The sequence below is a fragment of the Streptomyces sp. AA4 genome (genome assembly GCF_000158875.1).
In the GTDB taxonomy this organism is placed as follows: Bacteria; Actinomycetota; Actinomycetes; order Mycobacteriales; family Pseudonocardiaceae; genus Amycolatopsis.
This window is the reverse complement of sequence record NZ_GG657746.1, coordinates 3,572,373-3,629,056: the sequence shown is the minus strand read 5'-3', so window position 1 is coordinate 3,629,056 and position 56,684 is coordinate 3,572,373. Positions and strand designations below refer to the sequence as shown.

At 69.6% G+C, this 56,684-nt stretch carries 55 protein-coding genes (2 of these 55 cut by a window edge); 27 read left to right on the top strand and 28 right to left on the bottom strand.

Annotation, left to right across the window (positions count from 1 at the left end; genetic code table 11):
* The 3 genes from SSMG_RS16730 to SSMG_RS46155 all read left to right on the top strand — a co-directional run.
* Positions 1–568, top strand: the final stretch of a protein-coding gene (locus SSMG_RS16730) for a M4 family metallopeptidase (RefSeq protein WP_009077727.1). The gene continues 1,043 nt to the left of window position 1, outside the view; 568 of the gene's 1,611 nt are visible here — the last part of the coding sequence; the start codon falls outside the window, past its left edge; it ends in the stop codon at positions 566–568.
* A 78-nt stretch (positions 569–646) separates the two neighbouring features.
* Complete coding sequence (locus SSMG_RS16725) at positions 647–1,612, top strand: M28 family metallopeptidase (protein ID WP_037713929.1); 966 nt, start codon at positions 647–649, stop codon at positions 1,610–1,612.
* A 417-nt stretch (positions 1,613–2,029) separates the two neighbouring features.
* Complete coding sequence (locus tag SSMG_RS46155; RefSeq protein ID WP_009077726.1) at positions 2,030–2,296, top strand: hypothetical protein; 267 nt, start codon at positions 2,030–2,032, stop codon at positions 2,294–2,296.
* Between the two features lie 13 nt (positions 2,297–2,309).
* Here SSMG_RS46155 and SSMG_RS16715 read toward each other — a convergent pair whose 3' ends face one another.
* Positions 2,310–3,119 (bottom strand): IclR family transcriptional regulator C-terminal domain-containing protein, encoded by an 810-nt coding sequence (locus SSMG_RS16715; RefSeq protein WP_037717364.1) that lies wholly within the window; start codon positions 3,117–3,119, stop codon positions 2,310–2,312.
* A 128-nt stretch (positions 3,120–3,247) separates the two neighbouring features.
* Here SSMG_RS16715 and SSMG_RS16710 point away from each other — a divergent pair, with 128 nt between their 5' ends.
* From SSMG_RS16710 to SSMG_RS16700, 3 genes are all read left to right on the top strand, one after another.
* Positions 3,248–3,811, top strand: a complete 564-nt coding sequence (locus SSMG_RS16710) for a flavin reductase family protein (protein WP_009077724.1) — start codon at positions 3,248–3,250, stop codon at positions 3,809–3,811.
* A gap of 23 nt (positions 3,812–3,834) precedes the next feature.
* Positions 3,835–5,406, top strand: coding sequence for a 4-hydroxyphenylacetate 3-hydroxylase family protein (locus SSMG_RS16705; protein WP_050788205.1), 1,572 nt, complete (start codon positions 3,835–3,837; stop codon positions 5,404–5,406).
* A 71-nt stretch (positions 5,407–5,477) separates the two neighbouring features.
* Positions 5,478–6,215: an adenylyltransferase/cytidyltransferase family protein gene (locus tag SSMG_RS16700; RefSeq protein ID WP_050788204.1), complete on the top strand. Its 738-nt coding sequence runs from the start codon at positions 5,478–5,480 to the stop codon at positions 6,213–6,215.
* 133 nt (positions 6,216–6,348) lie between these two features.
* On the opposite strand, the gene SSMG_RS16695 is transcribed toward SSMG_RS16700, so the two are convergent.
* The gene (locus SSMG_RS16695) at positions 6,349–7,290 is read right to left on the bottom strand and encodes an amidohydrolase family protein (RefSeq protein WP_009077718.1); all 942 of its coding nucleotides are present in this window, start codon (positions 7,288–7,290) and stop codon (positions 6,349–6,351) included.
* Positions 7,291–7,364: 74 nt separating this feature from the next.
* Here SSMG_RS16695 and SSMG_RS16690 point away from each other — a divergent pair, with 74 nt between their 5' ends.
* Complete coding sequence (locus tag SSMG_RS16690; protein WP_009077715.1) at positions 7,365–8,126, top strand: helix-turn-helix domain-containing protein; 762 nt, start codon at positions 7,365–7,367, stop codon at positions 8,124–8,126.
* On the opposite strand, the gene SSMG_RS16685 is transcribed toward SSMG_RS16690, so the two are convergent.
* The 3 genes from SSMG_RS16685 to SSMG_RS16675 form a co-directional block, all read right to left on the bottom strand.
* On the bottom strand, positions 8,127–8,309 hold the full coding sequence (locus SSMG_RS16685) for a hypothetical protein (protein WP_037713925.1): 183 nt from the start codon (positions 8,307–8,309) through the stop codon (positions 8,127–8,129).
* A 121-nt stretch (positions 8,310–8,430) separates the two neighbouring features.
* Entirely contained in the window at positions 8,431–9,282 is an 852-nt protein-coding gene (locus SSMG_RS16680) for a DUF72 domain-containing protein (protein ID WP_009077710.1), read from the bottom strand.
* Between the two features lie 70 nt (positions 9,283–9,352).
* A complete protein-coding gene (locus SSMG_RS16675; RefSeq protein ID WP_009077708.1) occupies positions 9,353–9,682 on the bottom strand; it encodes a hypothetical protein in 330 nt (109 codons plus the stop codon).
* A 233-nt stretch (positions 9,683–9,915) separates the two neighbouring features.
* On the opposite strand from SSMG_RS16675, the gene SSMG_RS16670 reads away from it, so the two are divergent.
* Positions 9,916–10,986, top strand: a complete 1,071-nt coding sequence (locus SSMG_RS16670) for an NAD-dependent epimerase/dehydratase family protein (protein ID WP_009077707.1) — start codon at positions 9,916–9,918, stop codon at positions 10,984–10,986.
* 4 nt (positions 10,987–10,990) lie between these two features.
* Positions 10,991–12,571 (top strand): NAD(P)/FAD-dependent oxidoreductase, encoded by a 1,581-nt coding sequence (locus tag SSMG_RS16665; RefSeq protein WP_009077704.1) that lies wholly within the window; start codon positions 10,991–10,993, stop codon positions 12,569–12,571.
* Here SSMG_RS16665 and SSMG_RS16660 read toward each other — a convergent pair.
* Positions 12,562–13,026, bottom strand: coding sequence for an SRPBCC family protein (locus SSMG_RS16660; protein WP_009077702.1), 465 nt, complete (start codon positions 13,024–13,026; stop codon positions 12,562–12,564). The two genes, SSMG_RS16665 and SSMG_RS16660, sit on opposite strands and share 10 nt — an antisense overlap.
* 119 nt (positions 13,027–13,145) lie before the next feature.
* Here SSMG_RS16660 and SSMG_RS16655 point away from each other — a divergent pair, with 119 nt between their 5' ends.
* The 3 genes from SSMG_RS16655 to SSMG_RS16645 all read left to right on the top strand — a co-directional run bounded on the left by SSMG_RS16655 (position 13,146) and on the right by SSMG_RS16645 (position 16,196).
* A complete protein-coding gene (locus SSMG_RS16655) occupies positions 13,146–13,850 on the top strand; it encodes a GAF and ANTAR domain-containing protein (RefSeq protein WP_009077700.1) in 705 nt (234 codons plus the stop codon).
* Positions 13,851–14,080: 230 nt separating this feature from the next.
* Positions 14,081–15,067 (top strand): hypothetical protein, encoded by a 987-nt coding sequence (locus SSMG_RS16650; RefSeq protein ID WP_009077698.1) that lies wholly within the window; start codon positions 14,081–14,083, stop codon positions 15,065–15,067.
* A 76-nt stretch (positions 15,068–15,143) separates the two neighbouring features.
* On the top strand, positions 15,144–16,196 hold the full coding sequence (locus SSMG_RS16645) for a LacI family DNA-binding transcriptional regulator (protein ID WP_009077695.1): 1,053 nt from the start codon (positions 15,144–15,146) through the stop codon (positions 16,194–16,196).
* Between the two features lie 46 nt (positions 16,197–16,242).
* Here the strand turns inward: SSMG_RS16645 and SSMG_RS16640 are convergent, their stop codons facing one another.
* The gene (locus SSMG_RS16640) at positions 16,243–16,710 is read right to left on the bottom strand and encodes a hypothetical protein (RefSeq protein ID WP_009077693.1); all 468 of its coding nucleotides are present in this window, start codon (positions 16,708–16,710) and stop codon (positions 16,243–16,245) included.
* A gap of 171 nt (positions 16,711–16,881) precedes the next feature.
* Here SSMG_RS16640 and SSMG_RS16635 point away from each other — a divergent pair, with 171 nt between their 5' ends.
* From SSMG_RS16635 to SSMG_RS16620, 4 genes are read left to right on the top strand one after another with little or no spacing between them, the layout of a single operon-like run.
* Positions 16,882–18,384, top strand: coding sequence for an ABC transporter substrate-binding protein (locus SSMG_RS16635; protein ID WP_050788203.1), 1,503 nt, complete (start codon positions 16,882–16,884; stop codon positions 18,382–18,384).
* Positions 18,381–19,319: an ABC transporter permease gene (locus SSMG_RS16630; protein WP_009077689.1), complete on the top strand. Its 939-nt coding sequence runs from the start codon at positions 18,381–18,383 to the stop codon at positions 19,317–19,319. The genes SSMG_RS16635 and SSMG_RS16630 overlap by 4 nt, the downstream gene beginning before the upstream one ends.
* Positions 19,316–20,149, top strand: coding sequence for an ABC transporter permease (locus SSMG_RS16625; protein ID WP_009077687.1), 834 nt, complete (start codon positions 19,316–19,318; stop codon positions 20,147–20,149). Before SSMG_RS16630 ends, SSMG_RS16625 begins: the two co-directional genes overlap by 4 nt.
* A 1-nt stretch (position 20,150) precedes the next feature.
* Positions 20,151–21,896, top strand: a complete 1,746-nt coding sequence (locus tag SSMG_RS16620; RefSeq protein ID WP_037713920.1) for an ABC transporter ATP-binding protein — start codon at positions 20,151–20,153, stop codon at positions 21,894–21,896.
* Here SSMG_RS16620 and SSMG_RS16615 read toward each other — a convergent pair.
* The 6 genes from SSMG_RS16615 to SSMG_RS16590 all read right to left on the bottom strand — a co-directional run bounded on the left by SSMG_RS16615 (position 21,886) and on the right by SSMG_RS16590 (position 26,122).
* Positions 21,886–22,494, bottom strand: a complete 609-nt coding sequence (locus SSMG_RS16615) for a dihydrofolate reductase family protein (protein ID WP_037713917.1) — start codon at positions 22,492–22,494, stop codon at positions 21,886–21,888. The genes SSMG_RS16620 and SSMG_RS16615 overlap by 11 nt on opposite strands.
* Before the next feature lie 87 nt (positions 22,495–22,581).
* Positions 22,582–23,814: a hypothetical protein gene (locus SSMG_RS42440; protein WP_050788202.1), complete on the bottom strand. Its 1,233-nt coding sequence runs from the start codon at positions 23,812–23,814 to the stop codon at positions 22,582–22,584.
* Positions 23,815–23,853: 39 nt separating this feature from the next.
* Positions 23,854–24,333: a DoxX family membrane protein gene (locus SSMG_RS16605; protein ID WP_100266809.1), complete on the bottom strand. Its 480-nt coding sequence runs from the start codon at positions 24,331–24,333 to the stop codon at positions 23,854–23,856.
* Positions 24,334–24,445: 112 nt separating this feature from the next.
* Positions 24,446–24,913, bottom strand: coding sequence for a DUF3291 domain-containing protein (locus SSMG_RS16600; protein WP_009077677.1), 468 nt, complete (start codon positions 24,911–24,913; stop codon positions 24,446–24,448).
* Positions 24,914–24,945: 32 nt separating this feature from the next.
* The gene (locus SSMG_RS16595) at positions 24,946–25,590 is read right to left on the bottom strand and encodes a metalloregulator ArsR/SmtB family transcription factor (protein WP_009077676.1); all 645 of its coding nucleotides are present in this window, start codon (positions 25,588–25,590) and stop codon (positions 24,946–24,948) included.
* A gap of 31 nt (positions 25,591–25,621) precedes the next feature.
* Complete coding sequence (locus tag SSMG_RS16590) at positions 25,622–26,122, bottom strand: MarR family winged helix-turn-helix transcriptional regulator (protein ID WP_009077674.1); 501 nt, start codon at positions 26,120–26,122, stop codon at positions 25,622–25,624.
* A gap of 128 nt (positions 26,123–26,250) precedes the next feature.
* Here SSMG_RS16590 and SSMG_RS16585 point away from each other — a divergent pair, with 128 nt between their 5' ends.
* The 4 genes from SSMG_RS16585 (at position 26,251) to SSMG_RS16570 (ending at position 28,942) form a co-directional block, all read left to right on the top strand.
* Entirely contained in the window at positions 26,251–27,180 is a 930-nt protein-coding gene (locus tag SSMG_RS16585; protein WP_009077673.1) for an NADP-dependent oxidoreductase, read from the top strand.
* Between the two features lie 63 nt (positions 27,181–27,243).
* Positions 27,244–27,900 (top strand): TetR/AcrR family transcriptional regulator, encoded by a 657-nt coding sequence (locus tag SSMG_RS16580; protein ID WP_009077670.1) that lies wholly within the window; start codon positions 27,244–27,246, stop codon positions 27,898–27,900.
* 7 nt (positions 27,901–27,907) lie between these two features.
* Entirely contained in the window at positions 27,908–28,420 is a 513-nt protein-coding gene (locus SSMG_RS16575; RefSeq protein WP_009077668.1) for a pyridoxamine 5'-phosphate oxidase family protein, read from the top strand.
* A gap of 27 nt (positions 28,421–28,447) precedes the next feature.
* Complete coding sequence (locus tag SSMG_RS16570; RefSeq protein ID WP_009077666.1) at positions 28,448–28,942, top strand: nitroreductase family deazaflavin-dependent oxidoreductase; 495 nt, start codon at positions 28,448–28,450, stop codon at positions 28,940–28,942.
* On the opposite strand, the gene SSMG_RS16565 is transcribed toward SSMG_RS16570, so the two are convergent.
* The 6 genes from SSMG_RS16565 to SSMG_RS16540 form a co-directional block, all read right to left on the bottom strand.
* On the bottom strand, positions 28,943–29,506 hold the full coding sequence (locus tag SSMG_RS16565; protein ID WP_037713911.1) for a hypothetical protein: 564 nt from the start codon (positions 29,504–29,506) through the stop codon (positions 28,943–28,945).
* The gene (locus tag SSMG_RS16560; protein ID WP_037713908.1) at positions 29,503–30,030 is read right to left on the bottom strand and encodes a DUF6286 domain-containing protein; all 528 of its coding nucleotides are present in this window, start codon (positions 30,028–30,030) and stop codon (positions 29,503–29,505) included. The genes SSMG_RS16565 and SSMG_RS16560 overlap by 4 nt, the downstream gene beginning before the upstream one ends.
* A gap of 130 nt (positions 30,031–30,160) precedes the next feature.
* Entirely contained in the window at positions 30,161–30,547 is a 387-nt protein-coding gene (locus tag SSMG_RS16555; RefSeq protein ID WP_009077662.1) for an Asp23/Gls24 family envelope stress response protein, read from the bottom strand.
* 3 nt (positions 30,548–30,550) lie between these two features.
* Positions 30,551–30,727, bottom strand: a complete 177-nt coding sequence (locus SSMG_RS46150; protein ID WP_009077660.1) for a hypothetical protein — start codon at positions 30,725–30,727, stop codon at positions 30,551–30,553.
* A complete protein-coding gene (locus SSMG_RS16545) occupies positions 30,724–31,041 on the bottom strand; it encodes a hypothetical protein (protein ID WP_009077658.1) in 318 nt (105 codons plus the stop codon). Before SSMG_RS16545 ends, SSMG_RS46150 begins: the two co-directional genes overlap by 4 nt.
* Before the next feature lie 241 nt (positions 31,042–31,282).
* Positions 31,283–31,744, bottom strand: a complete 462-nt coding sequence (locus SSMG_RS16540; protein WP_037713907.1) for an Asp23/Gls24 family envelope stress response protein — start codon at positions 31,742–31,744, stop codon at positions 31,283–31,285.
* 184 nt (positions 31,745–31,928) lie between these two features.
* On the opposite strand from SSMG_RS16540, the gene SSMG_RS16535 reads away from it, so the two are divergent.
* Positions 31,929–32,138 (top strand): CsbD family protein, encoded by a 210-nt coding sequence (locus tag SSMG_RS16535; RefSeq protein WP_037713904.1) that lies wholly within the window; start codon positions 31,929–31,931, stop codon positions 32,136–32,138.
* 721 nt (positions 32,139–32,859) lie between these two features.
* Here SSMG_RS16535 and SSMG_RS16530 read toward each other — a convergent pair.
* The 8 genes from SSMG_RS16530 to SSMG_RS45400 all read right to left on the bottom strand — a co-directional run bounded on the left by SSMG_RS16530 (position 32,860) and on the right by SSMG_RS45400 (position 47,766).
* The gene (locus SSMG_RS16530) at positions 32,860–33,978 is read right to left on the bottom strand and encodes a cobalamin-independent methionine synthase II family protein (RefSeq protein WP_009077655.1); all 1,119 of its coding nucleotides are present in this window, start codon (positions 33,976–33,978) and stop codon (positions 32,860–32,862) included.
* A gap of 156 nt (positions 33,979–34,134) precedes the next feature.
* Positions 34,135–36,246, bottom strand: a complete 2,112-nt coding sequence (locus SSMG_RS16525) for an acyltransferase family protein (protein WP_009077653.1) — start codon at positions 36,244–36,246, stop codon at positions 34,135–34,137.
* Positions 36,247–36,391: 145 nt separating this feature from the next.
* The gene (locus tag SSMG_RS16520) at positions 36,392–37,414 is read right to left on the bottom strand and encodes an LLM class flavin-dependent oxidoreductase (RefSeq protein WP_009077652.1); all 1,023 of its coding nucleotides are present in this window, start codon (positions 37,412–37,414) and stop codon (positions 36,392–36,394) included.
* 18 nt (positions 37,415–37,432) lie between these two features.
* On the bottom strand, positions 37,433–39,541 hold the full coding sequence (locus SSMG_RS16515) for a N,N-dimethylformamidase beta subunit family domain-containing protein (RefSeq protein ID WP_050788201.1): 2,109 nt from the start codon (positions 39,539–39,541) through the stop codon (positions 37,433–37,435).
* 114 nt (positions 39,542–39,655) lie between these two features.
* Positions 39,656–39,940, bottom strand: coding sequence for a DUF1905 domain-containing protein (locus tag SSMG_RS16510; RefSeq protein WP_009077648.1), 285 nt, complete (start codon positions 39,938–39,940; stop codon positions 39,656–39,658).
* A gap of 136 nt (positions 39,941–40,076) precedes the next feature.
* Positions 40,077–43,748, bottom strand: coding sequence for a CARDB domain-containing protein (locus SSMG_RS16505; protein ID WP_009077646.1), 3,672 nt, complete (start codon positions 43,746–43,748; stop codon positions 40,077–40,079).
* Between the two features lie 73 nt (positions 43,749–43,821).
* Positions 43,822–47,406, bottom strand: a complete 3,585-nt coding sequence (locus SSMG_RS16500) for a CARDB domain-containing protein (RefSeq protein ID WP_037713901.1) — start codon at positions 47,404–47,406, stop codon at positions 43,822–43,824.
* 195 nt (positions 47,407–47,601) lie between these two features.
* Positions 47,602–47,766, bottom strand: coding sequence for a hypothetical protein (locus SSMG_RS45400; RefSeq protein WP_158688043.1), 165 nt, complete (start codon positions 47,764–47,766; stop codon positions 47,602–47,604).
* On the opposite strand from SSMG_RS45400, the gene SSMG_RS16495 reads away from it, so the two are divergent.
* From SSMG_RS16495 to SSMG_RS16475, 5 genes are all read left to right on the top strand, one after another.
* On the top strand, positions 47,765–48,772 hold the full coding sequence (locus SSMG_RS16495; protein ID WP_009077642.1) for a LacI family DNA-binding transcriptional regulator: 1,008 nt from the start codon (positions 47,765–47,767) through the stop codon (positions 48,770–48,772). The two genes, SSMG_RS45400 and SSMG_RS16495, sit on opposite strands and share 2 nt — an antisense overlap.
* 119 nt (positions 48,773–48,891) lie before the next feature.
* On the top strand, positions 48,892–50,271 hold the full coding sequence (locus tag SSMG_RS16490) for an ABC transporter substrate-binding protein (protein WP_037713899.1): 1,380 nt from the start codon (positions 48,892–48,894) through the stop codon (positions 50,269–50,271).
* Positions 50,272–50,350: 79 nt separating this feature from the next.
* Positions 50,351–51,223, top strand: a complete 873-nt coding sequence (locus SSMG_RS16485; protein WP_286157050.1) for a carbohydrate ABC transporter permease — start codon at positions 50,351–50,353, stop codon at positions 51,221–51,223.
* Positions 51,220–52,089, top strand: a complete 870-nt coding sequence (locus SSMG_RS16480) for a carbohydrate ABC transporter permease (protein ID WP_009077636.1) — start codon at positions 51,220–51,222, stop codon at positions 52,087–52,089. The genes SSMG_RS16485 and SSMG_RS16480 overlap by 4 nt, the downstream gene beginning before the upstream one ends.
* 46 nt (positions 52,090–52,135) lie before the next feature.
* A complete protein-coding gene (locus SSMG_RS16475) occupies positions 52,136–53,722 on the top strand; it encodes an alpha-amylase family glycosyl hydrolase (protein ID WP_009077635.1) in 1,587 nt (528 codons plus the stop codon).
* Positions 53,723–53,990: 268 nt separating this feature from the next.
* Here the strand turns inward: SSMG_RS16475 and SSMG_RS16470 are convergent, their stop codons facing one another.
* Positions 53,991–55,739, bottom strand: a complete 1,749-nt coding sequence (locus tag SSMG_RS16470; protein ID WP_009077634.1) for a hypothetical protein — start codon at positions 55,737–55,739, stop codon at positions 53,991–53,993.
* A gap of 77 nt (positions 55,740–55,816) precedes the next feature.
* Here SSMG_RS16470 and SSMG_RS16465 point away from each other — a divergent pair, with 77 nt between their 5' ends.
* Positions 55,817–56,684 carry the 5' end (the start) of a tetratricopeptide repeat protein gene (locus tag SSMG_RS16465; RefSeq protein WP_158688042.1) on the top strand. Its footprint extends 1,484 nt past the window's final position, so 868 of the gene's 2,352 nt are visible here — the first part of the coding sequence; its start codon is at positions 55,817–55,819; its stop codon lies beyond the right edge, outside the window.

Genomic DNA, 56,684 nt, shown 5'->3' with positions numbered 1-56,684 from the left:
CGGCATCTTCCAGACCACCCCGGGCGGCGCGGGTTCCGGCAACGAGAACGGCGGTCTGAACGAGTCGACCGGCGACATCTTCGGCGCGATGACCGAGGCGTACGCGAACAACGCGAAGGACCGGCCGGATTACGAGGTCGGCGAGGGCGTCAACCTGGTCGGCCAGGGCCCGATCCGCTACATGTACGACCCGTCGAAGGCCGGCGACCCGAACTGCTACTCGTCGTCGATCCCGAGCACCGAGGTGCACGCCGCGGCCGGTCCGCAGAACCACTGGTTCTACCTGCTCGCCGAGGGCTCGAACCCGGGCGGCGGCAAGCCTTCCAGCCCGACCTGCAACAACAGCAGCGTCACCGGGATCGGCATCCAGAAGGCCGCGAAGATCTTCTACAACGGCCTGCTGAAGAAGACCTCGTCGTGGAACCACAAGGCGGCCCGCAAGGCGACGCTCCAGGCCGCGATCGCGCTCTACCCGGGCAGCTGCACCGAGTTCACCGCGACCAAGGCCGCGTGGAACGCCGTCTCGGTGCCCGCGGTGTCCGGCGAGCCGACCTGCACGACGCGCTGACCTGACGATGCCGGGTCCCGTTCGCCGCGGGACCCGGCAATCCCCGCTCCCCCACCCCAACCGAAGGAACGCACCGTCATGAAGTGGAAGACAAGACTCGGCGCCGGGGTCACCGCCCTGGTGGCGGTACTGGGCGTCGTCGGCGTGCCCGCGGCCACCGCCGCACCCGCCTCGGCGCTCGCGGCCCCGGACATCTCGCTGGCCAACATCAAGACCCACCTCAACCAGTTCCAGGCGATCGCCCGCAACAACGGCGGCACCCGCTCGCCGCGCGGCGGCGGGTACGCGGCGTCGGTGACCTATGTGGAGAACCTGCTCAAGAACGCGGGCTACACCACGAAGCGCCAGACCTGCACGAGCTGCATCGGCCGCTCGCAGAACCTGATCGCGGAATGGCCGCAGGGCGACACGAACCAGGTCCTCATGCTCGGCGCGCACCTCGACTCGGTGAGCGCCGGCCCCGGCATCAACGACAACGGGTCCGGCAGCGCGTCGATCCTCGAGGTCGCGCTGACCCTGGCCCGCACCAATCCGGCGATGGCCAAACGCGTCCGGTTCGCGTGGTGGGCCGACGAGGAGTCCGGCATGGTCGGCTCGCGGTACTACGTGAGCACGCTGTCGAGCACTGAGCGCGCGAAGATCAAGACTTACCTCAACTTCGACATGATCGGTTCGAAGAACTGGGGCTACTTCGTCTACGACGACGTCGCTTCGGTCAAGGCCGTCTTCGACGAGTACTTCGCCTCCATCAACATCGAGACCGAGGGCGACACCGAAGGCGACGGCCGGTCCGACCACGCGTCGTTCAAACGCGCGGGCATCCCGGTCGGCGGCCTCGCGACGGGCGCGGGCGACATCAAGAGCTACGAACAGGCCGAGAAGTGGGGCGGCACGCCCGGCGCGGCGTTCGACAACTGCTACCACCGCGCTTGCGACACGACGTCGAACATCCCGGACACGCCGCTGGAGAAGAACTCCGACGCGATCGGCTACGCGGTGTGGAAGCTGGCGGTCGCCACCCCGGTCGCGGCGGCGCGGCACTGAAGCTGAACACCAGAGCCCGGCAATGGCTCCGGGTCGCCGCCTCGATGACGGCGGCCCGGAGCGTTCGGCTCCACCACGTTCGATCAGGAACGGTCGATATCCCGCGCTCCCGGGCAGGTCGAAATACCCGAAAGCGGCACGCCACAAGCACCATCGGACGACGCGGGGGGTCGAACCGTGGTGGGGCTGGGAGAAGGCCAGGTGTCGGGGGATTCCCAGGCCGGGGCGGTCGGCACCGTTTCCCCGGACTCGCAGCCCTCGGGAAGCGGGTGTTCGCTGATTGTCCCGGCGGCCAGGTCGAGCAGCTCCACGACGGGCGGGTGAAATAGACCGAGCCGTCGTGGATGTCCGGGAGACCTCGGATCAGTTCAGGTGATTCCGGCAGGTTGCACGCGTTCCCGTTGTCACGTCGAAGAAATGCACCTGGTCCCACGACCGGCGGCCGACGTGGGTCTGCACGCCCGCCAGGTAGCGTCCGTCGGCGCTGCGGACGGGCCGGAAACCGCTTTCGGGTACGAGAAGTGCGCTCTGGCGCCGGGAGACGTCGCCGATCTGGTCGTGCTGCCCGGTGAAGCGCTCGGCGAACTCGTGGTGCTTCCGCCGCCGCGCAGTCTGGTGATGAAGCGGGGAAGGATCGTCGCGCGCGACGGGGCGCTTACGCGAAGTCCTTCGCTGATCGGATGATCCGGCAGCGGGCTCAGTAGAATCCGTCCCGCTTCACCGGCACGGGCCTCGGGTCGTATCCGAGGTCCGTGCTGATCGCCGCCGCCGTTTCCAGCAGCACCGGAACGATTTCCTTGCGCAGGCGCTCCGGCGCGAGCCGTCCGGTGGCCGTCGACGAAGCAAGAGCCGCGACGACCGCCCCGGTCCGGTCGCGCACCGGGGCCGACGCGGACAGCAGGCCTTCTTCCAGCTCTCCGTCTACAATGGACAGACCGGCGCCGCGCACCCCGGAGAGCACGGTCCGCAGTTCCGCCGGATCGGTGACCGTGCGCGCGGTGTACGAGCGCAGCGGCGCCTCCTCCAGATAGCGGGTGATCCGCTCCGGGCCCGCCCACGCCAGCAGCACCCGCCCCATCGACGTCGCGTGCGCGGGCAGCCGGGTGCCGACCGCGACGTTGATGCTCATGATCCGCCGCACCGGCACCCGGGCGACGTACACCGCTTCGTTGCCGTCGAGTTCCGCCAGCGACGCCGACTCCCCGGTCGCCTCCGCCAGCCGCAGCAGGTGCGGATGCGCCAGGTCGATCATCGCCCGGGTCGCCGTGTAGTGCTGGCCGATGGTCAGCACCCTCGGAGTCAGCGACCAGCGCGGCCCGTCGCTGGTCACGTAGCCCATCCGCTGCAGGGTCAGCAGCAGGCGGCGCACCGCGGGACGGGACAGGTTCGTCGCCGTCGCGAGTTCGGTGAGCGTGGGGTTGGTGCGCTCCTCGTCGAACGCGAGGAGCACGGCGAACCCGCGCTCGAGGCTCTGCACGAAGTCGCGCTCGTTTCCGGCTGCCGTCACGCTCCGCAGTATTTCACCCGCTCCGGTGCCGGCCTTGACCTCCATCGCCTCCTGATGCATCCTTCCACTCACTGCACGCACAGCGTTCACTCTGTACGCATAGCGTACATCGCACGAGGAGGTGCGAGATGACGGTTCCGTCCCGCGAACTGCGCGACGCGTTCGGCCGGTTCGCCACCGGAGTCACCGTGGTGACCTGCCGCAACGACCGGGGAACCCCGCACGGGGCCACGGTCAACGCGTTCACCGCGGTCTCGCTCGAACCCGCGTTGTGCCAGGTCACGCTCACCCGGCAATCGAAGGCCTGCAGCTACCTCGACGGCGCCGCCTTCGCCGTCAACGTGCTCGGCGCGGACCAGGCAGACACCGCCTGGCACTTCGCCGGACGCCCGGCCGATCCCGGGCCAGAGTGGGCCGAAGGGCCGGTCGCGCCGGTCCTGGTCGGCTCCGCAGCGGTGTACTCGTGCCGCCCGTGGCGCACCTACGACGGCGGCGACCACCTGATCGTGGTCGGCGAAGTCGTCGACATCGCCGTCGAAGACCGGCAGCCGCTGCTGTTCTACGCCGGCGCGTTCCGCGAGCTCGGCCCCCGCGAGACCGGCACCCATTGGGGCGGCTCGCTCGACTGCCCCGAGGCGGGCTGGTTCGGCGCCTCGACCACGTTCACCCCGCTCCGCCCCCACGCGGCTTGACCCCCTTCCGAAAGGACATCGCGATGACCATCCAGCAGGACCGCTCCGCGGCCGCCGCCCCCACCGCTTCCGCGCCGATGACCGGCGACGAGTACATCCAGTCCATTCAGGACGGACGCGAGGTGTGGATCTACGGCGAGCGCGTCAAGGACGTCACCACGCACCCCGCCTTCCGCAACCCGGTCCGGATGACCGCCCGGCTGTACGACGCGCTGCACTCGCCGGACACCCGCGACGCGCTGACCGTGCCGACCGACACCGGCAACGGCGGCGTCACGCACCCGTTCTTCCGCAGCCCGCACACCGTGGACGACCTGCTCGCCGACCGCCGCGCGATCGAAACCTGGTCGCGGATGACGTACGGCTGGATGGGCCGCAGCCCCGACTACAAGGCCAGCTTCCTCGGCACGCTCGGCGCGAACTCCGACTTCTACGCGCCGTTCGAGGACAACGCGAAGCGCTGGTACCAGGAGTCGCAGGAAAAGGTCCTGTACTGGAACCACGCGATCATCAACCCGCCGGTCGACCGGAACCTGCCGCCGGACGAGGTCGGCGACGTGTTCATGAAGGTCGAGAAGGAGACCGACGCGGGACTGGTCGTCTCCGGGGCGAAGGTCGTGGCGACCGGGTCGGCCATCACGAACTACAACTTCATCGCCCACTACGGGCTGCCGATCAAGAAGAAGGAGTTCGCGCTCATCTGCACGGTGCCGATGGACGCGCCGGGCGTGAAGCTGATCTGCCGCACGTCCTACACGCAGCAGGCCGCGGTGATGGGCAGCCCGTTCGACTACCCGCTGTCGTCCCGGATGGACGAGAACGACACCATTTTCGTGTTCGACAAGGTGCTCGTGCCGTGGGAGAACGTGTTCCTCTACGGCGACATCGAGAAGATCAACGGGTTCTTCCCGGTCTCCGGCTTCATCCCCCGGTTCACCTTCCACGGCTGCATCCGGCTCGCCACGAAAATCGACTTCATCGCCGGGCTGCTGCTCAAGGCGCTGGAGATCACCGGCAGCAAGGACTTCCGCGGCGTGCAGACCCGCGTTGGCGAGGTCGTCGGATGGCGCAACACGTTCTTCGCGCTCGCCGACGCGATGGCGCGCAACCCGGACGAGTGGACCAACGGCGCGCTGCTGCCCAAGCTCGACTACGGCCTGACCTACCGGATGCTGATGATCCAGGCCTACCCGCGGATCAAGGAGATCATCGAATCCGACGTCGCCAGCGGCCTGATCTACCTCAACTCGCACTCGATCGACTTCAAGACCCCCGAGGTGCGGCCGTACCTGGACAAGTACGTGCGCGGCTCCAACGGCTACGAGGCGGTCGACCGGGTCAAGGTGATGAAGGCGCTGTGGGACGCGGTCGGCTCGGAGTTCGGCGGACGGCACGAACTCTACGAGCGCAACTACTCCGGCAACCACGAGAACGTCAAGGCCGAGCTGCTGTTCGCCGCCGAGGCGCAGGGCACCACCGAGTCGATGAAGGGCCTGGCCGAACAGTGCCTCGCCGAATACGACCTCGACGGCTGGACCGTGCCGGACCTCATCGGCAACGACGACGTCTCGTTCCTGAAGAAGCGGGGCTTCTGATCCGCCGCGGCGCCCTCGCGTTCCCCGGGGGCGCCGCGGTTCCCAGCACTGTCCGATCCCGGGAGGTTCGCGTGGGCACCGTTTTCTGGCACGGCACCGCCGAGGTGCCGGACGGCTGGGGCCCGTCGGTCGTCGCGCTCGGTGTCTTCGACGGACTTCACCGAGGGCACCAAAGGGTGCTGGACCGAGCGGTGCGCCTCGGTCGCGAGCGCGGCGCGCCGGTAGTCCTCACGACCTTCGACCCGCACCCCGCGACCATCGCCGGGCGACCGCGCGACACGACACCGGTGGCGACGGTGGAACACCGCGCCGAACTGGCCCGTCGGCACGGAGCCGACCAGGTGCTCGTCCTGCCGTTCACCGAATGCCTCGCTCGGACGTCCGCCGAGGAGTTCGTCGCCGATGTCCTGGTGCGCGCCCTCGACGCCACCGCCGTGGTCACCGGCAGCAACTTCCGTTTCGGCCACCGCGGGGCCGGGGACCCCGCCCTCCTGCGAAAGCTCGGGCACGTCTCCGGCTTCACCGCGCATGCCGTCGAGCTGCTTCCCGGTTGTTCCTCGACGCTGGTCCGCACCCTGGTCACGGCGGGTGATCTCGTCGGTGCCGCGGCGATTCTCGGCCGTCCGCATCGCGTGCACGGGACGGTCCGAGGCGAAATCGTCACGCCGTGCACGACGTTGTTGCCGCCCCCGGGAAAGTACTGGGCCCGCACCCCGTACGGCGACCGGACCGTGGCCGTGGAGGCCGGGCGGCTGCTCGCGGACCTGCCGGACGGGCCGACCGCGGTGGATCTCGTCGAAGCGAGGTGAGCTTCCGGCCGCCCAGGCGGCGGACCCGATCGCGTGCGCAGCACCGCCCGGATCGGCGACGCGGCGGCGTACGCGCCACTGCCCTGAACGACGCGTCCGGCCGTGCGGTGATACAGCACGGCCGGACGCGTCGTCAGCCCAGCCGGGGGAAAAGCGCGCGGGCGTTTCCGGAATCGATCGCGCGGCTTTGTCCGGCGGTCAATCCGCTTTCCGTGTCCAGGATCTCGGTGAAGCGGGTGCCCACTTCCGGTGGAGCGTAAGGGAAGTCGCTTCCGTAGAGGATCCGCGCCGGGTCGGCGAACCGGGAAAGCGCGCCGAAAGCGTATTCGCCCGACGACAGCGCGGTGTCCCAATAGAAGCGGCGGAATCGGGCCAGGAAGTCTTCGGCGGTCGGCCCGGCGGGTTCCAGCGCGGCCTGGATCTGGCAGAACCGCAACGCCGCGAAGGGCACGAAACCGCCTGCGTGCGAAAGGATGATCCGGACGTTCGGATACCGCTCGGTGATGCCGTGGAACACCATGTGCACCGCGTTGCGGGTGGTGTCGAACGGATAGTCCACCAGCGGCCCCGGAATCCCGGGGAGCAGCGGGACGAGCGGATGCGCGGGATGGACGAAGACCACCGCGCGCCGCCGGTCCAGCGCCGCCCAGAGCGGCGCGTAACGGCCGTCGCCCAGGTAGCCGCCGTCGTAGTTGGAAAGCAGGACCACCCCGTCGGCCCGGAGCGCGCCGAACGCGTGGTCGACCTCCGCGACCGCGCCTTCGATGTCGGGCAACGGGACGGTCGCGAACAACCCGAACCGGTCCGGGCGTTCCCGCACCAGCTCCGCGGTGTATTCGTTGACGCGGCGGGCCATCTCGCGACGCGCCGAGCCGGCCCAGCCCGTCACGCTCGGGGCGGTGAGCGACAGTACGCTCGTGGCGATGCCGTTGGCGTCCATGAACTTCAGGTGGTCGTCGGGCGTCCACGGCGGCAGCGTCCAGCCCGACGGGTCGCCGCCGTGCTGCGCGAGAGCCTCGCCCCAGAACGGAGGGACCAGGTGGGTGTGGACGTCGATGCGTTCGCGGTCGATCATGCCTCCACCGTGCGCCCTCGACAGCAGGCTCGGGAGGGGAAGAATCCGATCCCCCTCCCCCGGAGCCCCCGCTGATGGCGCGTGACCCGCGGCTCAGGCAGCTCGGCGCGTTCCTGCACGCCCGCCGCGACGAAGCCCCGCCGCCCGCCTCCGCCGGATCGGAACGCCGCCAGGTGCCCGGCCTCCGGCGCGGCGAGGTCGCAGCGCTGGCTTTCGTCAGCGACGAGTACTACACGCGGATCGAACAGGGCCGGGTCATGCCGAGCACCGACGTGATCCGCCGCGTCGCCGCCGCGCTCGGGCTGGACGACGACCAGACGCGGTACGCCCTCGATCTCGTCGCGGTCGCCGACGCCCCCGCGCCGAACCCCGAGCCGAGCGATCCGCTGCGCCGCCTCGTCGACCGGATGGGCGAGGTGCCCGCGATCCTCGTCGGACCGGAGACGTCGGTCCTGGCCTGGAACGCCGCGGCCGCGCGCCTGCTGACCGATTTCGGCGCGGTCTCGCCGGAACGCCGCCGGTACGTGCAGTTGCTGTTCACCGACCCGGTCCTGCAGAGCCGGTTCGCGGACCTGGAAGCGATGCGGCGCACGACCATCGGCATCGTGCGCGCGAGCACCCCGGCGGGCCCGCCGGCCGGCGACTGGATCGACGAGCTGCTCCCCGACCCCGCCTTCAAGGCCCTCTGGGAGCGCAACGACGTCGTGCTGCCGCACACCCACCTGCGGGTGCGGCTCCGGCTGCCGGGCGGCGTCGAGGAGCCGGTGGACCAGGTGGTGCTGCAGGTGGTCGACGATCCGCATCAGCGGCTGATCGCGTTCGTTCCGGCGGAGTAGTCAGGCGGCCCCTCGGCAGCCGCCCGCGATGTTGTCGGCGATTCTCGCTCCAGTGATCCGGAAGTGCGCGACTGGGCGTTTGCGCGTGCTGTGCAGTCCGACGCCGCCGCCGTCTTGGCCGCTGTGGTTGCGGGCGATCAAGCCGCCGGTGATGGTCAGCTCGCCGCGTGCGAGCGCGCACACTCGAACCCAGCAAAGACAGCCGAAAACCATTCCGCGAGGAATCGGCCGGGGGCGCAGGAAAAAGCGTCCTGGTTCACGCGAATTTCCGCGACCCGCGATCAGTTCCGCTAATCGACGGCGCTCAGAACAATGTCGCGGGCTCCACCGGCTCCGGCTCGGGCAGCGCCTCCAGGCTCGGCACCAGCGCGCGCACGTCGTCGTGGAACCGCCGGGCCAGCGCCGGCGCCTCGTCGTTGTCGGGAGTGTGCAGGAAAACCGTCGGCGAGCGGCCTTCCCGCAACCAGCCAGCGACCACTTCAGTCCACAGCCGCCAGCCCTCGACGGTTTCCTCCACCGAATCCCGCCCCAAGTAGCGGACGACCGGCCGGTCGGTCAGCGCCCGCGTCCGGCGCGGCAGCCGCGGCTTCTTGGCCCAGGCGTCCTGCTCGGCCTCGCTGGTCGGCGGGCGCTGGAAGAAGACCGTGGTGTCGAACGGCACCCATTCCGCCTCCGCGGCGGCGAGCGTTCCCTCCAGCAGCGACGTCGCCCTGGCGTCAGTGAAAAACTCGGGGTGCCGCACCTCCACCGCACGCCGGAGGCCGGCCGGGAGGCGGCGCAGGAAGCGGCCGAGGACGTCGACGTCCGCCGGGCCGAACGAACCGGGCACCTGGGTCCACAGCACCGCCCGCTCGCCGAGGGGTTCGAGCGCGTCCAGGAACGCCCGCATCTCGGTCTCGACCCCGGCGAACCGGCGCTCGTGCGTCACGGTCTTGGGCACCTTGACCACGAACCGGAAGTCGGGACCGGTCTGCTGCGCCCACGTCTCGACCGTGCTTCGCGCGGGGGTCGCGTAGAAAGTGGTGTTGCCTTCGACCGCGTTGCACCAGCCCGCGTAGGCCCGCAGGCGTTCCTTGGCGGGGAGCGACGACGGCAGGAACCGCCCGGGCCACGCCTTGTGCGTCCACATCGCGCAGCCGACATGAAGACGTGCCACTGTCGTCCGCTCCCCTCTCTCCCAAGGGGAAATTACTACCCGGGCGCCGGTTTCCGCGCACGCCCCTTCGTCACCCGTGCGTCCGGGGCCGGTAGTCGCCGTACTGCTGCCGCCGGGCGGGGCCTCGGCGGCGGAGCAGGTGCGCGGGCACGTAGTGGCTGACCGGCCGAGACCACTGCTCGTCGGCGGTGACGAGCTGGTAGGTGACCCAGCCGAGCAGCCCGCCGTCCTCGCGGCGCGCCCACTCGAACAGCAGCCCGGGATGCTCGGTCTCGATCCGCAGCCCGGCGCGGTCGCGCGGCGCGAGGATCTCCGTGCCCAGCACGAGCAGCTTGCGCACGCCCACCCATACCGGAATCGGCGGATCCACTCTCCGCACCGTCGACGGCCACTCGCTCACCTCTGGCTCACCTGCTCGCTTCCCCGCTCCGGGCCGTCCGCGTTCTCGGCGTCCCAGGACTGGAGTCGAACATGTGTTCGCATGAAGTGTCAAATTGGACTGGGCAGCGGCGGATGACCAGGTCCTTCCGCCCTCCTGGAAGGCCCGCGTTTCGGGGATGCCGCTGTGTGCGCGACAGCACACGCGAGGGTGCCGGGCGGTTTCCGTCCGGGCGGAGCGGGTAAACCGCCCGCATGCGGATCGTGCTCACAGGCGCCAGCGGCAACGTCGGCACCGCGCTGTTGCGTGCCCTCGGACCCGGCCACGAGATCGTCGGCGTCGCGCGCCGGGTGCCGGATCGCGTCGCTGAGCCGTACTCGCGAGCGGAGTGGCATTCAGTGGACATCGGCGCGCCGGGTGCCGACGAGGTGCTGACCGAGATCTTCAGCGGCGCGGACGCGGTCGTGCACCTGGCCTGGGCCATCTCCCCCGCGTGGGGCGACCCGCCGATGGCGCGCACCAACGAGCGCGGCACCGCGAACGTCCTGAAGGCCGTCAGCAACGCAGGCGTCGGACAGCTGGCGTGCGCCTCCTCGGCCGCGGCCTACGCGCCGGAGCCGAACGACGAAAAGGTCACCGAGGACTGGCCGTGCCGCGGGATCGCGGCGAGCGCGTACAGCCGGGGCAAAGCGGATCTCGAAGACGCGCTGGAACTGTTCATTTCCGCGCACCCGGACGTCGCCGTCGCGTGGATGCGCCCGTGCGCGATCCTGCAGCGGCGCGCGGCCGGCGAATTCACCCGCTGGCTGCTCCCGCCCGTGCTGCCGCCCCGCCTGGTCGGCGGCCGGTTCTCGCCGGTGCCGCTGTGGCAGGGCTTGCGGCTGCAGGCCGTGCACACCGACGACGTCGCCGAAGCTTTCCGGCTCGCGCTCGAGCAGCGTGCGGTCGGCCCGTTCAACCTCGCCGCCGAGGACGTGCTCGACGCCGCCGCGTTCGCGCGTGCGGTGGGCGGCACCCGGGTCTCGGTGCCGAAGCCCGTCGCGCGGACGGTCGCTCGCGCCGCCTGGCTCGCCGGACTCCAGCCGCTGCACCCCGGCTGGCTCGAACTCGCCGACCGCGCCGCGCTGGTCGACACCTCGCGGGCGCGGCTCGTGCTCGGCTGGACGCCGCGGCACAGCTCGGCCGAAACCGTGCGGGACCTGGTCGCCGGGATCCGCCGGAAGGACGGCGCGCCGTCGGCCCCGCTCGCCTCGGCGCGAACCGGACTGCTCGACCGCGCGCGGACGCTGGGCAGGGGCCGTCCGACCCGCCAGTCGCAGGCCTGAGCCCGTGCACACCGCCGACGCGATCGTCATCGGGGCCGGGCACAACGGGCTCGTCGCGGCCAACCTGCTCGCCGACGCGGGCTGGGAGGTCGCGGTCCTGGAAGAACAACCCGCCCCGGGCGGGGCCTTGCGCACCGAGGAGATCACCGCGCCCGGCTTCCGCTCGGATCTCTGCGCCGCGTTCTTCCCGCTCGGCGCGGCGTCCCCGGTCCTCCGCGGCCTCGACCTGACCGAGCACGGCCTGCGCTGGCTCCACGCGCCGGACGCGCTCGCGCACGTCTTCCCGGACGACCGCTGCGCCGTTCTTTCCCGCGACCTCGACCGCACCGCGGAATCGATCGCGCAGTTCGCTCCCGGGGACGCGAAATCGTGGCGGGAGCTTTTCTCGCAATGGCAAGGATTCCGCGACGAATTCCTGGACGCCCTGTTCACCCCGTTCCCGCCGGTGCGGGCCGGCGCCCGGTTCCTGCGCCGCACCGGGACCGCCGAATTGCTGCGGCTCGCACGGATGCTCACGCTGCCCGCCCGCCGATTCGCGCGCGAACGCTTCGAGGGCGAGGGCGCGCGGCTGCTGTTGTCCGGAAACTCCGCGCACAGCGACCTTTCCGTCGACAACGCCGGAAGCGCGGTTTTCGGCTGGCTGCTGGGGATGCTGGCCCAGGACGTCGGCTTCCCGGTCCCCGAAGGCGGCGCGAGCGAACTGGTGGCCGCCTTGGTGCGCAGGCTCCGCGCCAAGGGCGGATCTGTCCACTGTGGAACGCCGGTGACCGAGGTACTGGTGGCGCGCGGCAAAGCGGTCGGCGTGCGCTGCGCGGACGGCGAGCCGATCCGGGCGCGCAAGGCCGTGCTGGCCGACGTCACCGCGGAGGCGTTGTACGGCAACCTCGTCGCGCCGGAATGGCTGCCGGCGCGGTTGCTGGCGGATCTCCGGGTGTTCGAATGGGACAGTGCGACGGTGAAGGTCGACTGGGCGTTGTCCGAGCCGATCCCGTGGACCGCGAAGGACGCCCGCGGCGCGGGAACCGTCCATCTGGGCTGCGACGAGGACGGGCTGTCCGCTTTCGGCGCGGAACTGGCCCGCGACCGCGTGCCCGAGCAGCCGTTCCTGTTGCTGGGCCAGATGACGACGGCGGACTCGACGCGGTCCCCCGCCGGTACCGAATCCGTGTGGGCCTACACGCATATCCCGCGCGGCTGCGATCCCGAGACGGTGCGGCGCCAGGCCGAACGCATCGAGGCCACGGTGGAGCGCAACGCACCCGGCTTCCGGGACTTGATCCTCGCCCGCCGCGTGCAAGGCCCGGCGGACCTGGCCGGCCACGACGCGAACCTCGTCGGCGGCGCGATCAACAGCGGCACGACGGCGATCCACCAGCAGCTGTTCTTCCGCCCGGTCCCCGGTCTCGGCCGGGCCGACACGCCCGTGGACCGGCTGTACCTCGCCGGCGCCGCGGCGCACCCCGGCGGCGCGGTCCACGGGGGCCCGGGCGCGAACGCCGCCCGCGCCGCGCTGGCCCGCGACCACGCGCTCGGCCCGGGGTACGCCGCGCTGATCCGCGCGGCGAACCGAGCCGTCTACGGCTGACCCGGCTCCCCCGTCCCCCGCCAGCGTCCGAGCGCCAACGCCGACAACCGGGCCAGCGACTCCCTGTTCCGCGGCCCCAGCACGAGCGCCTGCACGCTCTCCGGCAACACCGCGCCGACGCCGCTCGTCACCCGCTCGGCCATCCGCACCGTCGTCTGCCCCGCCCCGTCCGGAACCAGCGACAGCTCGATCTTCGCCGTGCCGAGCGCGCCGCCGCGGGCCTCCAGTTCCAGCGAAACGCCGGGCTCGACGGCCAGCACCGCCGTGGTGTCCTCCAGCTGGAGCGGCCATCCTCCGATGCTGTGGTGGATCTGCGCGCCGACCTGGTGCCAGCTCGTGTCCACGTCGCGGATGTGGCAGCTGCCGACGACCCAGCCGGAGTAGGACCAGCCGTCCGCCAGGACCTCGAACACCGCTTCCGGCGGCGCGGGCACCGTCCGGCTCACTTCGACCATGCTTCTCCTCCTCGTTTCCCGCCGGATTCCCCCAGGGCGGGCGGGCAAACTCCGAGCTGCCCGCCCGCGGAAGGGCTCGTAGGCTGGAAGAGCCGGGACACCGGGAAGGGGGCGGGACGGTGGACAGCCAGCACCGGCAGCCGCTGTGGAAGGCCATCGCCTCCCCGCCCGGCGCGGACGGGTGGGCGCAGCGAGTGTGCCTCGCCTGCGCGGAAACGATGGGCCGGGTCGACGCGGCGATCCTGTCCCTGCGGGCGGGCCCGCGCTCGGAGCAGGTGCTGGGAGCCAGCGACCCGTGGGCGGCCCGGCTCGCGGAGCTGGAGTACACCGCGGGGGAAGGCCCCGGCACGGAGGCCTTCGAAACCGGGAGCGCGGTGCTGGTCCCGGATCTGACGATCGGCCAGGTGCGCTGGCCAGGATTCGCCCAGACCGCGCTCGCGACCGGCCTCGGTGCGGCGTTCGCGTTCCCCCTGCGGTTCGGGGACGTCCGGCTCGGCACTCTCGAACTCGTCCGGCACCGGCCCGGCGAACTGGCCGCCGCGGAGACCCGGGACGCCGCCCTCGCCGCCGACCTGACCACCGCGGCCCTGCTGCGGCAGTCCCGCGAGGCCGAACGCGCCGGGCGCGAATTCGCCCCGAGCACGGCGGTCTCGTACCAGGACGTGCACATCGCCACCGGCATGCTCGCCGCCCGGCTGCGGATCAGCCTCGACGACGCGTTCGCCCGCCTGCGCGCCCACGCCTACAGCTCGAACCGGCCGCTCCTCGACGTGGCCAAGGACGTGCTGGAGCGCCGCACCACCCTGGAGGAGCCGTCCGAATGACCCGCCGCCCGAAGAGACCGCGCAGTCCGGGCGACTGCCGCGGACCGGACTGAACCGGGACCGCCCGTCCGGCGCGGCTCCCGCTGCTCCGCGTCCGCCCGCGAGCGCGGACCGCCGCAGGTCGCTCCGAAATGATGAACCTTGGACCCTATCGCGGGCCCGCGCGGAAGAGCACCATGGAGCCTGGCACCGACCGGACGCACTCCCCCCAACCCGAGCGGGAAGCAACAATGCCGCACGCACAGCCGAATTCACTGCGGAATTCGCGGGTACCCAGCCCCGCCGCCGTCGAGGCGGCGGTGGCCGCGGCGCTGCTCGCTCCCGGCGTCTCCGACGCCCCGTTCTGGCAGTGGCGCACCGGCTACCGCACCCTGCACCTGTACGCGGACCCGGTCCGGTGGCGAGCCGCCGACGATCCCGCCGGGCGATGGCAGACCGTCAACAGCGGCGCGGCCCTGCACCACCTCCGGATCGCCCTCGCCGGTCTCGGCTGGGCCTGCGCCGTGGACCGGGTGCCGTGCCCGATCGAACCGGACCATCTGGCCGTCGTGACGCCGCAACCGGGCGAACCCGTTCCCGGCGAAGGCGCGCTGGCGACGGCGATCTCCCGGCGCCGCGAGGACTTGCGGCCGTGCGGTTCCCGTCCCGTGCCGTCCGACTGTCTCGACCGGCTTTCGCAAGCAGCCGCCCGCGAAGGCGCGGTACTGCACTTGGTGGAGGATCGTGCAGTCCGCAGCTACCTCATGACCGCGCTCGGCGAGGGCGCGCGGCTTCCTGCCCAGACGCGCCGCGAAGATGCGTACGCGAGAAGCGCGTCCCTGGCCGCTCCACAGGGTGTGCTCGTCCGCACGGCAACGGCGACAGCGGCAAAGCGGCTCCCCGGAAGCGAAGCGGAACCTCGAAGCGAGGGCGCGTCGCTCGTAGTGCTCAGCACGCCCGGCGACGACCGTCTCGCCTGGCTGCGCGCGGGAGAGGCGCTGAGTTCGGTACTGCTGACCGCGACCGCCCACGGCCTGTCGTCCGGACGGTTGAGCCGGACCAGCAGGCGGCTGCGCGAGACCCTCTCCGAACGCGTCACGCTGGGCCACGCACCCCAGGCGGTGCTGTGGGTGGGGCGGCCGCCGGTCGGCGTGAAACGGCTCCAGCGGACGAGGTCGCAGGCCAGCGTCGCCGACGTGCTCGAACCGCTCCAAGCCCCGGCGAGGCACGGCCGCTGACCGGCGGCGCCAGGTCGTCCACTTCCCACTGTGCCGAATGGACCCGGCTTTCGCGCGGGTGCTTTAGAGTGGCACCGTGGCAGCGGAAACCGGCGGATTCCCCCGCGCCGAGCGTCCCGGGCGCCGGCCGGTTCTTTCCGACGTCGCGCGCCTGGCCGGCACTTCCACCGCGGTGGTCAGCTACGTCCTCAACGACGGGCCGCGTCCGGTCGCCGAGAAAACGCGGCGCAAGGTCGAGGACGCCATCCGGATGCTCGGCTACCGGCGGAATCCGCTCGCCGGGGCGCTGAGCGGCGGCCGGTCCAATCTGGTCGGCGTGCTGGTGCCGGACACCGCGAACGCCTTCTACGGCGAGATGTCGCGCTGCCTCGAAGCGGAAGGCCGCCGCCGGGGATTGCTCACGCTGCTCGGCAACACCGATTACCGGCCGGGTCTCGCGGACGAATACGGCGAGGCGTTCTCCGAACTGCGGCCGCGCGGGATTTTCGTGACGACCGGCGAAAAACCTCGGCTGTCGACCGAAACGCCGTGCGTGTTCCTGCAGTGGACGGCACCGGACGATTCGCCGAGCGTGGTGTTCAACGACTTCGACGGCGCACGGCTCGTCACCGAGCACCTGCTCGGACACGGGTACGAAGACATCCTGTGCGTGGCAGGAGAAATCGCGGTAGGACCGGCCGAAGGACGCGAAGGCGGCTGGCGGCGGGCGATGGCGGAGGCCGGGCTGCCCGCCGAGGGCAGGCTCGTGCGGACGTCCTTCGACAAGGTCGAGGCGGGCCGCGCGGTGCGCGAGGTGCTGACGAGCGGCCGCCGGATCCGCGCGGTCTACGCGACCACCGACGAGCAGGCGCTGGTGACCATCCGCATCGCGCACAGCCTGGGTCTGCGCGTGCCGGAAGACCTCGCGGTCGTCGGCTTCGACGGCACGAGGGAAGCCCGCCTCGGCGACGTCCCGCTCACCACCGTCCGCGTCCCGCTCGAGGAATTCGCCGTCCGCGCCTTCGACGCCCTCGACGGCCGAACCGGTTCGTCCATACTGGACGGAACCCTCAGCATCGGCGTGACCTGCGGCTGCGACCCCGGTGCCGCCGAAGGAACCGCACACGCCGGAGCCGCCGCCCGCGGATGACCGCCCCGCCGCGAGGATCAGCGACGATCCGCGACGGGGCGGTTCGCTACCGCGCGAGGGTGTTGTGCTCGTCCGACGCGTACTGCGGATTCAGCGACAGCGCGCTGAACCGGAACGGCCGGTCCACCCGCGTGAAGCCGAGCGGGCAATGCCGCGTGCCGGCCGGCAGGTAGACCGAACCGCTGGTCGTGATCACGTGGCGGTGGCCCTCGATGTCGAGATAGATCTCCGCGCCGAGGTCGTCCGGGTCCTCCGGGTTGTTGCCGTGCCAGATCAGGACCTCGTCGTAGTCGTGCTGGTGCTCCTTCACCCACTGGACCGGAGCGTCGCATTCGCCGATCCACGTGTAGGTGAGGTGGATCTTGCTCTCCGGCACCTCCTTCGCGCGCATGAGGGCGAGCGATTCGCCGACGTTGGGCGGCTCGACGACGCCCGCCGCGGCGCCCTCGTTGACGAGGTCGTCGAGACAGTTGGGCATTTTCCTCACGAACAGGCGCTCGTACGGACTGGTCATGCGGCTGCTTCCTCCTCTGCTCGGCTGACGGCACGGAGCCGGTCGGAGGCCACTCTAAACGATTATCTTCTCCACTTGTAGACTCTTTCCTCCCGTCGGAACTGGCCGTACCCTGTGGCGACGCTAGGCGTATCTAACGGCTTAGATTTCTGGCTTCCCTGGAGGTCCCCAGTGTCGCGCAGACCCCGATGCCTGCCAACCCTCCTGCTCGCCGCGGCGCTGGTCGCCGGCTGCAGCCCTCCGGACGACGCGGCCGCGGGCGGGGCCGACACGCTTCGCGTCGCCGTCTCCGCCGACGCGGGCGAGAGCCTCAACCCCTACGTCGGCAGCCAGAGCCCGATCCAGGAACTGCGCACCTCTCTGCTGTTCGAGGGCCTCACCGCGCTGGACCCGGCCGGCCGGGCCGAATGGCGGCTCGCGACCGGCATGACCTCGAACGCCGACCGGACACAGTGGACGATCACGCTGCGCCCCGGCGTGAAGTTCACCGACGGCACCGAGTTCACCTCCGCCGACGTCGTGTCGAGCATCGAATACCTGCGCGATCCCGCGCACGCCGCGCAGGGCCTCTCGCTGATCCAGATGATCGACCCCGGCCGCATTCAAGCGGTCGACAAGCTCACCGTCCGAGTAGGCCTGACCGAACCGTTCAGCCCGTTCAAGGAGATCTGGGCGAGCGTGCTGCTGCCGATGACCAAAACCGGTTCGGCCCCGGCGAAGCCGATCGGCACCGGACCGTTCGCGGTCAAGTCCTTCGCTCCCGGCCGTCAGTCCACTGTGGAACGCTTCGCCGGTTACTGGGGCGAGAAACCGAAGCTCGCCGCTGTCCAGCTGATCGAGTACCAAAGCCAGCAGGCGCAGGCGAACGCGTTGCTGTCCGGCCGCGTCGACATCGCCTCGAACACGACCCCGACGATCGCGAAATCGCTCGTCGGCCGGGACGGAATCCAGCTGCTGGACAGCAAAGGCAACTTCAGCCTGCGGATCGGGCTCAACACGGCAGTCCCGCCGTTCAGCGACGTCCGGGTGCGGCAGGCCTTGCGGCTGCTGGTCGACCGGCAGCAGATCGTGTCCAACGTCTTCAGCGGCTATGCCCGGATCGCGAACGATTACGAGACCACCGCTCCCCCGTGCGCCGCGCCCGGCATTCCGCAACGGACTCCGGACGTCGCGACGGCGAAACGGCTGCTGGCCGAGGCCGGGCAGAGCGATCTCGCGTTCGCGATCACCACCGACGGCCTGCTGCCCGGCATGTCGGAACTGGCTCAGGTCTTCGCGCAGAACGCCGAGCAGGCCGGGGTGAAGGCGAGCGTCAACGTGGTCCCGACGCCGGAACTGCTGGCGAAATGGGGCAAGTGGCCGGCCTACGTCGACTACAACCCGGTCCCCTACCTGCCGTCCGTGCTCGGCTCGCTGCTGCCCGACCGGATCGGCAACGGCGCGAACTGGAACGACCCCGCATTCGTGAAGCTTGCCGGAAAACTGTTCTCCTCGCCCGAAAAAGACCAATGCGCGCTGATGAACCAGATGCACGAGATCGAGTACACGAGCGGCCCGAACATCACGCCCGCGTTCTCCGACGTGCTCATGCCGCACCGGCCGACGGTGCACGGGCTGGTGCCGGACGTCAACGGCCGCCCGCTGTCGTTCCTGACCGGGGTGACCGTCGAATGACCGCGCGCTGGCTCGCGCGCTGGCTCGCGCTGGGCGTGCTCGTGCTGCTGCTGGTCTCGATCCTGATTTTCCTGGTGACACAAGCCTTGCCCGGCGACGTCGCCCGGATCATCCTCGGCAAAGACGCCACCGTCGAGCAGGTGGCCGCGTTGCGCCATCAGCTCGGGCTCGACCAGCCGCTCGTGGTGCAATACGGCCACTGGCTCGGCGGGCTGCTCACCGGCGACCCGGGAGCGTCGCTGCAGAACCGGGAACCGGTGTCGGACATCCTCGGGCCGCGGATCGTGAACTCGTTCACCCTCGGCTTCCTTTCGATGCTGCTGATCCTGCCGTTATCCGTCGTCGCCGGGGTCTTGAGCGCCGCCCGTCGCGACAGTTTCGCGGACAAGGCGTTCGTCGCGGTCACGTCGCTGAGCATGGCGCTGCCGCCGTTCGTCGTGGGGATGCTGCTGATCGCGCTTTTCGCCACCTCGCTGCTCGGGGTGCTGCCGGGGGTTTCCGACCTCCCGCCCGGCGACCTGCCGTGGTGGCATCCGGCGGAACTCGTGCTGCCGGTCGCCACGCTCACGTTCATGGGGGTGATGTACTTGGGCCGCCTGGTCCGTGCTTCGGTCATCGACGCGCTCGACAGCGAATACGTGCAGATGGCCGTCCTCAAAGGACTCACCCGCCGACGGATCCTGTTCCGGCACGCGCTGCCCAACGCGATCGCGGCGAGCCTGCCCGCCGCCGGTCTGGTCGCGGCCGTCACGATCACCGGCGTCGTGGTGGTCGAATACGTCTACTCGTACCCCGGACTCGGCACGGCGCTGGTCAGCGCGGTGAACTCGCACGATCTGCCGGTGGTGCAGGCGTGCGTGCTCATCCTCGCGGCCACCTACTACCTGTGCAACCTCCTCGCGGACGTCCTCGCCGCAGCGGGGCGGACCCGATGAGCGTCTCCGCGGTGCGCCGCGCGGCCCGGACCGGACGTGCTCGGCTGGGTCTGGGCTTGCTTGCCGCGACCGGGTTTATCGTCCTCTTCGGCCCGTTGCTCGCACCGTGGCCGCCGACCGCCATTGTCGCCCCGCCGTTGGAAGGCCCGAGCGCGAAATTCCCGCTGGGCACGGATCTTCTCGGCCGGGATGTGCTCAGCCGGCTGCTCTGCGGAGGCGGCACCCTCATCTGGATGACGCTCCTCGCCACCGCCATCGGCGTGCTTCTCGGAGCGCTCATCGGCCTGACCGCGGCCTATCGCGACGGGCTCACCGACACCGTCCTCATGCGCGCGATGGATGTGGTGCTGAGCTTCCCGGAGACCATCTTCGTACTGGTCTTCGTGGCCGCGTTCGGCCGGCACCCGCTGCTCACCGCGTCGCTCGTCGGGGTCGCGTTCGCGCCGGGCGTCTCGCGCGTGCTGCGCGGGGCCGCGCTGCCGGTGCTCGACAGCGAATATGTGTTGTGGGCCAAAGCGAACGGGTTGCCCGGGCGGCAGATCGTCCTCGGCGAGGTGCTGCCCGGCGTGACGTCGCCGCTGATGGTGGAGACCGGGATGCGGCTGGTGTGGGCGGTCACCGCGATCGCGTCGCTGAACTATCTCGGCTTCGGCATCACCCCGCCCGCACCGGATTGGGGGCTCATGGTCAGCGAGAACCAGGACGGCCTCGCGGCGGCGCCGCTGCCTGTGCTGGCCCCGATCGCACTGATCCTGATGATGGCGCTCGGCGGCAACCTCGTCGCCGAATCCGTCGCCCGGACTGTCAGCCGCACGGAAGGGAAGAGCTGACGTGGCCAAGGAAGTCGCGGTGTCGGGCGTGACCGTCGAGGCCGCCGGACACCCCATCGTGCGGGACCTCGGCTTCGAACTCGGCCGCGGCGAAGTGCTCGGCGTGGTCGGCGAATCGGGTTCCGGCAAAAGCACGCTCGCGCTCGCCCTGCTGGGTTTCGCCCGCGCCGGAGCGACGATCACGAGCGGACAGGTCGTCGTCGACGGCGTCGATCTGCTTTCCTTGCCCGCTACGGAATTGCGGCGCGCGCGAGGCCGGAAAGTGGCGTATGTGCCCCAGGATCCGGCGACCGCACTCAACCCGAGTCTCCGCGTCGCGACCCAATTGACCGAAGGGCTGGGCCAGCCTGCGCGGACCCAGGTGCGGCAGGTGCTGGACACCGTCGGGCTGCCCAGCGACGACGCGTTCCTGCGCCGCCGCCCGCGCCAGCTTTCCGGCGGCCAGCAGCAACGGGTCGCCATCGCGATGGCCATCGCCGCCGGTCCGCGGCTGATCGTGCTCGACGAGCCGACGACCGGACTCGACGTCGCCACCCAGTCCCGGGTGCTCGGCCTGGTCCGGGAACTGTGCCGGACCCGCGACCTCGCGGCGATTTACGTGTCGCACGACCTCGCGGTGGTCGCCGACGTCGCCGACCAGGTGCTGGTCATGTACGGCGGCGAGGTGGTCGAACACGGCACCACCCGCGATGTCCTCACCCGCGCCGCACATCCCTACACCCGGGCCTTGCTGGCAGCCGTGCCCTCCGCGACCCACCGGCACCGGCTGGTCCCCATCCGCGGCCGCGCGCCCAGCATTGACGAGCCCCGGGTCGGATGCACCTTCGCACCACGCTGCGATTACGCCACGGATGCTTGCCGCACAACGCATCCAGTGCTGACCCGTTCGACTTCCGGCACCCTCGCCCGGTGCCTTCACACGGAGAAAGTAGCTCGGAACGCCCTCGCCGTACCGCGCGCTCCCGAGCCCGACGTGCCTCCTGCGGACCAGGCGGCCCTGTTGTCGGTCTCCGGCCTGAACGCCAGCTACCGCGGACGACAGGTCGTCTTCGACGTCTCCTTCGACCTGCGGCCCGGCCGATGCCTCGCCGTCGTCGGCGAATCCGGCAGCGGAAAAACCACCATGTCACGCTGCCTGGCCGGGCTGCACGCCGAACACCAGGGCTCGCTGCTCTTCGAAGGCAAGCCAATCCCCGCCGCCGCGGCCCGGCGAGACTCCCGCACGCGGCGTCAGCTGCAGTACGTCTTCCAGAACCCCTACGGCTCGCTGAGTCCACATCGGACTGTCGAGGACGGTCTGCTGGTCGCGCTGCGCCACTGCTTCGGCGTCACCGCCCGCGAAGGCCTCCGCCGGGCCCGCGCCGCGCTCGACCGCGTCGAAATCCCGGCCCGGCTGGCCGGCCGCTACCCGGCGGAGTTATCCGGCGGGCAGCGTCAGCGAGTCGCGATCGCGCGGGCGCTGGTGTGCGAGCCGAAGCTGATCATCTGCGACGAGGTGACGTCCGCTTTGGACGTTTCGGTGCAGGCGTCCGTGGTGGAGTTGTTGCGCTCGCTGATGGACGACGGCCCGTCGATGATCTTCGTGACGCACAACCTGGCGGTGGTGCGCAGCATCGCGGACGAGGTGGTCGTGCTCAGCGAGGGCCGGGCCGTCGAATCCGGACGCACTGACCAGGTGCTCGCCTCCCCCGCACATCCGTACACGCGGAGCCTGCTCGCCGCGACGCTGGAGGTGCCTACGAGCTGACGCGGCGGTAGCGGATGTGAGTGGTCAACGGCGAATGCAGCACCTCGACGGGCTCGAAGCCGAAGGATTCCACCCCTTCGAACATTCGCTCGCCAGAGCCGAGCAGGACGGGCGTGATGTCGAGCGTCAGCTCGTCGATCACCCCGGCGTTGAGCGCCTGCCGCACGGTCGAAGCGCCTCCGGCGATGTCGACGCCCTTGTCGCCGGCGGCCTCGCGCGCGGCCGCGTAGGCGGCGTCGAACCCGTCGGTGACGAAGTAGAACGTCGTCCCGCCCTCCATCTCGATCGGCTCGTGAGCGTGGTGCGTCAACACGAAAACCGGCGCGTGATACGGCGGTTCGGCGCCCCACCAGCCGGACCAGTCCTCGTCCCACTCGCCGCGGACGGGACCGAACATGTTGCGCCCCATCACATACGCGCCCCGCGGCCGCATCAGCCACCCACTGGCGGTCTTGTCCGCGTCGGTCGCGCGAGGATCGCCGATGTGCCACCCGTGCAGTTCCAGCCCCCGCCTCCCGAGCGGCTGGTCCCGGCTCTGCCCCGGCCCGGCGACGAAACCGTCCAGCGACATCGACATATGACAGGTGGTGTCCGGCACGGGAGCCTCCCGAGTGATTGCGATCTGCAAGCGGTTAGAGCGAACATAGCAGGAGGGCGGCGGAAGCGCTATGCGTCAAGCCCCGGCTCAGCCGGCCAGCTTGCCCACGAACGTGGTCGCGCGATGCCACGCGAAGTACGGTTCGGTCGTTTCCCGATGAGCTCCGCACCGGCGGCCGGCCAGCTGGCTCATGCGCAGCTTGAGACTCCCGGCGGGAAGCTTGTCCAGTTCGACAGTCCGGATGCGGCCGGTCCCGTCGACGGTCACCCAGCCCGATTCGTACAGGATGTCGCAGCCGAAACTGCAGGCGAGCATCGCGATGTCGCGCAGATTCCGCCGTTCGTCGTCGGTGCAGGCGGCCCGTTTCTTTACGTGCGCGGCGACCAGGAATTTCAGCGGAAACTCGTCGCCGCACAACGCACAGGGCGCGCTCTCGCGATCACCGGCGAGCAACTGGCGGAGCTTGCTCTGTTCGGCCCGGACTTTCACTTGGGTCGGCACGTCCAGCTCGCCGTAGTGCACGTCCGCCGGATCCGGTTCGGCGCTGGCGCTGTCCAACGTGAGCGTGGGCGAGGACGGGTCGCTGCTGACGTGCGGCAGCTTGGTCAGCAGCGCTTCGACGAACGGGCTCCCGTGACCGAATTCTTCCACCGAAACCTGGAGCGTGCCGCGCGTGCGGAGCACATCCATTCCGCGCTGGACATCCTCGATGGGAACGGGCCGACCTTCGGGCGACTGATCGGTTCCGACCAGCACCGATTCGTCCCCGACCCGGAGAATCCGGTTCTCCTCGCCGGCGGGAGTCGAGATCGTCTCGCCGATGAGGCCCCGGAGCAGATCCTTCGCTGAGGACTGCGGCGCCTTCGAAGAAGGCGCCGCCAATTCGGCCTCGAGGCGCGCCGCATCGTCCGGGCCGTAGCCCGGAACCTCCAGTCGCAACTCGATCCGCTTCTGGTTGTTGCTCTCCTTCGTCGCGCCGTCCTTCAGGCCGACCTTCCCGGACGCCCGGGTGATCTGCCGCCGCACCTGGTTGAGGTCGCTCTCTTCGGCCAGGCGGATCGGAATCGGGACAATGCTGCGCTCGGACTCCGGCAGACGGGCAGCCTGTTTGGACGCCACGACGCCGGAGACCACGACCGCCCGCCGGTCGCGAAGGCGGCCGAGCAGCAGCTCCAAGGCGTCGTTGTACTGATCGTTGCGCGGCCGCGGCCCGGCGCCCCGGCCGCCTGCGCTCTCCATGACCAGGCTCAACCGGCCGTCGACGGACACCACGGAGTACTCCGCGTTCAGCGGTTCGCCGCTGTCCTCACTTGCCAACACGAGGCCAGCCTGCCAGATCTTCCCGGCCCCCGTTCGGAATCAGAACAGCGACCCCACCCCGACCGCCGCGCAGATCGACAAGAACAGTCCGCCCACCCCGAACCCCAGGGGCTTCTGCCGCCACGCCGTGTGCCGGTCCAGGGCGTACCACCCCGGGCCGGTCAGCAGCAGGGCCAGTGCCATCGCCGCGAGGGTCAGTTCCAGTTCGAAACCCGGGCCGCTGCTGCCGAACAGGCCGCCCGCCCACTTGACCCGCACCGCGCTGAGCGCTACGCCCAGCAGGCCCGCCGCGGCGAGCGGGGTCAGCAGGCCCAGTGCCAGCAGGGCCGCGCCGCCGACCTCGGTGATGCCGGTCAGCCAGGTCAGGAATTCGATGTTGTGGCTGAACCCGTAGCCGCGCAGCAGGTTTTCGAAGTGCGCCATGTCCGAGCCGCCGAACAGGCCGAAGACCTGCATGAGCCCGTGCGCCCCCATCGCGACCGCGAGCATCAGCCGCAGCACCAGCAGACCGTAGTCCAAGCCGCCATTCTCATCCGACCAACGGGACATGTTCGCCACGCCGGACACCCTAGCCATCACCCGGACCGGTCCGGGCGACCCGCCGGACGTGTCGCGGAAAGCGGGGCGGACGTCACGGCGCGGAGGCGGCGCCTTCGGGCAGGTAGCTGTCCCGGAAACCGAACGCGCGCGGCGAGGACCCCTTCTCCCGCAGCAGTTCCAGCCGCTCGACGGCCTCCTCGACCGTCGGCACGTGCCCGGCGGGCACCCACCACAGCACCTGGAACGGGGCCTTCGGCAGCTCGAACCATTCCGACCGGCGGCGCAGCATGTCCAGGTGGCCGCTGCGGTAGACGTAGTCCCACAGCGCGTCGCGGTTCTCCCAGACCGACATGTTCACCAGGACGTCGGCGCCGAGCGAGGTCCGGATCGCGGTCGCGTCGTTGCCGCCGTCCTCGACCAGGCGCCACACGAAGCCGGGCGCGTTGTCGGCGACCTCGTTCAGTGTGTCGAGCATCGACGTGAAGCCGTGCATCCGGGGGTCGTCGAGGGGATGTCTGAGGATGCCCACGTTGAGCTGGGCGAGGTGATGTTCCGTCACTCCTTCACCTCACCATCGCCGGGCCTTCTATGTCAACTCTCATTATTTTTAGAAGGCTCGACGACCACGCAGCACAGCCCGGGGCGCGGATCCATCCGGGCCCGCAGCCCTTCGGCGTCGTCGAGCAGCCCTTCCAGCAACGCCAGGTTCATGCCGCACACCAGCCCTGGATGCCGTTGCGAGAGAACATGGAAGGGGCAGTTGACGAGACGCAGGACCTCGCCGTCCTCGCGAGGTTCGTAGCCGCGGGCGGCCAGGAGTTCCTTCGCCGCGGCGAGATCCCCGATCGGGCAAGCCGCCGCGCGCCCCTCGCGCCGGGCGGCGGCCTGCAGTTCGGTGTCGAGCCGGGCGACCTCGGCGACCTCGGCCAGCAGATCAGCGGCGGTGCGGTAGTCGCGGGCCGGGACGGAGAACTGCCGCTCGGCACCGGACCGGCGGTAGAGCTTCGCGGGACGACCGGCGCCCGGGCCCGAACGCCCGCTCAGCCGCTTGCTCTCCGTCTCCAGCAGCCCGGCGTCGACGAGCTTGTCGAGGTGGAACGCGGCGAGCGTGCGCTGGATCCCGGCCCCCTCGGCCGCCTCGTTCCGGCTCACGTCGTGGTCCCGGGAAACCACGTAGTCGTACAGCCGCCGCCGGACCGGGTCCTGCAGGACGGCGATCGCCTCGATGTCTTCCACGCCGCCAGTCTAAGAACAACGACAATGCGCGTTAGAGGACGCCGCTCCCCTTCACGCCCCGCCGCGTCGCGACCGACCGCGGCGGCTCGGCGCGCATGTGGTCGCGGACGCGGGCCATGATGCCGCCCAGCGCCTCCAAGTCCGAAGTGGACAGTGGAGCGAACAGCAGCCGGCGGACGGCGTCGATGTGCCCGGGGAGCACCTTCGCGACCAAGTCCCGGCCCGCGTCGGTGATCCCGACGACCGTGGCGCGCTGGTCGTCCGCGCTGGGACCGCGGGTGACCAGGCCCGCCTTTTCCAGCAAGCCCGCCTGATGGGTCAGGCCGCTGCGGCTGTAGACGACGCCGTCGGCCAGTTCCGTCATCGTCAACGGCCCGTCGGAATCGGCGAGCCGGGCCAGCAGTTCGAACTGGACGTAGCTCAGGTCGCCCTCGGCCCGCAACTGCTGGCTGACGGCGTGCTGCAGCAGGCTCACCGACTCCATGAGCGCGAAATAGGTAGCGAGCTCCTTGGGCTCCAGCGCGTCCGCCATGCCGCCAGTCTAGATGCTTCGAAGTCGAATCATTGTGGCCGCCCTCACGCCTCCGAGACTTTGCTTCGAAGTCGAAGCATACTCGACCGGAGGTTGCTTCGACTTCGAAGCACATTACGGAGGATGCCATGAAAGCAGTGCGCTACCACCGCTACGGCGGAAGTGAAGTCCTGGCCGTCGAGGAAGCCGAGCGGCCGGCGCCCGCCGAGGGGCAGGTGCTCGTGAAGGTGGCCGCCACCTCGTTCAACCCGGTCGACCTCGGGATCCGCGCGGGCGGCCTGCAGGAGGTCTTTCCCTTGGCCTTCCCGCACGTTCCGGGAATCGAGGTCGCGGGGACGATCGCCGAACTCGGCCCTCGCGTCGAGGGCCACCGGGTCGGCGATGCGGTCGTGGCCTTCCTGCCGATGAACGCCGACGGCGCGGCCGCCGAATACGCCGTCGTTCCCGCGAACGCGCTGGCCGCTGCCCCGAAGACAGTCGATCTGCCCGACGCCGCCGCGCTGCCGGTCGGCGGATTGACGGCCTGGCAGGCGCTTTTCGACAACGCTCGCCTGCAAGCGAGCCAAACTGTTCTGATCAACGGCGCTGGCGGCGCGGTCGGCAGCTATGCCGTGCAACTCGCCCATCAGGCAGGCGCGACCGTCACCGCGACCTCGAGCCCCCGCACCGAGGAACGCCTTCGCGAATACGGAGCCGACCGGCTCATCGGACACCTCGACTTCGCCTCCGCCGCGGTGGACGGAGCGCCGTTCGACGTCGTGCTCAACCTCGTGCCCACCACTCCGGAAGAAACCGCGGCGCTCGCCGACCTGGTCGCCGACGGCGGCGCACTGGTCAGCGCCACCACTCCCCCGCCGGAAAACCCTGGACGCGGCATCCGGACGGCTCGGGTGTTCGTCGCCGGCAACGCCGAGCAGCTGACCGAACTCGTCGAACGGGTCGACGCGGGGACGCTGCGGATCACTGTCGCCGACCGTCGGCCGCTGGCAGATCTCCCTGCCGTACATGACGAAGCGGCCTCGGGACGACTGGCCGGCAAGACTGTCCTGATTCCCTGAAAGAGGTCTTTCCTCGAGGCCGGACTCTATCAACTGATTGAATCAGCTGATAGAGTCCGTGCCATGGGCACCGAAGCCGCGCGGATCCCCGCCGCTCGCGGAGCGGCGACCGAGCAGCGCCTGATCGCCGCCGCGGAACGGCTTTTCGCCGAGCACGGCGTCGGCGCGGTGTCGTTGCGGACCGTCATGCAGGCAGCGCAGACGAACGTCGCGGCGATCCACTATCACTTCGGTTCCAAGGAGGGCCTGCTCGACGCGGTCCTGCGCAGCCGGCTCGACCAGGTGACCGGCGAGCGGAACGCGGTGCTGCGGGAATTCCCCGAAAAAGGCGTCACCGCAAGGGAATTGGCCCGCGCGTTCGTGCAGCCGGTGGTCGCGGTGCTCGAATCGGGCGGCGAATGCTGGCTCCGGCTGGTCGGCCAGCTGCTGGCGACCGGCGGCGACGGACTGGACGCGGTCGCCGAATCCTTCTTCGAGCGCAACGCCGCGTTCGTCGGCCTGCTGGACCGGCTGAGCCCCGGAATCCCCCGCCGGACGCTCGATTTCCGGCTGTCCCAGGCGATGACCGTGACGCTGAACGTCCTCGGCGACGTCGGCCGCACCCGCCGCCTGCACGGCCCGGACGCGGCGGACTGGACCGCCGGCCAGCTTGTCGACGACCTCGTCGACGTCGTCGCCTCGATACTCGCCGGCCCGCCCGGGGCCCGCCGCAGGAAGTGAGGAACCGATGGGAACCAACCAGCGAGCGCAGATCGAGATGACCCCCGAGGAAATCTCGGCCTACCTCGCTTCGCAGCGCACCGCGACCCTGGTGTCGCTCGGCCCCGGCGGGCATCCGCACGCGGTCGCGATGTGGTACGCGGTCATCGACGGCGTGCTGTGGTTCGAAACGAAAGCCAAGGCGCAGAAGGCAGTCAACCTCCGCCGCGACCCGCGCGTCACCGTGCTCGTCGAGGACGGACTGACCTACGACGTCCTGCGCGGCGTCTCGCTCGAAGGACGCGCCGAGGTCGTCGACGATCCGGACGCGCTCTGGGCGGTCGGGGTCAACGTCTGGGAGCGATACCACGGCGAGTACACCGACGACGTGAAGCCGATGGTGGAATTCATGCTCCGCAAACGGGTCGCGATCCGCGTCGACGTGGAGCGGATCCGTTCCTGGGACCACCGCAAGCTCGGACTCGACCCGATGCCGCTCGCCGGATCGACCGCCGCGCACTGCCCACCGCCCGCCCGCTGACGCGTTCGCCCCGCCAGGAGGTTCACGATGGGACGCTTTTCCCTTCCCGCAGAGGCGCCGAAAGGCCTGGACTCGCCGGTGACAGCGGCGCTCATGAAGTACCTGGCCAGAATCCAGGTCAAAGTCTTCACCCTGACCAACGGCCGGATCGGCCACAAGTGGCGCGTCGGCGCGGGTTTCCGCAAACCCGTGCCGACCCTGCTTCTGGAGCACCGCGGCCGCAAATCCGGACGGCTGTTCACCACTCCGCTGCTGTACCTGCGTTCCGGTGACGACCTGGTGATCGTCGCCTCCCAGGGCGGGCTGCCGAAGCATCCGCAGTGGTACTTCAACCTGCGTGCGGAACCGGAAACCCGCGTACACCTCAGGGGCCGCCGCAACGTCCCGGTCACGGCGCGCGTCGCGTCGGCGGACGAGCGGCGCGAACTGTGGCCGCGGCTGGTCGAGTTGTACGCGGATTTCGCGAAGTACCAGAAGTGGACTGAGCGCGAGATTCCGGTCGTGGTGCTCACTCCGCGCTGATCACCCGACGCGGGACGTCGCGCGGCTGGTGAACCGGAATTCGATCTCGACCGGAATGTCGTTCAGCTCCAACGCTTCCTTGAGCCGCGGGAGGTTCTCCTCCGTGATGCGATTGCGGATCTCGCCGAGGTCCGCGTCCTGCTCGCACGTGACGATCAGCGCCAGGGACGGCGTCTCCCGGGTTCCGGCCAGCGACGCGCTCGCCTTGTGCACTCCGGGCAACCCCCGCAGTTCTTCGGTGAAGGGAGCCACCGCGTCGTCGGCGCGCAACTCGGTGCGTCCGTAAGCGGGATCGGTTTCGAACCGCCACACCCCCGTGCGCGGCCGGTGCGCGAGCTGGGCCAGCAGCCAGCGCAGGGCGAGCAGCCCCACCACGACCGCCGCCGCGGCGATCACGTAGAAGACCCAGGTCGGCGGCTCCGCGGTGCCGGGCACGAGCGGCGCCTCGGGGTTGACCAGCTTGAGCACGCGGAAGTGCGTAGCCAGACCGAATCCCCCCGCGGCGAGCAGCAGCAGGCCGATCACCGCGAGCAGGAACCGGTTGAGCGCGGCCGGACGATTCATGAGGCCTCCCTCGAAGCACGGACCCGCACCGACACGGCGGGCCGGCGAACCGGTGAGATGTGGTCCAGACGGGACTCGACGGCCGCGCGGACCGCGTCGGCCAGCCCGTCCGTCCGCGTGCGGGCCGTTTTCACCCGCACCTTGACCTTGCGCGAGCCGGTGGAAAGCTTGGCTCGTTCGACGCCGTCCACGTCCGCCGCGGCCGCCCGCAACGCGGACCGGTAGTCCGCGCTGTCGGCACCGGAATCCGGGTCTCCGGTCAGCGGGAGGATCCGGCGTTTGCCCGGCAGCAGCGCCGCCCACAGCAGCACGAGGCCGACGACAGCGACCGCGCCCGAAATCAGCGCGGGGACGAGGTCGGTCCAGTGCGCGTCGTGAACGGCCGTGGCGACCGCGCGGTAATCCAGCCACGGCTGGTGGCCGGTGAGCCGCTGGATGGCCGCGACGGCGGTCAGCACGCACACCGCGAGCAGCACAGCGGCGGTCAAGCTCGCCGGTAGAGACCGGCGGGTTCGGCGTTTCACTCGATCCTCCTCAACGCGATCGCTCCGGGTGCGGAGCTGTTCGAACCGCTCGGGCGAGTCGGCGGATCCGGCGTTCCGCTCGACCCGATCGCTGCGGCGGACATCCGGTCGGTCCCAGGGGGCCGCGGTTTCACTCCACTCGCCGCTGCCCGGCGGCCTCGGTGTGCAGGGCCGTCACCGTGATGCCGACGCGCCGGACCGGCATCCCGGTCCATTCCTCGACCCGTCCGCGCAGGTGGGCGCGCACCCGTTCGGTCGTCGCGCCCACCGGGGCCGGGTACTCGAGCGAGATCCGCACGTCCAGCTCGACCTCGCCGCCCGCGATCCGCGCCGACGTCTTCGCCGACCGGTCCAGCGCCTCGCCGCCGAGGCTGATCCCGAGCGTCCGCCCGGCGGCCCCGCCGACCCGGTCGATCTCGCCCGCCGCGTGCGCGGCCAGCCGCTCGACGACGTGCTCGCTGATCGTGAGGCTCCCGCGGTCTTCCGGCGCGAGCGCGGCCTCCGCTGCGACAGCCACGGCTCACCCCCGGTCGCGGCCGGTGAGCTGCGAGAGGTCGAGCTTGCCGTCGAGCAGGCGCCCGACGAGCAGTCCCACCGCGCCCAGCACGAGGACCAGCAGGAACGCCCCGAATCCGCCGAGCGCGGCGGCGAGGCCCAGCGCGAGGCCGGTGATCAGTCCCAATCCCGTTGCGTTCACGACACCGTCTCCTTCCGGTTTTCCGGCCCGGTCTCCGCCGCGGCCGGCACTTCGACGTCGGCGATGAGCACGTGCACCGGACGGCCCGGCGACGCGGCGGCCGCGCGCACCGCCGCCGCCACGTCCCCCGCCGAGAACGGAGCCCGGACCGTCACGCCGACGGTCACGTCCTCCTCCGTCACCCGCACTCCGCTCACCCGGCCGCCCGCCCCGAGCGTCGCGACCTGGCCGAACCCGCCGCCGTGCACGTCCGCCACCTCCGGCAGCTCCCGCACGGCGGCGACGATCCGGCGGGCCTCCTCGAGCAGGTTCATCGGACCCGCCCGCCTTCGCCCGCCACTGCGGACCGGCGGCCGGGCGCCTCCGCCGCGGCAAACCCCCGGCCGGTCTTCGCAAGCCGCCTGGCCGCCCCCGATCGCCGCCAGGCGCCGCCTGCCCGGCCGGGCGTCGCGGCCCGGCCCTGAGCCGCGGCCTGGCCGGACCGTCCGCCGCGCGCGCCCGCCGTCACCGGCGACCGCTCCGCGACGGCGACCCGTCCAGCCCCCGCGACCGCGCTCACTGCACCCGGCCGCTGTCGCCGGAGCCGTCCTCCTCGTCGTCCGACGGCAGGTGCAGGTCGCCGACGTTGATGTTGACCTCGACGACCTCCAGCCCGGTCATCCCCTCGACCGCGCTGATCACGTTGCGCCGGATCGAACGCGCGACGTCGGCGATCGAAACGCCGTACTCGACCACGATCTGCAGGTCCACCGCGGCCTGCTTCTCCCCCACCTCGACCGAAACGCCCTGCCCGGCCGACGCCGTCGCGCCCGGAATCCGCTCGCGCAGCGCGGAAAACGCCCGCGCCGCGCCGCCGCCCAGGTCGTAGACCCCCGGGATCTCGCGCGTCGCCAGCCCGGCGATCTTCTGCACGACCACGTCCGCGACGCTGGTCGTCCCCTGCGAACTGGTCAGCGGACCGGCGTTGACCTTCTCCACGTCCTGGGACTTGGCCGCCGTGTCAGTCGTCGAAGCCATCGAATCTCCTCCAGTCGGTTTCCGTATGTTCAGTTCATCGGTTCGACTCGGCAGCCGCGCAAAACTCACTCCCCGAACGTGTGGCGACGATCACATCATCGAGTGAATGACGATTCGGGATCCGCGTTGTCGTTCGCTTTGACGCATTCCCGCGTTCGCTGTCCGGCAATGAAGGAGGAGACCCATGTCGACGGGCGACAAGATCGGCGCCAAGGCAGACGACTTCGGCGGCAAGGCCAAGGAGGCCGCGGGCTCGCTGACCGGTGACGAGAAGCTGAAGCAAGAAGGCAAAGCCGACCAGGCGAAAGCCGGGATCAAGGAAGCGGCCGAAAACGTCAAAGACGCGCTCGGCGGCGCGGCGGACAAAGTCAAGAACGCACTGAAGAAAGACTGACTTTCTCCTCGAGAACGCGGGGCTCCGGCACTAAAGCGGGGTCCCGCGTTCGCTTTTCCGCCGGTCCGCGATCCGCGAACTCGGCGAAGAACGCGCACAGAAGCAGCCAATAGCGATTGCGTCCCGCGAGATTCAGCGATTCGACGATCTCCGGCCGATCCTTGGGCGCAGCGGTGTCGGCACTGCGCTCGCGCGGGTCGCGGAAGGCGATGATCCACGCCTTGCGCCGTTGACCCGCTCCACCGATCTGATGATCGAGGTCGCCTGTCCGGCTACGCCCCTGTTCGCGCCGGGTACTCCCTTGAATTCAAGCGAGCCACAGTCTCGAAACGCACTCGCGGAGGCAGAGGACGCCTGCTCCGAACGACGAGAAACCCGGCCCCGGTTCCGGCAAGCACCGGCGGGACTTCCTGAAGGGAGCCGCCGCCGCGGCCGCGCCGGGGGTGGGCGGGGTCGCGGCCGGCGGCTTGCTGGGCGGGCAGCAGTCCTAGGCGGTGCCGAGAACGCACCCGGTTACCACAAGACCATCCGGTCCAGCGAAACCGGGCCAGAAACACTCGGCCGGGCAAGCTCTTTCCCTTTCGTGGCCGGGAATCCGGCCCGGTCCGCCGCGCGCGCCCAGTTCCGGGTCACGGCCGCTGCCGGCCTAGCCTCGATCCAGGCACGGAAAAGCACTGTGCGTAGTCACCGCCCGGCCGATTTCCCTTGCCCCGCGCGATATTCAGTCGACAGCGGCGGTCCGTCGCGCATCCTGGCCGGTACGGGCCGCGGGGAAACCGACTCCCAGCTGGTCCGCCGCGAGCGCAGTGCCTTCCAGCCGCGCGCGCATCTTGGCGAACGCGGTCTCCCGCGAGGTCGACTGGTCGTCCGCGAAGGGGGAAAAGCCGCAGTCGTCGGACGTTCCCAGCTGCTCGACCGGGAGATAGCGAGCCGCGCGCAGCACCCGGTCGCGCACTTCCTCGGCGGTTTCCACGCGCGGATCGATCGGGTCGGTCACCCCGACGAACACCCGCACGCCCGGCCGGAGCTGGTCCGCGAGGACGCGCAGGACCCGGTCCGGATCGGACTCGCTGGCCAGCTGGACGTAGAAATTGCCGACGGCGTGCCGGAACAGCTCGGGAAGCAGGCCGGCGTAGTCGACGTCGAGGCTGTGCGTCGAATCCTGGTCGCCGCCCGGACAGGTGTGGACGCCGAGGCGAGCCCGGTCGGCTTCGCCGAACCGCTCGAGCACCCGGTTGTTCAGCTCGACGAAATCGCGCAGGACCTGGCCGCTGGGATCGAGCTTCAGCGAGAGCCGTCCCTCGGTGAAATCCAGCTGAACGACGTGCGCGCCCGCGTCCAGGCAACCGCGGATATCGGCTTCGGCCCCGTCGACCAGGTCGTCGAGGAAACTCTCGCGCGAATAGCCGTCGATCCCCGCGGCCGGGTAGAGCAGCGAGAGCGCGGAAGGCGCGATAACCGCTTGTTTCACCGGCAGGTTCGTAACCTGCCGCGCGGCCCGCAAATAGTGCTCGGCGTGCTCCTGGTAGCGGAACGGGCCGGACGTCAGGCAAGGCAGCTGCCGTTGATGCCCGTCGGCGAACGGGATCACGACGCCGTCCGCGGAAAGGTTCCCCGAGCCCGCGATCGGGTAGGTGACGAAACTGGGTTTGCGCTGCTCGCCGTCGGTGACCACGGTCGCGCCCAGGCTCGCTTGCGTTTCGATGGTCTCGCGCACGGCCCGGTCGAGAACGGAGGCGAAAGCCGCGTCGCCGAGCTGCCCGCTTTCGCGCGCGGCGAGAGCGCCGAGCAATTCGGGCGGACGCGGGATGCTGCCGATGGGTTCGGAAGGAATGGTCATGGGGCGAGCGTAGAAGCGGCCGCGCGGAGCGGAACAGGGAAGAAACACCGGAGAACGCCGTTCTCCTTCTTTCGTGCCATTGCCGGTTCGAAAGTGTTGACACGGCGCCGGGGCGGAAAACGCTTTATTGGCGAAGTGCGAAAAACGCGTTTCCGCTCAGCCCGGGATTCCCGCGGCCTCGGCGATGACCCGGTCGAGGCTCAGGCTGTAGTCGTAGTTCAGGTGGTTGGCGTCGTAGTAGACGCTGACCTTCCCGATCACCGCGTAACAGCGTTCCCGGTCGCAGAAATAGTCGGTCAGGTCGAGCAGCCGGACCCCGGGATCGGTGCTCGCCCTGGCAGCCGCGGTCAGCGGGTCCGCCGGCTGCGCGACGGAACGGTCGACCGCGCACTGCCGAGGGTCATCCGGATTCAGCAGGACGCAATCCGTCGCGCGGACAAGTCCGTTGAGCGGCGGGTCGGCCAGCACGAATACGGTCGCCCCGGCCGCGGTCCACTTCGACCAGTACGCGTTCAGCCCGTCCCGGTACTGCTCCGTCTGCGAGCGGCCGCTGCGGTCGTCGGCGGGCTCGTGACGGCTGTAGAACGACGTGAACACGTACGCTGGCCGCGTTTTCGCGATTTCGCCGACCATCTGCTTGGTCCAGCTCATGCAGCGCCGGTCGGGGACGCCGCGGCCGAACTGCATCGCCCGGATGTCGGCGAACGGGCAGCCGCCCAGGTAGCTCGTGTACAGCAGCCAGTGGTTCTTGCGGGCGAGGCTGAGCAGCGGCGCCTGCCATTGCTGGGCGTGCGAGTCCCCGACCAGCCACACCACTTTCGGTTCGGCGTCGCCCTGGCCGAAGTCGCACCGGGTGGTGGTTTTCGTGCCGTCGCTCGCGGCGTACTGCGCCATCGGCGGCGGGCAGTCCGCGGGCGCCGTGTAGTACCGGTTGGCCGGGCCCATCTCGACGGTCCGGGCCGGGCCGAACGGGTCGGCGCACGCGTTGCCCGCCATCAGCGCCCGCGCCCCGTGGCAGGGGCCGGACATCTCCGCCGCGATCTCGCGGGCCTCTTGGTCGACGCGCCGCTGGTAGGTCCAGGTCAGCCCGCCCGCCGCGGCGCACACCACGAGCATCCCGGCCGCCATGGCGGCGAAGGTCGTCCCGCAGGTGCGGCTCAGCGGCTGCCAGGTCCGGACCGGATCCTCGACGAACCGCTTCGACAGGTGCGCCGCGGCCAGGGACGCGCCCAGGATCCCCAGTTTGAGCTGCCAGGTCAGCGCTCCCGCGGCCAGCGCGCCGGGGATGGCGAACGGGGCCAGCATGATCAGCGGCCAATGCCACAGGTACAGCGAGTAGCTGACGTTCCCCAGCCACTGCACCGGCGGCGACGAGGACAGCGGCGTATGCCATTGCCGCTCCTCGCAGTTGCCGGCGAAGATCACCAGCGCGGTGCCCGCAGCAGGCAAGACCGCGGTCGCACCGGGAAACGCGGTCTCGTCGTCGAACAAGGCCGCAGCGGCGACGATGGCGGCGACACCGGCCAGCGAGGCCAGGTTCGCCGCGATCCTCGGCAGGACGAGCTTCGCGCCGACGAGCGCCAGCAACGCGCCGAGCGCGAACTCCCACACCCGCACCGGAGTAACGAAGTACGCCTGGCTCTTGGACACGTCGGTGAACCAGATGCTGAAGCCCAGCGAAGCGGCCCCGACGAGCCCGACCCCGGCCAGCCGCGCCCACCGCGCGCGGAGCTTGAACAGCAGCAGGAGCAACAAGGGCCAGAAGAGGTAGAACTGCTCCTCGACCGAAAGCGACCAGTAATGCTGCGACAGGCTCGCGGACTGGGTCAGGTGCGAATAGTCGACGGAATTGGCGGCGAGCAGCCAGTTTTCCCCATACAGCGCACTGGCGATCACCTCCTGCGCGTTGGACTCCCAGCGCGGGAAGGGCATGAGGAAATACGCGGCGGCAAGGACGAAGGCGAGGACGAGAAAGGCCGCGGGCAAGAGGCGGCGCACGCGGCGGGCGTAGAACTTCGCGAGCCGGATCCGCCCGGTGCTCGCGACTTCGCGGACCAGGTGCGAGGTGATGAGGAAGCCGGAAATGACGAAGAAGACGTCCACGCCGACGTACCCGCCGGTCACCCGGCCGGGCCACAGGTGATTCAGCACGACGAGACCGACCGCGACGGCGCGCAGCGCCTGGATGTCCGGCCGGAACGCGCGTCTTCGCTCCTCGTCCGGCGTTCGCGGGGACCTCGTCGGCCCGCTCAAAGTCCCCGTGTCCACTTTCCGCCCCTTTTCCCGCCTCGCTGAAAACTCAGTGATGCTAGCGGGGCCGGGCAGCTGACCAGGCACGGGAGTGCCGCGAAACGCGGAACCGAACAAAGGAACCGCGGACGGATCGCGCCGCGGTTCCCTCGTTCGGGTGTGCTCAGCGCCAGCCCAGCTCCGGGGCGACGTGGGTCAGGATGCTTTCCAGCACGTGGGCGTTGTAGTCGACGCCCAGCTGGTTCGGCACGGTCAGCAGCAGGGTGTCCGCGGCCTGCACGGCCTCGTCCTCCTTCAGCTCCCGCACCAGTTCGTCCGGCTCCGCGGCGTACGAGCGGCCGAAGATCGCCCGGGTGTTCTCGTCGATCATGCCGATCTGGTCGCGCGAGTTGCGGTCGCGGCCGAAGTAGGCGCGGTCCAGGTCGTTGGTCAGCGCGAAGATGCTGCGGCTGACCGACACCCTCGGCTCGCGCTCGTGGCCCGCTTCCTTCCACGCCTCGCGGTACGCCTCGATCTGCTTGCGCTGCTGGACGTGCAGCGGTTCGCCCGTTTCGTCGTCCTTGAGCGTGGAACTCTGCAGGTTCATGCCGAGTTTCGCCGCCCAGACGGCCGTCGCGTTCGAGCCCGAGCCCCACCAGATGCGGTCGCGCAGGCCCTCGGAGTGCGGTTCGAGCCGGAGCAGGCCGGGCGGGTTGGGGAACATCGGGCGCGGGTTCGGTTTCGCGAAACCCTCGCCTTCGAGCAGCTTCAGGAAGACCTCGACGCGGTCGCGGGCCATGTCCGCGTCGGTCTCGCCCTCGGCCGGGGCGTAGCCGAAGTACCGCCAGCCGTCGATCACCTGCTCGGGGGATCCCCGGCTCACGCCGAGCTGGAGCCTGCCCCGCGAGATGAGGTCGGCCGCGCCCGCGTCCTCGACCATGTACAGCGGGTTCTCGTAGCGCATGTCGATCACGCCGGTGCCGATCTCGATCTTCGACGTCCGCGCGCCGATGGCCGCGAGCAGCGGGAACGGGCTGCCCGCCTGCTGCGCGAAGTGGTGCACGCGGAAGTACGCGCCGTCGACGCCCAGCTCCTCGGCCGCGACCGCGAGGTCGATCGACTGGTGCAGGAAGTCGGCGGCCGAGCGGGTCTCGGAGTGCGGGCTCGGCGACCAGTGGCCGAACGAGAGGAAGCCAATGTTCTTCACACATCGTCAAACGTTCAACTAACCCGTCTCATTCCCGTCGGGCGCGAGTGCCCGGTCGAACACGTTCCGCAGCAGCAGGCTCAGTGCCGGGTCGACCCGGAGCGCTCCGTTGAAGGTCAGCGACGACGCGCTGAACACGAACCCTCCGCTGGGCAGTTCCTTGCAGGTCATCGCCGCGCCGCCGCGGGAGGCCGGGTTCGTTCCCCTAGCGATGACCCCGCTCGGCGGGACCTCGCCGTCGAGGCCCTGGAGCGTGTCGAATTCCCAGGCGCTCGCGGCTCCGTTCCGGCCGTGCGCGCCGAATTCGCTGCCTGCCGACAGCCCTGTCCCGGCAAGGAACGGGTGGTCGCGCAGCACGCGGTACGGCGCGAAGGTCATCCAGCCGTCGGAGTCGTAATTCACCCCGAGCAGCTGCGATTCGGGCAGGCCGTAGTGCTCGCGGAACAGGTCGCGGCTGCCGTCGGCGGCGCGGAACGTCAGGGCGGTGCCGTCGGCGGTGAACTCCGCGCGTTCGTAGATCTGATTGCCTCCGGTGGCGATCACGCTGCCCCCGGCCGCGAGGTAGTTCGCCAGGTTGGTGCGCATGGCCATCGAGAAGTACTCCGGGTGCGAACCGAGCACGATCGCCTGGTAGGCGGGGAGCCAGCCGCCGGTGTGCAGGTCGTGGTCGGTGTAGCAGTCGAACCCGAGCTGTTCGGCGCTCAGCCAGCGCAGCAGTTCCAGATCGCTGTACAGCTCCAGGTCGTACTGGCCTTTCGGCGCGATCTGCCAGGTGTAGCTCGGCCGCAGGAACGAGATCGTGCGCCGGACGCCATCCTGGCCCTCGGAGTACTGGTCGTGCCCGCTCCAGCCGTTGTACGCGTGGTAGGTGTTGGTCGGCAGCACCACGGCGATTTCCTGTACCGGAGCAGCGGGCCGGACGACGAACGGGATGTGCTGCACCCGGCCGAACCGGCCGGTCACCCGCGCGGCGTACACGCCGGACGGCCAGGTCGCCGGGAGATCGGCGGCGTAGCGCTCGGCCCAGCCGCATCCGGCGGACCGGTAGTTCGCGGCCACCTGCTGGAGGCCGCCCGCGACGGTGGTGGTCCCGGTGACCGCTTCCGGCGTGTCTCCGCCGGGTGCGACGCGCACGAGCTGCGCGGTGACCGAGGGGAAAGCGGTCGACAGCGCGATCGACACCCGGCCGCCCGCGGGCACGCTCTGCTGCTGCGGATACCCCTGCAGCCCGGCGCTGCGTTCGACGGTGAAGCCCTGCCCGACGACCACGCCGGTCGCGTTGTTGATCCAGCGCGGCCCGCCGTCGGTGTCGACCGTCTGGTGGTTGGCGAGCCGCAGTTCGACGAGATCGCCGTCGTCGCCCGGCACTGCCGAGTGGTCGATCCGGATCAGGTAGACCGCGCCGTTGCCTGCTCCCGCGAACAGGTCCCGGCGGAACAGCTCGAACCAGTCGTTGTCGCCGATCGCGATCGGCTGCCCGCCGTTCGCCCATCCGATGCCGTCGCGGTAGCGGAACCAGGTGAGCGCGCCGGTGCCGCTGACGGCGTAGATGACGTTCCCGGTGTCGGAGAACAGGTAGCGCGCGACGTTGAATCCGTCGCCGAGCGGCTGGGGCGTTTCGAAAGTGCCGTTGATCCGGCGCGACCGGTACAGGATTCCGTCGGCGTCAACGCACCAGAGGACGCCGCCGGGTCCGCCGAAAATCCGCGGGAAAGCATCGAAGCCGGTCCCGACCACGACACCGGTGCCGTTGTTGGCCCAGGTCCCCGCTCCGGTGTCCAGATTGGCCACGACCCGCTGGTAATACCGCACCGTCCCGTCCCCGCGCACGCCGTACAGGACCCCGTTCAGATCGCCGAGCACGGTGACGAAGTCCTGCCATCCGGACCCGATCGCCGCCCCCAGACCCTGGTTGGCCCAGTCGAACGCGGCGGTGGGCCAGCCCCGGTGCCGGTACCAGTACAGGGCGCCGTCGGACTGCACCGCGTAGACGATGCCGTCGCCTCCGCCGACGAGCCGGCTCCACCGCTGGTGCGGATCGAACGCTCCGGTTTCTTGTGCTTCTTCCGGACGTCCCTCTGCCGCTTCGACGACCGGCAAGGCCGGACGGCCGCTGATGATCCCCATGTCTCCCCCAGGAGTTCGGCGTGCGTCCCCTCGCACCCGTCTGACGGGGTGACGCTCGTCCGGCCGCCGGACGTTTCCCCGGCGGCCGGACGACCACCCGATGAGCCCAACGGGTCAGCGGGCGAGGCGTTCCAGCAGGACGACCGTCACGGTGTCGCCGGCTTCCTTGCCGATCGCTTTCCGGAGTGCGGCGTTGACCGGGAGTTTGTGGGTGCCGTCGCCGAGGGCCATGAAGGAACTGCGGAACGGTTCGCCGTCGACCGTGCCGCGGACTTTCACCAAGCCGCGGGTGCCGAAGAACTCCGCGGAGCCGGGCCAGACCAGGTAGGTGTGGCCGCCCTTGGCCGGGCTCTTGCGCAGGGTCGCGGTGAATTCCTCGTTGAGTTCGCCGGTGGTCATCGGGTTCTCCTTCGTCTCGGGTGGGGGCGTTCACCTCGAGGTACGAACCTGCTCGCGGGATTTCGACACCGTACCGGCCCGCGGGGTGCTGGCCCGGCGCCGGAACGACCCGCCCGTTCCGGCGCCGGACCTCCCCCTATCTCGTCCCGCGACGGCCGCGAGCGGCGAGCGCCGGGACTGGTCCGCCGGCGATCGCGAACTGCGAACCCGGCTCGCGGACGACGTCGCCCGCCGCCGAGTTCGTGATCGTCACGTTCGTCAGCGTCGCGTTTCCGCGGGCGCCGCTCATCGCGAGGATGCCCGCGCCGTTGTTCGATTTGTCGATTTTCACATCGCTGATCGTCACGTCCGGCATCGCGCCGCCGCCGGTTTTGAATTGGATTCCTTCGTAGGTCGAATCATGGATTTCCGTGTCGCGCAGGACGATGCCGGGGATGTCCTTGCCCTGGGCGAAGAAGGTGATCGCGCCGAATTTCTGCTGTTCGCCCCAGAAGATGCCGCCGCAGCGGTACAGGGCGTTGTTCGCGATCAGCGTCTGCCCGGAGAACGGCAGCGGGTCGTGGTCGGTCGCCAGCATGATGCCGGGATAGTTCATCGTGTCGGAGACCAGGTTGTTCTCGATCTTGTTCCCGTACCCGCCGTAGACCGCGATTCCGTTGGCGCGCCACGGCAGCTGGATCGTGTTGTTGCGGAACACGTTGTCGTGCGCGATGTCCACCGCCGGATCCTTCACGTACTGATTCGCCCAGACCGCGAGGGAATCGTCGCCGGTGGTGCGGAACGACGAGTTCACCACCCGCGAGTTCCGGGTGCCGTTGGCGAAGTTGATGCCGTCGGCGTAGGTGTCGCGGATCCGCATGCCGCTGAACTCCAGGCCGTCGGCCGGGCCCCACCGCGCCGGGATGTTGCTGTAGTCCCGGCCGACCCAGACGCCGACGTTCGCGTGCTCGATCCACACGTTCGAGATCTTCGTGCCGGTGCCGAACCGGCCGTTCAGTCCGACGCCGCCTTCCGCGCCGCCGTCGCCGCCGCGGATGCGGCCGGAGCCGAAGATGGCCAGGTCGGAGATCTGCACGTTCTTGTCGATGTCGAAGCCGAAGTTGCCCTCGTGCGGATGGTTGATCCCGCCCGCGTCCTGCGGCTGGATCAGCGAGTACAGCTGCGAATACCACATCCCGGCGCCGCGGATGGTCGCGTTCGAGATGCCGACCTGGTTGTACTGCCCGCCGCCGTTGGGCACGTCCGGGTCGTCGGTGAGGATCTTGCGTTCCTGCCGCCATTGGCCCGGCGGGATCCACACGCAGCTGATCACGCCGTTCTGGTCTTCGGTGACCGCGCGCTGGATCGCGGCCGAATCGTCGATTCCGTCGTCGGGCACCGCGCCGTAGTCGGTGATCGAGGTGCATTCCGGCGGTTTCGGCAGGGCTGGCGCGACCTGTTCGAGATCGATCAGGTCGATGACGTAGAACGCCGCGGTGTCGCCGCTGTCGCGCTGCAGCTTGAACTTCGTGCCCGGCGGGTACGACTGCGTCAGCAACGCGTGCGATTCGTCGAACAGCCGCCGCGCGTCGCCGCCCGGGGTGTTCGTCAGCCCTTCGGGGTCGTCGGTGTTGCCGTAGAGCCAGCTGTGTTTGGACGACAGGTTGAGCTTCTGCGCGAAGGCTCCATTGATGTACAGGCTGATCGTCGCGTCCTGTCCCCCGCCGCCGGGAGCGTCCGGGATCGAGTTGCGGACCACGATCGAGTTCGCCTGGTTCGTCGAAGTGAACTCCACGTACTGGCCCTGGTTCGCCAGCCGGACGGACTTCCGGCCGGACGATTCGGTCGCGAAGTTCGTGTGCCCGAACGTCCGGAGCGGGTCGGTCTCCAGCAGTTGGCCTTGGTACTGCGCGGCTTCCGCCTCGTACTCCACGTAGGGCAGCGCTGCGCCGCGGCCGACCACCATTGCCTGCGACAGCGTGTTGTTGGCTTCGTTGGTCTCCTTGACTACGTCGGTCGCGTCGGCGGTCGCGGTGAGAGTCGCGTTCGCGGCAGTCCACGTGCCCGGGATCGCGACGTTCGCCGTGGCTCCGGCTGCGATCGCGGGAGTGTCGGCGTTCAGCGTGGTTTCGCCAGCGGACAACCGGGTCACCGAGGCTCCCGCGCCGCTCGTGCCGCGGTTGTGCACGGCGACGGTGAACGACACCGGCGCGCCGACGGCCGGGTTCGGCGGGTTCGGCGTGATGCCGGTGACCTCGAGGTCCGGGCCCGGGGCTTGGGCGATCACCAGCTGCGCCGTCGAGGTGAAGGTGTTGTTGGTTTCGTCCTGCTCGACCACGGTGTTGGCCGGGTCGACCGTGGCGGACACGCGGTAGGTGCCCTGCGGTCGTTTGCCCGCCTGCACGGTCACCGTGGTGGAAGCTCCGGCGGCGAGGGCGCTGACCGGCGCGGAGCCGATGACGGTGCCGCCGAGGCTGACGTTGACTGTCGTGGCACCCGCAGTGGCAGTGCCCGCGTTCCGCACAGTTGCCGATACGGCGAGGTCACTGGCCTCGGTCGGGTTGGACGGGGTCCACGCGGTGCCGGTGACGACCAGGTCCGGGTTCGGCGCGGGGATGCCGAACACCTGGAATTCCGCGGCCTGGCCGCCCGGCGCGCCGGAGTTGGCGAAGTACCGGAGCCGCACGTCCGCGGCGCGGCCGGTGACCGGGATCGTCACGGTGTTCTGGTTGACGGCCGGGTCGAAGCGGTAGTCGGCCCGCGCGGCGAGCGTCGTGAATTCGCTTGCACCCTGGGCACGGCCGAGGATCTCGAAGTTCTGCGTCCGCGCGCTCCAGATCGGGTCCGGGTTGAGTTTCACGACGACCGAAGAAAGATCCGCGTCGGCGCCGAGCTTTGCGGTCAGGGTGTTCGGGTAGCCTGCGGCGGACTCCCAGTACGTACCAGTGTTGTTGTCGTTCGCGTTGGCTGCGGCGAACGCGCCGACCGTCGAGGACGCTTCGATCGGCTTGCCCGCGGCGAGGTTCTGGCCGGTCTGTGTCCCGGCGCGGACGACGTGGTTGCTGTCCGCGGATTCGTTCCCGGCGGCGTCCTTGGCGCGCACGAAGTACTCGATGCGCGGGCCCGCCGGTCGGTTCTCGGTAAAGGTGGGGCCAGTGACCGTGGTGGCAGGCGTGCCGTCGCGGTACACGGTGTATCCGGTGACGCCCACGTCATCCGTCGACGGCGACCAGGTCAGTTTGACCTGCCCGGCGGCGGGCTCGGTCAGTGCGAGGTTCGTGGGCGCGGTCGGGGCCTGCGTGTCGCCAGTGTCCGGTCCGTACAGCTCGAACTCCGACAGCTGCGCGGCAGGCCATTGCGTGTTCGCGGTGACGTCCAGCCGCACGTAGCGGGCGGACGCGGTCACCGGGATGGTCACGGTGTTGGTGGCGAACGAGTAGCCGGTCGACGGGACGAGGTCGGTGAACGTCGTGCCGTCGGTGCTGCCGCGCACGGTGAGCGTCTGGGTCCGGGATTCCCAGGTGGCAGGCAGTTTCAGCACGATCCGCGAGAGCGGCTTGGCCGAGCCGAGGTCGGCCTGGATCCATTGCGGGAAGGCGTTGTTGGCCGATTCCCAGTAGGTGGCCTGGTTGCCGTCGAAAGCGTTGGAGACGGGATAGCCGGGTTGGACGCTGCTCGCGGATACCGTGTGCGCTAACGGCACCTCGGCGGCGTTCGGAGCCGGACCTGGCGAAGGACCGCTGGCCGCGGCGGCGTGGGTGAGGCCTGCGGCGAAAAGCCCGGCGGCGAGGAAACCGGCGACGAGACGGGACAAACGCGTACGGGTCATGGCGTCTTCTCTTCTCTGCGGGGAAGGGGAAGGAGCGGGTGCCCGCCGGGAAACCGGGCGGGCACCCGCGCGCTCAGCTGCGGTTGATCGTGAACGTGGTCGTCGTGTTCCGGATGTCCTGGTCGTTGTCGCTCAGCGTGAGCCCGGTGAACGTCGCCGACCCGACCGCCGGGCCCTGGCCGGGTTCGGGCAGTTCGTTGGCCCAGATCCCGATCCCGGACTTGGCGTCGAACTCGTCGCCGCTGCGGTGCGCCCCGCTGATCGACACGTTCGCCAGCACCGTGTCCTGGACCGGGTTCTCCGGCTGGCTGCCGTCGTATTTGGCCTGGAACATGACGCCGCTGTAGGTCGGGCTCTGGATGTCCACATCGGACACCCGGATGCCGCGGAACTCCTTGGACGCGGAGAACATCCAGATCGCCGGGAACGTCTGCTTGCCCCAGAAATGGCCGCCGGTGCGGACGAGCGTGGCATTCTGGACCGTCGTCGGCTGCGGCCCGAACCCGAGGAACGGGTAGCCGAAGTCGAGCGAGCTGAGCGTGATCCCGGAGTACGTCAGCGTGTCCGCGATGTAGAGGTTCCGGAAGGTGTTGTTGTACCCGCCGTACACCGCGATGCCCGCCGCGCGCCACGGGAGCAGCACGGTCAGGTTCTCGAACACGTTGTCGTACTGGTTGCCCTGATTGATGTCCGTAGCGGCGAACAGCGCGAAGCTGTCGTCGCCGGTGGACCGGGCCTCGTTGTTGGTGACGTGGTTGCCGGTGCTGCCGTTGGTGAAGTTGACGCCGTCGGCGAACGTGTCGCGGATGCGGGAGTTCTTCACCGTGGAGTTGTCCACATTGGTCGCCCAGAGCAGGCACATCTGGTGCTCCACCCAGATGTTGTCGATGGTCATGTTCGTGACGCCGGTGAAATTGAAGACCTTGCCCGGGCCGTCGATGCGGGACGTGTAGTTCCCGAACACGGCGAACCCGCTGAAGGTCGACCCGCTCGCGCTGGCCTGCGCGTCGAAGCCGATGTCGGTGTTCTCCTGCCCGGACGGCGCGGTGAACCTGGTGAACCACGGTCCGGCGCCGAGCACCGTGACCGGTTTGCCGTAGACGGTGACCTTGCCGGTCATCGGGTACTGCCCGGCGGGGAGGTAGACGCCGGTGAGGTTCGGGTCCTGGCGGACCTTGTCCAGCGCGGCCTGCACGTCCTGCTGGGTGAACCCGGCAGGGACCGCGTAGTGCGCCGGGTCCGGGTTCGCGGTCGCGGCGGCCAGCTCGAAGTTGACGAAGTCGATCGCGTAGTTCGAGGTGTTCGCCGCGTCCTTCTGCAGCTTGATCTTGTGGCCGGCGGGCACGGTGGCGCCGAGCAGCATGCTGGCCTCGTCGTAGATGTGCCGCGCCGGCCCGGCGCCCGGCGAGTTCTGCGGCGAGGCTTCGGCGCCGTAGAGCCACGCGTAGTGCGAGGTCAGGTCGATGGCCTTGAGGAACGTGCCGTCGACGTACACGTTCAGCGTCGCGTTCTGCCCGCCGCCGCCCGCGGCGTCCGGAATCGAGAACCGGGTGACGAGCGTGTTGGTCGCCGCGCGGGTGGTGAACTCGACCGAGGCGCCCGTCGAGTTCAGCGTCACGGCCTTGCGGCCCGACGCTTCTCCCGCGAGGTCGCCGATCGTCCGATTTGGACCGATCACGGTCGCACCGCCCGCGACGACACCGTCCTCAGCTTCGTACATGTCGTACGGCATGTTGGCGCCGCGGCCGACGAACAGCGGCTGGGTGCTGGTGTTGTTGCTCTGCTTGGCGGGCAGCTCGTTGGCGTCGTTCGCGACGACCGTCTTCACCGTGTACCGGCCGTTCGCCGCGGTCCAGCTCCCCAGATCCACTGACGCGGTGGCTCCGGGCGCGATGATCCCCGCCGAGGAACCGCTCAACGTCTTGACGACCGTCCCGTTCTGGTCGGAGATCGTCACCGTGACGCCGTGGGAACCGTCCGCGGAAGCGACCGTGCCCTGGTTGCGCAGGGTCGCGGTGAAGTTCACCGCGTTGCCTGCCGCCGGGTTGTTCGGCGACCACGCCGTAGCCGCGACGAGGTCGGAACTCTGCACGGGGCTGACGACCAACGGCGTCGAGCTGGTGTAGGAGTTGTTGTCCTCGTTCTGTTCGACGACGGTGTTGGCCTCGTCGACCTTCGCGGTCACGTCGTAGCTGCCCGCGTCCCGGGTGCCGATGTTCGCCGACACCGTCGTGGAAGCTCCGGCCGCGAGCGCGCCGACCGCCGCCGTGCCGACCTTCGTCTTGCCCAGGTACAGATTCACGTCGGTCGCGCCGGAGGCTGCCGTGCCGATGTTGCGGACGGTCGCCGACACGGTGATCGCGTCGGTCTCCACCGGTTTCTGCGGCGTCCACGACACGTCCGAGACCGTCAGGTCCGGGTTCGGCGCGGGCACGCCGAAGACCTGGAACTCCGCGGCCTGACCGCCGCCCGCCCCGGAGTTGGCGGTGAAGCGCAGGCGGACGTCGCTGGCCCGGCCGCTGACCGGGATCGTCACGGTGTTGCCGCTCGCCGGGTCGAAACTGTACGTCTGCGCGGGCGCCAGCGTGGTGAAGTCGGTCGCGCCCTGGTCGCGGCCTTCGACGGCGATCGTCTGCGTCCGCGCGCTCCACGCCGGGTCCGGGTTGAGTTTCACGACGACCCGGTCGAGGTCGGCGTGCGCGCCGAGCGCCACGGTCAGCAGGTTCGGATACGCCCCGCTGCCTTCCCAGTACGTGGTCACCGAGTCGTCGTTCGCGTTGGCCGCGACGTAGGTCTGCTGGGTCGACGACGCCGTGATCGGCTTGTGCAGCGCCAGATTCGTGCCGCTCTGGGTGCCGTTGCGGGTGACGGTGTTGCTGTTCGCCGACTGGTTGCCCGCCGCGTCGCGAGCGCGCACGTAATACGCGACGCTCGCGCTGGCCGGCTGATTGTCGGTATAGGTCAGCACGTCCCCGGCGACGCTGCCGCGGAGCTGGCCGTTGGCATACACGTCGTAGCCGGTGACGCCGATGTTGTCCGTGGACGCCGACCAGGTCAGCCGGATCTGGCCGCTCGCCGGCTCGGTGTAGGCGAGGTTGCCGGGCGCGGACGGCGGCTGCGTGTCGCCGCCCGCCGGGCCGTGCACCTCGAACTCGGACAGCTGCGCGGCGGGCCAGCCGGTGTTGGCGGTGATGGTCAGCCGGACGTACCGGGTGCTGCCGGTGACGTTCACGGTGACGGTGTTGCCGGTCGCCGGGTCGAACCGGTAGCCCGCCGAAGGCACGAGATCGCTGAAGCTCGCGCCGTTCGCGCTGCCCTGCACCGCGAACGTTTCGGTGCGGGCCTCCCAGTTCGCGGGCAGTTTGAGCACGAGTTGCGCGACGTTCGTCGCGGTGCCGAGATCGGCCTGGATCCATTGCGGGAACTGGTTGTTCGTGCTTTCCCAGTAGGTGGCCTGGTTGCCGTCGCCGACGTTGGACACGGGATAGCCGGGCAGCTGGCTGCTGGCGGTGTACGTCGCGGTGGCGGCTTGGGCGGCGGGCTGGACAGCTGCCTTGGCGGCGAGGGCGGGCGCGCCGTTCGCCGGCCAGGCGGGTGCGGTCAGGAGCAGGGACAGGGCGGCGATCGCGGCGCGCGCGAGCAGTCGCTTCGTTCTCATGGGTTTCCTCTGATCCAAGGAGGAGGGAGACGATTCGAACGGGAGCGCCCCGCGTGGCGCGGGACGGCGGGGACCAGGGAGCGGACCGGCGGGAAGACCGGGGTCCGGGGGCGCACGAGAACAGCGCGGAGCAGTCGGCATGGCACCTCTTCGTTGAGGCTGGGCAGACGCTTGCCGCGATTGCCCGGGATGTCGTCAGGTATTTTCACTGATTCGTTCAAGAATTACAGCCCACTGCTGCGGCGAAGTCAACATCGTTCGTCGATCCGCCGCGCGTTCGACCAGCGGTTTCGTCGCGAGAGCAAGCGCCGCGCGCGTCTCGTCGGAAACTTGCGCTGGTTTGCGGTAACTTTCACTCATGACACGTCGTCTTGCCGAAGTCGCCCGCCAGGTCGGGGTCAGCGAAGCCACGGTCAGCCGGGTGCTCAACGGCAAGGCCGGGGTGTCCGCGAGCACCCGGGCCGCCGTGCTCACCGCGCTGGACGTGCTGGGCTACGAGCGGCCGACGCAGCTCCGCGGCGAGCGGGCCCGGCTCGTCGGGCTGGTGCTGCCGGAGCTGCAAAACCCGATTTTCCCGGCGCTGGCCGAGGTCATGGGCAACGCGCTGGCCCAGCAGGGCTTCACGCCGGTGCTGTGCACGCGGACCGCGGGCGGGGTGTCGGAGGCGGAGTACGTCGAGATGCTGCTGCAGCAGCAGGTGTCCGGCGTGGTCTTCGCCGGCGGGATGTACGCGCAGGCCGACGCCGTGCACACGCACTACCACCACCTGGCGGAACGCCGGCTGCCTACGGTGCTGATCAACGCGGCCGTCGACCACCTCGGACTGCCGCAGGTCTCGTGTGACGACGCGGTCGCCGTCGAGCAGGCGGTCGGGCACCTGAGTTCCCTCGGCCACGAGAAGATCGGCCTGGTGCTGGGACCGAGCGACCACGTGCCGTCGCAGCGGAAGCTCGAGGCGTTCCGGGAGCACGCCGCGAAACTCGGGCTTCCAGTGTTGGACGAGCTGGTGGAACACGGGATGTTCTCCATCGAGGGCGGACACGCGGCCGCGGCGCGGCTGTACCCGCGCGGCGCCACCGCGGTGCTGTGCGCGAGCGACCCGCTGGCCCTGGGCGCGATCCGCGCGGCCCGGCGGCAGGGCTTGTCCGTGCCGGGCGACATTTCGGTGGTCGGCTACGACGACTCCGCGCTGATGAACTGCACCGACCCGCCGCTGACGACGACGCGCCAGCCGATCGAGGCGATGGGCCGCGCCGTGGTCGAACTGCTGGTGAAACGCATCAACGGCGGCGAGGTCGCGGTGGAGGAGCTGCTGTTCGCGCCGGAGCTGGTGGTGCGCGGCTCCACTGCCCGCCGGACCGCATGAACCACAGACCTGACTGTTCATAAGTTGCAGTTTCTCGTCGAGTTCTTGCGCACTCGGCTCTCGCGGCTCTAGGGTGACCGCCGTCACCTGCTGTGCTCCCCCGCGAGATGAGGCTTGAGATGAGCAGACCCTGGTCCCCCGCTGTTCCCCGCCGGACGTTCGCCCTGCTCGCCGCGGCGGGCCTGGCGCTAGGGACAACCGCGTGCGGGAGCGGCGGCGATCCGGGAAGCTCCGCCGGGGGCAAGGTGACGATCACCGTCACCGGCCAGCCGCCGACGAGCCAGCCGTTCGAACGCGGCGTGTTCGACGCCGACGTCAAGGAATTCGAGGCGACGCACCCGAACGTCAAGATCGAACCGCACGAAGGGTTCATGGACCCGAAAACGTTCGGCGCGAAGCTCGCGGGCGGACAGCTCGAGGACGTCTACTACGTCTATTTCACCGATCCCGCCCAGATCATCGCCCGGCACCAGGCCGCGGACATCACCGAGGCGGTCAAGAACGTCCCGCACGTCAACGATCTCAAACCGGAGTTGCTCGACAACTTCCGCGGCCCCGGCGGCAAGCTTTACGGCCTGCCCACGATGAATTACACGATGGGCCTGCTCTACAGCCGCCCGTTGTTCCAGAAGGCCGGGCTCGACCCGGACAAGCCGCCGCAGACGTGGGACGAGGTGCGCGCGGCCGCGAAGAAGATTTCCGCGCTGGGCAACGGAATCGTCGGGTACGCCGACTACAGCAAGAACAACCAGGGCGGCTGGCACCTCACCGGCTGGCTCGCGTCGATGGGCGGCTCCGTCGCGCGCAAGGACGGCAGCAAATGGGTCGCCGACTTCGACAACGAAAAGGGCAAGGCCGCCCTGAACCTTCTGCACGATCTGCGCTGGACTGACGATTCCATGGGCAGCAAGCAGTTGCTCGAGGCCCAGGACGTGCAGCGGATGATGGGCGCGGGCCAGCTCGGCATGTACATGGCCGCCCCGGACAACGTGCCGGTGCTCGTCAAGCAGTTCAACGGCAAGTACGAGGACTACGGCATCGCCGGGATGCCGGACGGCAAGGGCACGCTGCTCGGCGGCGAGGGCTACATGATCAACCCGAAGGCGTCGCCGGAGAAGATCAAGGCGGGCCTCGAGTGGATCCAGTGGAAATATCTCAACCCGGACCGCTTCGAGAAGCACATCAAGCAGTACGTCGACGGCAAGCAGCCGGTCGGCCTTCCCGCCGAGCCGACGCCGGACGTCTGGCAGGGCGCGGTACGCGACCAGCAGCTGGCGCTGAAGGCCAAGTACGCCAACGTCCCCGCGAAGAACTACCAGTCCTATGTGGACTCGACAAGCAAGATCAAGGGCAGCGTCGAACCGCCGAACGCCCAGCAGGTCTACGCGATCCTGGACAGCGTGATGCAGGCAGTGCTCACCGACCGGAACGCGAACATCGACCAGCAACTCTCGTCCGCCGCGGCGAAGGTCACCAGTGTCCTCGCCCAGGTCAAGTAGCCTGCTCGCCTGGCCCGCGACCTCCTCGTCGCCGGCCAGGCGCCCGGCCGCCTCCCCCGCCGCGCGTCGCCGCGCCCGGCTGCGCCGCAAGCTCGAGGAGAACCTCACCGCCTACGGCCTGCTCTGCGCCGCGCTCGTGGTGTTCGCGATGTTCTCCTGGTACCCGATCGTGCGCGGGGTGCTGCTCAGCTTCCAGCAGGTCGACTTCGTCAACCCGCCCACGTGGGTCGGCCTCGACAACTTCGCCCGGCTGTTCGCGGACCCGCTGTTCGGCGTCGCCTGGCGGAACACGCTGCTGTTCACCGGTCTCGCGCTGGTTTTCGGCTTCGCGGTCCCGTTCCTGACCGCGGTGCTGCTCAACGAGATGCGGCACGCCCGCGCGTTCTTCCGGCTCGCGGTGTACCTGCCGGTGATGCTGCCGCCGGTGGTGACCGCGCTGATGTGGAAGTGGTTCTACGACCCGGGTTCCGGCCTGTTCAACTCCGCGCTCGGCGCGGTGGGCCTGTCCGGGCCGCAGTGGCTGGATTCGAGCGGCACCGCGATGCTGTCGCTGGTGTTCGTCTCGACGTGGGCGAACATGGGCAGCACCACCCTGATCTACCTGGCCGCGCTCGGCACGATCCCCGGCGAACTGTACGAGGCCGCCGAACTCGACGGGGCCGGGATGTGGAAGCGGCTGCGGCACGTGACCTTCCCGCAGACCCGGTTCGTCCTGCTGATGCTCCTGCTGCTGCAGATCGTCGCGACCATGCAGGTGTTCACCGAACCGTACGTGATGACCGGCGGCGGCCCGGACGATTCGACGGTGACCGTGCTCCTGCTGCTCTACCGCTATGCCTTCGTCTACAACGACTTCGGGTCGGCGAGCGCGATGAGCCTGCTGCTGTTCCTGGCGCTCGGCGTGTTCTCCGCGCTGTACGTCCGGCTGACCAGGAAGGCGGACCAGGCATGAGGACGCTCGTCTCGCCCGGCGCGCTGCGCAGCCAGCGCGGCAAGGTGGTCTACGGCGCCGTTTTCGCCTGCACGCTCGCGGTGTTCGTGCTCGCCTTCCTGTTCCCGCTGTACTGGGCGGTGACCGGGGCGATGAAGACGCCGCAGGAGCTGGCGCAGACGCCGGCGACGCTCGTCCCGCACGAATGGCATCCGGAAACCTTCGGCGAGGCCTGGGACCAGCTGAACCTCGGCAAGTACTTCCTCAACACCCTGGTCGTCGCGGGCGGGGCGTGGCTGGCGCAGATGGCCATCGACGTCCCCGCCGCCTTCGCGTTGTCGAAGCTGCGGCCGAAGTTCGGCAACGCCGTCCTCGGGCTCATGCTCGCCACGCTCATGCTGCCCGCTGCCGCGCTGCTGGTGCCGACCTACGTCACCATCAGCGACCTGCCGCTGCTGCACCTGAACCTGATCGACTCCCCCGCCGCGGTCTGGCTGCCCGCCGCCGCGAACGCGTTCAACGTCTATGTGCTGAAACGGTTCTTCGACCGGATCCCGGACGAGCTGATCGAAGCCGCCCGGCTCGACGGCGCGGGACCGGTGCGCACGCTGTGGCGGATCGTGCTGCCGATCTCGCGGCCGATCCTGGCGGTGGTGTCGATCCTCGCGGTGGTCACCGCGTGGAAGGACTTCATCTGGCCGCTGCTGGTGTTCCCGGACAGCGGCAAGCAGACGCTTTCGGTGATGCTGCAGCGGGTGGCCATCGACATGCCGCTCAACGTGCTGACCGCCGGGATGGTGCTCGCCAGCGTGCCGATGGTGGCGCTGTTCCTGGTGTTCCAGCGGCAGATCCTCGCCGGGCTCACCGCCGGCGGGCTCAAGGGCTGAACCGGTCGTACCACTGGCTTTCCCCACCCCGAGGAGGGTTTTTTCCGTGACCGCATCGCGAAGACAAGACAGCTGGTGGCGCACCGCGGCGATCTACCAGATCTACGTCCGCAGTTTCGCCGACGGGAACGGCGACGGGGTCGGCGATCTCGCCGGGGTCCGCGCGCGGCTCGACCACCTGGCGGCGCTCGGCGTCGACACGCTCTGGTTCACCCCGTGGTACCCGTCGCCGATGGACGACGGCGGCTACGACGTCGCCGATTTCCGCGGCATCGACCCGCTTTTCGGTTCTCTCGCCGAGGCCGAGGCGCTGATCGCCGAGGCGCACGGGCGCGGCCTGCGGGTGATCATCGACATCGTCCCGAACCACTGCTCCGACGAGCACCGCTGGTTCCGGGAAGCACTGGCCGCTGGCCCCGGTTCGCTTGAGCGGCAACGGTTCTGGTTCCGTCCGGGCCGCGGACCGGACGGCGCCGAGCCGCCGAACAACTGGAAGTCGCGCTTCGGCGGATCCGCGTGGACGCGGGTGCCGGACGGCGAGTGGTACCTGCACCTCTACAGCTCGCGGCAGCCGGATTTCAACTGGGACAACCAGGACGTCCGCGCGGAGTTCGAGGACATCCTGCGGTTCTGGTTCGACCGCGGCGCGGACGGGTTCCGCATCGACGTCGCCGACGGGCTGGTGAAGGACGCGCGGCTGCCGGACGTCGCCGACGGCGACGAGACGCCGTTCTCCGACCAGGAGGGGCTGCACGAGATCTACCGGTCGTGGCGGAAGATCGCCGACAGCTACCCGGGCGAGCGCGTGCTGGTCGGCGAGATGTGGCTGCCGGACATGTCCCGCACCGCGCGGTACTTGCGCCGCGACGAACTGCATTCGGCGTTCAACTTCGATTTCCTGGTCTGCCCGTGGGACGCGGCGCGCTTCCGGGAGGTCGTCGAACGGACGCTGGAAGCGCACGACGCCGTCGGCGCGCCGCCCGCCTGGGTCTTGTCGAACCACGACGTCACCCGGCACGTCACGCGGTACGGCCGAGCGGGCGACACCGGGTTTTCCTTCGCGGACCGGCTGCACGGCAGCTCGGTGGATCTGGTGCTGGGCACCCGCCGCGCCCGCGCCGCCGCGCTGCTGACGATGGCACTGCCCGGCGGGATGTACGTCTACCAGGGCGAAGAGCTGGGACTCTGGGAGGTCGAGGACATTCCCGCCGAGCTGCGGCAGGACCCGGTGTGGGCGCGCACGAACGGCGCCGACCCCGGCCGCGACGGCTGCCGGGTGCCGCTGCCGTGGTCCGGCGGCGAACCGCCGTTCGGCTTCGGCCCCGGCGGCGCGTGGCTGCCGCAGCCCGCGGAATGGCAGGCGTACACGGCGGAAGCGCAGGCGGCGAATCCGGCGTCGATGCTCAGCCTCTACCGCGCCGGGCTGCGGCTGCGCACGGAACTCGCCGGGGAGCTGGAGTGGCTGCCGCTCGGCGACGACGTGCTGGCCTTCCGCCGGGGGCCGGGGTTCACGTTCGTCCTCAACTTCTCCGGATCGCCGGTCCCGCTGCCGCCGCACGCGGAGATCCTGCTGGCCAGCGACCCGGTGACGGCCGAGCTGCCGACCGACACGGCGGTCTGGCTGCGCTCCTGACCCTCGCTCGCGGAAAGCCGATCATCCCCGGGGTGGTCGGCTTTTCGCGCTGCCCCGCTGAGCGGAATCTCCTTGACAGCACTCCGGTGCGCGCCGACGATGATTCATCAGATGTATCGGCTGTTTGCCCGCCCCGATTCCCTTGATTATCGAGTTACCCATTAGCCTCGTCGGCCACGCGGGCCCTTTCCCGACGGCGAAGCGTGGAACGACCGTCGCGGACCATGGCCCGCGACACAGAGCCTGATTTCGCGCATCACCAATTCGATTAACGACTTGAATCAGCCACTGCGATCGCCAACAGTACCGCGGGTTCGATCAGCCAGCCGTCTTCCGGATCTGAGCCGATACAGGTTCGGAGCCGCTCCGCCAAGGACGCACCGCCGTGCAGGCGGGCCCACTCCAGCGCCTTCTCTTCAATATCCGGCTTCTCGTTGACGACGGTGACAAGATGCTCCGCGTAACCCGCAAGAAATTCTGCCACCACTTCGACCTCATCGAACTCTTCGACTGCGGAGCCGTCCAGCAACCCGATCAACTGGGGAGCGAACCGATCGTCTTTTATCGCCATTCTCACCGTCATCATCGCACTGATGCCACGCAGCTTGGCCAGCTCGGAATCATGATCAGGGGGAGCCTCGCCCGGATGTGCGATGATGTACTTTTCTACCGACTCCAGAAAATCCTGACGGTCTTTTTTCGCGCGAAAACTTCCATCAAGCCGCGGCAAGGGCGCGTTGTCGCGCAGATATGCGTTCGACCAAGCCGGATGAATTCTTGCCAGCTCGAACATTTTCTCCATCTCAGCATTTAGTTCGCGGACGTCATCAGCGGAGAAAACCCTGTCACCTGGCTCCATGGGACGACCGCGTTCAGCCTCGAACTCGCGTTCAAGACTTTTCAGCGAGATGCTTGTAATCGGTCCCAGTGACATGACTTCGCGGTCGCGGCTCCTGACCGCGGAGTGCCCGAACTCGAGCGCCAAGATCACAAAATCGGTGCCTGAATCGCTGTGCCAGCGCTGATCCTCCCTGCTCGCGGAACGCAGAAAGGACGGAAACGTGAACAAGCGGCTGATCGTCGATTCGATGTCTAGGTCGCGCACCGCGGCTATCATGATCGTGTCGACAACAGGAATCAGGGAGGACGCTTCGTCAAGTCCGTGCGCCCAGGCGAGTGCACGCGCTGGCAACTGCTCGACCGGCTCGTCGTTGGACGCGACGAGTGCAGCATACAAAGCGATTAACAGCTTAAAAGCGCCGTTCGGTGCGCTGTAGCCGACATGTTCTAGCAGCCGCAGTCCATCGCGTAGCCGTTCGACACAACTGTCGCGGCACCCAACTCTGGCATCCGGCCTCGCGCGGAACAGCTTGGCGCTCTCGACGGCCTCGGCGGACGGAACGGGGAGCACGAGATCTTCCGGCGGACCGCTGCGGAATCGGCCGTCAGAAAGCAAGGCGGCAGGCCGAAGCTCCGCGGCTAACGTTCGCTGGTTGGGTTTCGTGTGCTCAAGGCGAGCATTCAACAGCACGAGGGCGGTCGGAGCGTCGATGGGCAGATCGTGCCCCTTGCTCAACTTCACCGCCTCCGTCACGAGACACTCGACACCTCCCCAGTGCGGCGTCTCCCGAAGCTTCCGGAACCAGGCGGTCCGCGCATTGCCGAAGTCAGCCGCGTCTCGAAATCTTTCAGGTAGCGCGGCACCCAGGAAGACCAAGTCGAGCGGGTCCACCGCCCCGTACCATTCGGGCCCGTCGCCTTCGGCGTGAGCGAGGACTACCGTAGAGCAGCCCAGGGCATAGGCGGAGGCCAAGGTAAGTCGTCCGGACATGCCGGCGTCGACCAGCCTGTACATGGCGTTCTTGGCTGCTTCGCTTTCCGTCGAGGCCCCGGCCGAGCCGACCTCAGAAGAGCCAGGACGCGGTCCCTTGCCCGGCCGGCCAGCTCGTTTGCGTTTCGCGCGACTCGCCTTGCCCACGAGTGGTGCCCCCTCCGGATGCAACTGGTGCTCGATCACTGTCGCACCGGCTATGGTACTGACAGGCGGCAGCGAAACTCTGGGACAGACAACGGAGGGGAATGTCTGAAGGAAACGTGGGCGACGACCCAGCGCGAAACAACGTCTCTGGCGGCGTCTTTCACGGACCGGTAGTTCAGGCTCGCGATATCGCCGGTTCGGTCATCGTGACTGGGAAGCCTGGTGCCTCCAACCTGTGGACACGCCCGGAGAAATGGCCGCTGGCACGGGACTGGAACCCCATATCAGCGGGCACGCACTGGGCGCGGTCGCTCCCCGACGGCGACAACGTTCCGCCCTATATCGAACGTGATATTGACGTGACGTTACGTGAGGCGGTAGCGGCAGCCGGAGAAACCGGCGATCTGGTTCTGCTCGTCGGCAACTCCGCAGCAGGCAAGACCAGAGCAGCGTTCGAAGCAATCCAGGCCGTGCTCCCGGAACTCAGGGTCGCAACCCCCGTGACCGCCGCCGAGGTGCTCGCGACGACAGAGACCATCGAGAGAGCTGGCGTCCGCTGCCTCCTGTGGCTGGACAATGTGGATCTGCACCTGAAATCTGGTGCGGTCGACCAGGCTACTCTTGAGGATTGCCGACGGTTGCGGGTCCCTGTCATCGCGACGATTCGGGTGAATCGGTACAAATCTTTCAGCGACGCCGCAGGCAGCTCGCTGGCCGACGGGGTCGATCCGGCGTTGGCCCAAACCGCCCGAATCGGTGCCCGCGTGCTCGAGACGACCGAGCCGATTGTGCTCTCCCGCATCTGGAGCGCCGCAGAGCTTGAGCGGGCAAGCGCCAGCACCGACGAACGGGTCAGAGACGCGGTGGCGCATCACGGTCCCCATGGAGTCGCCGAGTACCTCGCGGCGGGTCCGGCAATCTGGTCGGAGTGGCGGCGTTCTGTCGACGTCGAGGGCAAGCCGCGGGGTGCTGCTTTGATCGGGG

Bases quoted from the DNA above. Each gene is read 5' to 3' on its own strand.
- SSMG_RS16725 (WP_037713929.1), top strand. From the start codon at position 647: ATGAAGTGGAAGACAAGACTCGGCGCCGGGGTCACCGCCCTGGTGGCG.
- SSMG_RS16710 (WP_009077724.1), top strand. From the start codon at position 3,248: ATGACGGTTCCGTCCCGCGAACTGCGCGACGCGTTCGGCCGGTTCGCC.
- SSMG_RS16585 (WP_009077673.1), top strand. From the start codon at position 26,251: ATGAAAGCAGTGCGCTACCACCGCTACGGCGGAAGTGAAGTCCTGGCC.
- SSMG_RS16580 (WP_009077670.1), top strand. From the start codon at position 27,244: ATGGGCACCGAAGCCGCGCGGATCCCCGCCGCTCGCGGAGCGGCGACC.
- SSMG_RS16650 (WP_009077698.1), top strand. From the start codon at position 14,081: ATGCCGCACGCACAGCCGAATTCACTGCGGAATTCGCGGGTACCCAGC.
- SSMG_RS16490 (WP_037713899.1), top strand. From the start codon at position 48,892: ATGAGCAGACCCTGGTCCCCCGCTGTTCCCCGCCGGACGTTCGCCCTG.
- SSMG_RS16570 (WP_009077666.1), top strand. From the start codon at position 28,448: ATGGGACGCTTTTCCCTTCCCGCAGAGGCGCCGAAAGGCCTGGACTCG.
- SSMG_RS16705 (WP_050788205.1), top strand. From the start codon at position 3,835: ATGACCATCCAGCAGGACCGCTCCGCGGCCGCCGCCCCCACCGCTTCC.
- SSMG_RS16495 (WP_009077642.1), top strand. From the start codon at position 47,765: ATGACACGTCGTCTTGCCGAAGTCGCCCGCCAGGTCGGGGTCAGCGAA.
- SSMG_RS16540 (WP_037713907.1), bottom strand. From the start codon at position 31,744: ATGGCTTCGACGACTGACACGGCGGCCAAGTCCCAGGACGTGGAGAAG.
- SSMG_RS16500 (WP_037713901.1), bottom strand. From the start codon at position 47,406: ATGAGAACGAAGCGACTGCTCGCGCGCGCCGCGATCGCCGCCCTGTCC.
- SSMG_RS16505 (WP_009077646.1), bottom strand. From the start codon at position 43,748: ATGACCCGTACGCGTTTGTCCCGTCTCGTCGCCGGTTTCCTCGCCGCC.
- SSMG_RS16660 (WP_009077702.1), bottom strand. From the start codon at position 13,026: ATGGTCGAAGTGAGCCGGACGGTGCCCGCGCCGCCGGAAGCGGTGTTC.
- SSMG_RS16640 (WP_009077693.1), bottom strand. From the start codon at position 16,710: ATGACCAGTCCGTACGAGCGCCTGTTCGTGAGGAAAATGCCCAACTGT.
- SSMG_RS16590 (WP_009077674.1), bottom strand. From the start codon at position 26,122: ATGGCGGACGCGCTGGAGCCCAAGGAGCTCGCTACCTATTTCGCGCTC.
- SSMG_RS16575 (WP_009077668.1), top strand. From the start codon at position 27,908: ATGGGAACCAACCAGCGAGCGCAGATCGAGATGACCCCCGAGGAAATC.
- SSMG_RS16515 (WP_050788201.1), bottom strand. From the start codon at position 39,541: ATGGGGATCATCAGCGGCCGTCCGGCCTTGCCGGTCGTCGAAGCGGCA.
- SSMG_RS16695 (WP_009077718.1), bottom strand. From the start codon at position 7,290: ATGATCGACCGCGAACGCATCGACGTCCACACCCACCTGGTCCCTCCG.
- SSMG_RS16630 (WP_009077689.1), top strand. From the start codon at position 18,381: ATGACCGCGCGCTGGCTCGCGCGCTGGCTCGCGCTGGGCGTGCTCGTG.
- SSMG_RS16690 (WP_009077715.1), top strand. From the start codon at position 7,365: ATGGCGCGTGACCCGCGGCTCAGGCAGCTCGGCGCGTTCCTGCACGCC.
- SSMG_RS16480 (WP_009077636.1), top strand. From the start codon at position 51,220: ATGAGGACGCTCGTCTCGCCCGGCGCGCTGCGCAGCCAGCGCGGCAAG.
- SSMG_RS16530 (WP_009077655.1), bottom strand. From the start codon at position 33,978: ATGACCATTCCTTCCGAACCCATCGGCAGCATCCCGCGTCCGCCCGAA.
- SSMG_RS16510 (WP_009077648.1), bottom strand. From the start codon at position 39,940: ATGACCACCGGCGAACTCAACGAGGAATTCACCGCGACCCTGCGCAAG.
- SSMG_RS16625 (WP_009077687.1), top strand. From the start codon at position 19,316: ATGAGCGTCTCCGCGGTGCGCCGCGCGGCCCGGACCGGACGTGCTCGG.
- SSMG_RS45400 (WP_158688043.1), bottom strand. From the start codon at position 47,766: ATGAGTGAAAGTTACCGCAAACCAGCGCAAGTTTCCGACGAGACGCGC.
- SSMG_RS16545 (WP_009077658.1), bottom strand. From the start codon at position 31,041: ATGAACCTGCTCGAGGAGGCCCGCCGGATCGTCGCCGCCGTGCGGGAG.
- SSMG_RS16670 (WP_009077707.1), top strand. From the start codon at position 9,916: ATGCGGATCGTGCTCACAGGCGCCAGCGGCAACGTCGGCACCGCGCTG.
- SSMG_RS46155 (WP_009077726.1), top strand. From the start codon at position 2,030: ATGCACCTGGTCCCACGACCGGCGGCCGACGTGGGTCTGCACGCCCGC.
- SSMG_RS16535 (WP_037713904.1), top strand. From the start codon at position 31,929: ATGTCGACGGGCGACAAGATCGGCGCCAAGGCAGACGACTTCGGCGGC.
- SSMG_RS16565 (WP_037713911.1), bottom strand. From the start codon at position 29,506: ATGAATCGTCCGGCCGCGCTCAACCGGTTCCTGCTCGCGGTGATCGGC.